We start from the raw sequence: 56,947 nt of genomic DNA, 5'->3' as shown, positions 1-56,947 counted from the left end.
CCGGCAACACGGTTCTCAGTGACAGTGATCGCCGGGCCGTGGCCAGCGAACTCGAGGCGCGCTTCGAGGAGCTGCTGGGAATTGCCAACAGCCAGAACGCCGAGGGCGATTATCTCTTTGCCGGCCACCAGGGGGCGACGACGCCATTCGTGCTCAGCGCGGCGACATCGTCGGCGGCACCGGCTTCGGTCAGCTACTTCGGTGACAACGGCGAACGTCTGCTGCAGGTCGGCCCGACGCAGCAGATGGCGAGCAGCGTCGCCGGCAGCGATCTGTTCATGAATATCCGCGAAGGCAACGGCAGCTTCGTGACCGCCGCCGGCAGCGGTGGCGGCGGCACGCTGGCCAACCAGGGTGCCGGGGTGATCGACGGTGGTTCGGTGCTCGACCCGCAGAAGTGGCAACGCGCCTTGAATTCGGATTTCTGGCAGGGAAGCAGCAATCAGGTGCTTGAAATCAGGTTCTCGGCAGTTGCCGGGGTCAGCCACTACCAGTTGTTCGACGTGTCGACGGCGGTTTCGCCGGACCCTGCCCTACCGGCCAGGCCGGTCAGCGATCTGTTGCCATTCACTGCTGGACAGGCCATTCCGCTGTCGGCCAGTGTCGCGCCGGTGACCGACTTCGGTGCGCAGGTGGTGATCAACGGCCTGCCGGCCGACGGCGATAGCTTCAGCGTTACCCCGAGCGCCAACAAGAGCGTCTTCGCGACGATGCAGGAGCTGATCGGCCTGCTGCGCTCACCGCTGGGTTCAAGTGAGGCACGAACCGAATTCACCGGCAAGCTGGCCGGACATCTGATCAATCTCGACCAGGCGCAGGCCAATGTGGGTCGTCTCCAGGCGTCGGTGGGCGCCCGCCTGCAGGCGCTGGATGGCCTCGGCAGCAGCTCGACCGCGGTCGATATTCTGCATGAGCAAAGCTTGTCGGACCTTCAGGATCTGGACTACGCAAAGGCGCTCTCGGACTTTACCCGCCAGCAGATGAGCCTCGAGGCCGCGCAAAGGTCTTTCGTCACCATCAGCGGACTGAGTCTGTTCAGCTATCTCTGAGCGATGACTTCTACGCGCCGTCTCGTCCCTGCCGCGCTTGTTCTGGTGGCCCTGTTGACCGCCTGCGGCACGGTCGACCGGCAGCCGCCGGCGCGCGCGGAGAGCAGTGCGCCGGACAGCCGCTTCGCGCAGTCGCCCGATCCGACGGTCAGCGTCGAGCCTGGCAAGGCGGTGGCCCTGGTCGGCGCGGTCGGCTATGCCGCGTCCGAGTACACCGGGCCGGTTGCGAATCTGGGGATGGCGGCTGCCGCCGCGATCATTGCCTATGTGGTCTACGATCCGCTGGCACCGAACTGGACCATCGAGGAGCGGATGGTGGGCAGCGATACCTATCTGCTATCGATGCGCGCCAAGAGTTTCCGCACCGGCGGCGACGGCGAGTCCGGGTTGATCCTCAAACGGCGAGCGTTGCAGTTGCAGCGCAAACGCGGTTTCCTGGCCTACCGTATCCTGGATTACTCCGAGGGTGTCGAATCGAGCACGCCTTTTACGCATCGCTACGCGGAAGGTACTTTCCAGCTGGTCCATAGTCCCCCTGTCGACAAGCGGCCCTAGCCGCCGGTGGGCGAGAAATTGCCGAGCATCGACTGCAGGCCGTACTCGAAAAGCTGCTGCAGGGGTTGGCTCAAATACGACAAACCGAACATCAATCCGGCGAAACCGAGGGTGATGGTCAGCGGAAAGCCGATCACGATCAGGTTGAGTTGCGGCGCGGCGCGGCTGAGGATGGCCAGGGCCAGGTTGGTGATCAGCAGGGCGACAAGAATGGGCAGCGCGAGGAGCAGTCCTGACGAGAAGATCATGGCCCCGGAACGCGCCAGCTGCCACCAGCTGCCGGCATCTGGCAGTGCCGCGCCGACGGGAATGGCGGTGAAGCTGTGCGTCAAAGTGGCGATGACCATCAGGTGACCGTTGATGGCCATGAAAATCAGCAATGCCAGCAGCCCCAGGAACTCCGAAACGACCCCCGTCTGACCGGCGGTCAGCGGGTCGTAGGAACTGGCGAAGCCGAGACCCATCTGCAGGCTGATCATGCTGCCAGCCAGGTCGACCGCGCCGAGCACGAGGCGCACGGCGAAACCCATGGCAAATCCGATGAGCATTTGTTGCGCGAGGATCAGCAGACCCGCAGCCGACGCCGGATCGATCGCCGGCATCGGTGGCAGCACCGGCGAGATGGCCAGGGTGATCGCCAGGCCGAGGATCAGGCGGATGCGTACGTTCAAGGCCGGGTTGTTGAAGGGCGGTGCGCTGACCAGGACGGCGAGGATGCGCGCCAGCGGGAAGAAAAAGGCAACGATCCAGGCATTGATCTCGGCCGACGTCAGGCTGATCATCGCCGCTTCAGCCGACCAGTAGAGGAATGCTCTCGAACAGTCGGCGCACGTAGTCGACCATCAGTCCCAGCATCCACGGGCCGGCCAGGAGAAGGATCAGGAATACCCCGACCAGCTTGGGGATGAACGACAGCGTCTGCTCGTTGATCTGCGTCGCTGCCTGAAAAATACTCACGATCAGGCCGATCAGCAGCGCCGCCAGGAGAAGGGGCGCGGCCAGCAGCAAGGTCATCTCGACCGCCTGGCGCCCGATATCCATGACCAGTTCGGGCGTCATGTGGCGAAACTGGCGACCAGCGAGCCAAGGATCAGATGCCAGCCATCGACGAGCACGAAGAGCATCAGCTTGAAGGGCAGCGCGATCATTACCGGTGACATCATCATCATGCCCATCGACATCAGCACGCTGGCGACGACCATGTCGACGATGAGGAAGGGAATGAAGATGATGAAGCCGATCTGGAAGGCTGTTTTCAGTTCGCTGGTGACGAAGGCCGGGACCAGCAAGCGCATCGGAATGTCGTCGGAAGACTGGAAGCGGGGCGCGTTCGCCATGCGCGCGAAGAGCGCGATGTCCGATTCGCGCGTCTGCTTGAGCATGAACTTGCGCAGCGGCACGGCGCCGCGTTCGATCGCCTGCTGGTAGGTGATTCTGTTTTCCGACAGCGGCTGATAGGCTTCGCTGTAGACGCTGTCGAGCACGGGCGACATGATGAAGAAGGTCAGGAAAAGTGCCAGCCCAAGGAGCACCTGGTTGGGCGGCGAGGTCTGCGTGCCCAGGGCGTGCCTGAGCAGCGACAGGACGATGATGATCCGGGTGAAGCTGGTCATCATCAGCAGAGCTGCCGGAATGAAGGTCAGCGCGGTGAGCGTCAGCAGAGTCTGGATCGACAGCGTGTAGGTCTGGCTGCCACCGGCACCCGGCGTGCTGGTCAGCGCCGGCAGGCCGCCGGCTTGAGCCCAGACCGCCAGTGGCGTGAGTAAAGCCAGCAAGGCGAGCAGGGTGCCGCAGCGGCTGAGTCTAGCGGCCTTCATGCTTGCGCTCGGCGACCTGCTTCAGCCATTGCGAAAATGGCTTATCGCCGTCGCCGGCCGCTGGCAGCTCGCCCTTCGGTAGCGTGTGCAAGGTGCGGATCTGGCCAGGCACCAGGCCGACAACGAGCCAGGTATCGCCAATCTCGACGAGAACGATGCGCTCCCGGGTGCCGATCATCAGCCCACCAACGACGCGCAGCGGCCCATTGCTGCCGAAACCACGACCGCCGTTGAGTCGGCGCAGAAAGTACGCGGCCAGAAAGAGAACGGCGATGACCGCCGCCAGCCCGAAAACCGTTTGCAGCATCGTCGCCAGCGAAAGACCGGGTGGGTCCGGGAGCGCCGTCTGGGCGAGTGCGCCGCTCGAAGACAGCGCGCAGAGAAGCCAGCACGCATTGTGCGTCGGGTGTTCAGCGAGGGACTTGAGGTGTCGAAGCAAGAGGGTCGGCCAGCTTTGGATGCTGGTCGCTATCTTAAAGCAAGCGTGGCGAAGCGCAAACGCCCGTCCGAGCGGGCTATGGCTTGAGGAGGGCACAAGGACGCTCAGCGTCCGATTTGGCGAGCCCGTTCGGAGGGCGTGACGATATCCGTCAGCCGAATCCCGAATTTGTCGTTGACCACGACCACCTCGCCCTGCGCGATAAGCGTGCCGTTGACATAAACGCTCATCGGTTCGCCGGCCATGGCGTCGAGTTCGACGACTGAGCCATGCGCCAGCTGCAGGAGGTTCTTGATGGTGATCTTGGTGCGCCCGAGTTCGACGGCGATCTGCACCGGGATGTCCAGAATCATGTCGAGCTCGTTCATCAGCGAGGCCTTGTTCCCGGGTTCATCGAAACTCGGGAAGATGTTGGCAGCCTTCGCGCTGGCGGGCGTTGGGTCAGCCTGCGCCTGCTCGGCCATTGCCGCTGCCCAGTCGTCGTCAGCAGTGCTGTCGTCGGCAGCGCCGGCGTCCGCATCTGGCAGGTCGAATTCGTCCGTTGCGTCCTTATCCATTACTTCCTCCGGCAGGGGCTTCCTGGTGATCGCTGGCCATGAAGCGTTCGACCTTGAGCGCGTATTGGCCATCCTGTTGCCCGTAGCGGCATTCCATCACCGGGACGTCGTCGACCAGGGCGATGATCTTGTCGGGTATGTCGATAGGAATGACGTCGCCGACTTTCATCTCCAGAATCTGGCGCAAAGCGACGCTCGTCGTGGCCAGCTTGGCCGTGATTTCCACCTCGGCATTCTTCAATTGCTTGCGCAACATGATGATCCAGCGTCGGTCGGTCGAAAGTTGATCGCTTTGCAGGGTGCTGTACAGCAGATCGCGAATCGGTTCAATCATCGAGTAGGGAAAACAGATATGCATGTCTGCACTCGATCCGCCGAATTCCAGCGAAAAGCTCGTCGAGATGACGATCTCGGACGGGGTGGCAATGTTGGCGAACTGCGAATTCATCTCCGAGCGGATGTATTCAAAAGTCATGTCGTAAACCGGTTTCCAGGAGCGCGAATACTCGGTAAATACGACCGTCAACAGGCCCTTGATGATCCGTTGTTCGGTGGCTGTGAAATCCCTTCCCTCGACACGCGTATGGAAACGGCCATCGCCGCCGAACATGTTGTCGACCACCAGGAAGACCAGACTGGGGTCGAAGACGAACAATGCCGTGCCGCGCAGGGACTTGGCGGCAACCAGGTTGAGGTTGGTCGGCACCACGAGATTACGCGTGAACTCGCTGTATTTCTGCACTCGTATCGAGCCCACCGAGATCTCGGCGCTGCGATGCATGTAATTGAAGAGGCCGATGCGCAGGTAACGGGCAAAGCGTTCATTGACCAGTTCGAGCGTCGGCATGCGCCCGCGGACGATTCGTTCCTGCGTCCCGAGATTGTAAGGGCGCGGACCACCGCCAAGGTCTTCCGTTTCTTCCGGTTCGTCGGCTTCGCCGCTGACGCCCTTGAGCAGGGCGTCGACTTCATCCTGCGAGAGGAAATCGGCGCTCATCGCGGCTCACTGGATGATGAATGACGTGAATAGCACTTCCTTGACCGGCCAGTCATTGTTTTTCCCTCTGCCGGCCGGATCGAGGACGCTGTTTATCCTCTCCTTGATTTCGCCGGCAAGGTTTTTCTTGCCGTCGGTGGTAATCAAGTCCGAGGCCTTCTTGCTGGATAGCAGCAGTGTCAGGTCGTTACGCAGCTTGGGCATGTACTGCTTGAGTTGCTCGTCGACCTGCGGATCCTCGACCTCGACCGAAAGAATCAATTGCAGATACTGGTCGCCGTTCTCGGGTACGAGATTGACCGTGAATGCCTCAAGGGCGACATAGACCGGCGGCGCATTGTGGTCTGCTTTCTTCTTCTTGGCTGGCTTGGCCCGTTCACGCGGGGCGTCGGCGTACTCCTCATCGTATTCGCCCGCCGGCTTCAAGAGAAAGTAGGCGCCTGCACCGCCGATGCCAAGCACCAGGACCAGCACGGCGATGATGACGATGAGCAGCTTTTTCCTGCTTTTCACTGGCGCGGCGACCGCGCCGTCCGCTTCGGCTTTTGCATCCTTGGCCATTCAGCAACTTTCTCCCTGGTTGGTTCGCCCGGTGGTGGTTTTCAGTTCCCGTGTCGACGTGCTTCACGCAGGTGTGGCGCCAGCCTCGCTAGGCGAAAATGTCGACCAGTGCGCTGCCACGGTGCGTGACGATGCTGTGACCCACCAGGTCGCCGAGCGAATCGTTGCCAAGTATAGCGGTATCAGCCATCGGGCGGGGCGACCCCGCGGGCTGGCGTTGGCCCTCGCTCTGTTGGCGGAAGGATTCGCTGCCAACACTGACCTGCCCGAGGTCGATTCCGGCACTGGCGAGCATTTCGCGCAGCCGCGGCAGGGCCGTCTCAATGGCCCCGCGAACCTCGGCGTTTGCCGAGACAAAGTGTGCGTTGGCGCTGTCCTTGTCGATCTTCAGGGTGATTTCCACCGTTCCCAATTGCGGCGGATTGAGCGTCAGTTGCGCAAGCTGTTTGTCGTTACCTGCGAACCACAACAGTTTCTGACCAAAATCGGTGGCCCACGAGGGGTCGCGGAGCGCTGTCGGCAGGCTCAGGGAGGTTTCCTGAGCGATGCCTGCGCTGCCGTTCGGCGCCTGGCTCGCGGGCCCGAGAGTGGCCAGGTTGCTGGCCGGCGACAGCGCTTGCTCTGCCCGCTTCACTTCGCCTTGCCCCAGTGCCTGCGCGAGCAAGTCGCCGACGGCAAATTTTGCCGCCTTGCCGTCGCTGCTCAAGGCGGTAGACGCTGACGCCCCGCGCTCGTCGCTGCCAGGGTAGGGCCATTGCGCTGCGTCACTTGCCGAGCTTGTCGCCGCCGAGGCGAGCAGCGCTGCGCTGCGAGTCGGCAAGGAGACGCTCAGGGGAGCGAGCTCGCCACTGTCCGAGCCGCCCGCAGGAGGGGTGGCCCGATGCAGCGCGTTTGGCTGATTCAGCCCGAGCATGGCCAGAAATTGCAGGCCTGCGGAAGCAGGGTCCGCTGCCGGGAGTGGCGCCGCGTCGCCAGCCGCGGCTGCGTTTCCGCTCTCCAGGGGGCGCGGCACGGCGCTGGCTGGCAGAGCCAGCAGAATGCTTGCAAAGTCGAGCCCGCCGCCAGCGTCATCAACAGCGGTCGGGCCGCTGGCGCCACCTTCGGCGGACGCTTCCAGGGCGGCTGCCTGGACGAAGCTTGAAACGATTGCGATGCTCATGGACGATCCCTTTCGGCGAGTGCTGCCGATATTAAAGCAAGTATCGTGCCATGTTCCAGCGGCCGGGCTTAATGGTCGTCCTGTCTGTCGTACTTCCGGCGCGCGGCAAACTCGTCCTGTTCCTTCTGCTCCTGGCGCCCTTCCAGCTTTGCTTCGCTGGCGCGATGGCGTTCAAAGAGGGCGTCAAAGGCCTGCAGTCGGGTCCGCTGCTGCTGCCATGCCGCCTGCCCCGCGGCCGTGTGCGCTTGTTGCCGGCGGACCGCCTGCAACTGCTCGCTGATGGCCTGGTCGAGACGGCACAGGAATTCCTGATAGTTGCGCCATTCGGGCTGCCGCAGTCCCTCCTGCACGGCTCTGCGAAAGCGCTCGCTGTAGTCATCGCGATACTGTTCGAGCATGTCGAGCTTGCCCTGTGCATCGCGTTCCGTGGCAATCAGGCGCGCCAGACGTTGCGTCGCTTCGTCGCTACGATTCTGCATCAGGTCGAGGACGGCTTGCAGGGAGAACGGTTTCGGCACGTTGGACTCGGGGAGCGCGGCTTGCTAGTTCAGCGAAGGGTCGACGTCGGAAGTATGGCTGACTGCCGTCAATCAGGGGTTGACGGCGAACAAGGACTGCAGATTTGCGATGCTGGTGTCGAAGTCGGCGCGCTCGGCGAGATTCTGTTGCAGCAATACTTCGAATGCCGGATAGATGGCGATGGCCTGGTCGAGTTGCAGGTCGGAGCCGGCAGCGTAGGCGCCGACGCTGATCAGGTCGCGGGAGCGCTGGTAGCGTGAAAAGAGGCTCTTGAAGCGGCGGATGTGATCGAGGTGCGCGGGGCTGACCAGGTTGACCATCGCGCGCGAGATCGACTGTTCGATATCGATTGCCGGGTAGTGGCCGGCGTCGGCCAGCGTTCTCGAGAGCACGATGTGACCGTCAAGAATCGCGCGCGCCGAATCGGCGATCGGATCCTGCTGGTCGTCGCCTTCGGCGAGCACGGTGTAGAAACCGGTGATCGATCCGCTGCCGTCGGCGCCGTTGCCAGCACGCTCGACGAGTTGTGGCAGGCGAGCGAAAACCGACGGTGGGTAACCGCGGGTGACCGGCGGCTCGCCGATGGCCAGCGCAATCTCGCGTTGGGCCATGGCGTAGCGCGTCAGTGAGTCCATGATCAGCAGGACATGCTGGCCCCGGTCACGGAAGTACTCGGCGATGCTGGTTGCGTAGGCAGCGCCTTGCAGGCGCATCAGCGGGCTGACGTCGGCCGGTGCGGCGACGACTACCGACCGGCGCAGGCCTTCCTCACCCAGAATCTGCTCGATGAACTCCTTGACTTCCCGACCACGCTCGCCGATCAGTCCAACGACAATGACGTCAGCTTCGGTATAGCGGGCCATCATGCCAAGCAGGACGCTCTTGCCCACACCTGAGCCGGCGAACAGGCCCATGCGCTGGCCACGGCCGACGCAGAGCAGGGCGTTGATGGCGCGTACCCCGACATCGAGCGGGCGCTCGATCGGCGCTCTGGACATCGGGTTGACCGGTCGGCTTTGCAGCGGCCGCAGCGAGCGGGCCTCCAGCGGGCCCAGCTTGTCGAGTGGGCGGCCGGCGCCATCGAGGACACGACCGAGGAGTGATTCGCCGACCGGGACCAGCTTCGCGCGGTCAATCGAGCGCCTCCGTGCCGGCGGTGGCTGACCGATGCGTGGTGGCTGCTGCGGTGCTTCCAGAGCGACGACCCGGGCTCCCGGGGGCAGGCCATAGACGTCTTCCGAGGGCATCAGGAAGAGCCGCTCACCGTTGAAGCCGACGACCTCGGCTTCGATTGGCGAGCCGCCCAGCGGCATGATGCGGCAAGAACTGCCGAGCGGCAGGCGCAACCCCGATGCCTCCATTACCAGGCCGTTGATGCGTGTCAGGTGGCCACTGGGGAGCAGCGAATTGACCTGGTGGGCCGCTTGTCCGCAGCCATCGAGAAAACGCCGCCAGTCAGCGAGGTGCCGATTGTCCGCGTGCTCGCTCATCTTGGCTTGGCCTTTGCCTCAGGCTCCTTGCCATCGAGCCAGTCCTGGCTGATGCCAATGCCTTCGACGACACGCCGCCAGCGCGTTTCCAGCGTCGCGTCGACTTCGCTGGCCCCGAGTTCGACGCGGCAGCCACCAGGCGTTAGCGCGCCATCCTCGACGATTCGCCAGTTGATGTGCGGCAGTTGATCGCCCAGATGCTCGCGTACCAGCGCACCGTCGTCGGGGTGAACGAACAGCAGGGGCTGTCCGTGAAGCGGGTGCAGGGTGCCCACGGCCTCCCTGACCACTGCCAACAGCAACTCCGGCTGTACGCGCAGACTTTGCCGCAAGACCTGGTTGGCGACCTCCATTGCCAGGGTCAGCAATTGATCGGCGACACCCTGATCAATACCGCTCATGGCCTGCTGCAGGTTGTCCATCAGGGTTGCCAGGGCGTCCGCCGAGGATCTTGCCGCAGCAATGCCCTCCTGATAGCCGGCGGCATAGCCTTCCTCGTGCGCTTCCTGATGCATACGCTCGATGTCTTCGGCGGTCGGCAGGACCAGCGGCGGTTCTGCCGGCACTTCCTCGCCGGGGCTGTCCGCGACTTCCGCAGCAGCTTCTTCGGAAGGCGTAGCGTCGCCAGGCGGGTGCTCGGCAGGTGGGCGGTCGGGAGGCGGGGCTGCGCTGGCCTCTTGCTGCTCGTCGAAAGCGGCAACCTCCCAGCGCTGGTAGGCGGTCAGTTTCTCCTTGGGGATCCAGTTGCTCATGCGTCTGGCTTACTCAGAGCATTTCCTCGCCGCCGGCGCCGCCAAGCACGATCTGACCTTCGTCGGCCAGGCGGCGGACAATCTTGAGAATCTCCTTTTGCTCGCTTTCGACTTCGGAAAGCCGCACCGGCCCGCGCGAGTCGAGGTCTTCGCGAAGCATTTCGGCGGCGCGTTGCGACATGTTCTTGAAGATCTTTTCGCGCAGCGATTCGGTGGCTCCCTTCATCGCCAGGATCAGCGATTCCGACTGGATTTCGCGCAGCAGGAGCTGGATCGCCCGATCGTCCAGATCCATGAGGTTCTCGAAGACGAACATCTCGTCGAGGATCTTCTGTGCCAGATCGGGGTCGTACTCGCGGATCGAGTCAACCACCGAAGACTCGTTGGCGGTACCCATGAAGTTGAGGATCTCGGCAACTGCGCGCACGCCGCCCATCGCCGACTGTTTGACGCTCGCGGAACCGGAAAGAAGGCGCAGCATGACGTCGTTCAACTCCTTCAGGGCTTCGGGCTGAATGCCTTCGAGTGTCGCGATGCGCAAGACCACGTCGTTGCGCAGGCGCTCGGGGAACTGGTTGAGAATGTCGCTCGAATGGTCATGGGCGAGGTGGACGAGAATCGTGGCGATGATCTGCGGATGCTCGTTCTTGATCAGGTCGGCGACGGTTGGCGCATCCATCCACTTCAGGCCTTCGATACCATTGGTATCGCCCGGCTGGAGGATGCGGGAAATCAGGTTGGACGCCTTGTCGTCACCGAGGGCCTTGGTGAGTACCGAGCGAACGTAGGCATCCGTGTCGTAGTTGACTGCGGCAGACTCCTCGGCAGTGGTCTGGAACTCGGCGAGCACTTCGCCGACGCGCGTGCGCGGTACCGATTTCAGTGCGGCCATGGCGTGCCCCAGCTTCTGCACTTCCTTGGGCCCCAGGTGCTTGAGCACCTCGACCGCATAGTCCTCGCCCAGTGCGATCAGCAGAATGGCGCTTTTCTCGATGCCGTCTTCAGCTGGCATTGGCGCCGGTCCATGCCCTGATGATGTTGGCCACCGCGCGTGGATCTTGCTGCGCCAGCTCACGCGCCTTGGCAAGTTGCTGCTCGAGCAGCTTGGCGGCCGTCGGCGCCTGCTCCTCGCCCTCGCCTTCGCCTTCGTCGCCAGCAAGGAGGTCGATGGTGCCGCCGACGCTGCCCTCGCTGGCCGCTCCCGGTTGCAGGATGGTCTTCAATAGGGGCCGAACGACGCCGAGCAGGAGATAGGCGAGGATGCCGGCAAGCGCTCCGTACTTGAGCAGGTCCTTGACCAGTGATAGCACTTCCTGGTCTCGCCACAGCGGCAGGCCGTCCTCCTTCTCGAGGGTGGTGAATGGCGCATTGGCCACTGAAATGGTGTCGCCGCGATCCTTGTTGAAGCCCATCGCTTCCTTGACGAGATCGCTGATCTGTTTGATCTCGGCGTCGGCTAGCGGCTTGCTGACACTCTTGCCGTCCTTGTCGATTTCCTGACGCTGATTGACCACCACCGCGCCGGACAGGCGCCTGATCGTTCCGACGGCGTTCTTGGTGTGGCGGATGGTCTTGTCGACCTCGTAGTTGATCGTCGCATTCTTGCTCGTGCTCAGCGGCTGTCCGACACCGGAGATGACCGCCTGCACCCCGGCGGCGTTGATCTGTCCGGGGACCGGAGGCTGGCCCGGGGCGGCGGGGCCGGCGCCTGCCACGGCGGGTTGGGTCAACGGCGCCGTCGCCGGTACCGGCGGCTGATTGCTGAGGGCACCGGGAACTCCTTGCGCGCTCGGGTTGGTGCTCGCGGTTTCAGCGGTCTGCTGGCTGCGAATGCTGATATCGGGCGGGGTGGTGTTGGGCCGATGCGTTTCGGCAGTTTGCTCGCTTTGCGAGAAGTCGATGTCGGCGGCGATCTGGACGCGTGCATTGTCGGGACCGACGATCGGTGCCAGGATGTCCTCGACCCGTTTGATGATGCTCGCTTCGACCTGATGAATGTAGCTCGCCTGCGTTGGGTCGAGACCGGCTTCCAGGAGGGCGTTCTTCTTTCTCGACAGCAAGGCGCCGCTCTGGTCGAGCAGGGTGACGCTGGCCGGCGTCAATTGCGGGACGCTGGCGGCGACCAGATTCTGGATGCCGGAGACCTGGGTCGGATCGAGCGTGCGTCCCGGATAGAGATTGAGCATGACCGACGCCGATGGCCGTTGCTCCTCGCGCATGAAGACGCTTGGTTTCGGGATCGCCAGGTGTACGCGTGCCGCCTGCACGGCGGCGATCGACTGGATGGTCCGCGATAGCTCGCCTTCCAGGCCACGTTGATAGTTGACCTGTTCGGCAAACTGGCTGACGCCGAACTTCTGCGCTTCCATCAACTCGAAGCCGACAGCGCCACCGCGTGGCAGTCCTTGCGACGCCAGGCGCAGGCGGACATCGTGTACCCTGCTCTCGGGGACCAGGATCGCACTGCCCGAGTTGCTGAACTGGTAGGGGATGTTCATCTGCTCGAGCGCCGCGATGATTGCGCCGCCGTCGCGCTCGGATATATTGGAGAAAAGTACCTTGAACTCGCTTTGCCTGAGCCAGGTGCCGGCGACGACGAGCAGCGCAAAAATCGCGGCAATCGAGACCATCAGCACCACTTTCTGCTTGTCGCTCAAGCGCGCCAGCGCCTCGCGAGCGCGATCCAGCGGTTTGCCCGCGCCTGCTGTCTCTGTTGTTTCGGTTCCGGCTGCGGCCATGCGCCCGACACGGTGAAAGCCTGCGTTGCAGCAGGCGAAAAGCAAAAAATGATGACAATTACTCTGCTATTGTAGCTGTTAAATGCATGAGACCTTCCATCGGATGAAGCAAGTCGTACAAATGCCGGGCCATGAACTCAAGGCGCAGGAACTGCAACGGGCCTTCGACGCCTTCAACCAGGTTTCGCTGGCGCTGACCCAGTCGTACCAGGGATTGCAGGGCCGTGTCGAATCCTTGACCGCTGAACTGGCGCTTGCCAATGGCGAGCTGCGCCGGCAATACGAAGAGAAGGAAGCGCTTTCCGAACGCCTGTCGCTGTTGCTCAAGGCCTTGCCGGCTGGCGTCGTGGTGCTCGACAGTGCGGCTCGGGTCAGCGAAGCCAATCCGGCGGCCACCGAAATGTTTGCCCAGGCGATGATCGGCGAAGCCTGGCCGACCCTGGCTCAGGCCAGTCTGGTTGCCGCCGAGGCGCCCGACGAGTGGCAGCTTGGCGCGCGCCGTCTGGCAATCGTCGAGAGCCCCCTTGATTCTGCCGGCGGGCGAATTCTGCTCATTCACGACGTCACCGCAGCGCACACTCTCAAGGCGGAACTGGAACGTAACCAGCGCCTGGTGGCCATGGGTGAGATGGCCGCTTCGCTGGCCCATCAGTTGCGTACACCGCTGGCGACGGCCTTGCTCTACAGCGCCAACCTGGCGCAGCCGGAGCTTGCCGACACTGCGCGCCTTCGTTTCGCGGACAAGGCGACTGCCCAGCTGAAACGTCTCGAGCGCCTGATCCAGGAAGTGCTGCTCTTTGCCCGTGGCGAAAGCATCGGTCGCGATTCGACGCCGGCCAGCCAGCTGCTCGCCGACGCTGCGCAGACCGTTGAACCCCTGTTTCTCGAGAAGGGGATTGCTTTCCGGGTGGTCGGCGACGCCGCCGCTACCATCGTCACCGGTAGCCGGAAGGCGCTGGTCGGCGCCCTGGTGAATCTGCTCGAGAACGCTCTGCAGGCCTGTACGACTGTCGGGGAAAATGGCAGACGGCCAGCAGTCACCATTGGCGCCGATCTGGTCGACGCCCAGCTACGCATTGCCGTGCGCGATACGGGTGCCGGCATTGCCCCCGAAATCCAGGCGCGCGTATTCGAGCCCTTCTTTACCACCAGCGGGCAGGGAACCGGGCTTGGTCTGGCCATTGCGCTGGGCGTCGTGCGCGCCCACGGCGGGGCGATGACCGTGCACTCGGTAGCGGGCGAAGGCTCGGAGTTCGTGATCATGCTGCCGGTCGCCTTGGCGGCCGAGCGGGTGGTCTGAGGACCAGCCCATGCTGCCCGGTCTGCCGATACTGGTGGTCGAAGACGATGCCGCCCTGCGCGAGGCGGTGTGCGACACCCTCGAACTGGCCGGCCAGGCGGTCGTCTCCGCCGCCGGCGGGAACGAGGCGCTGCAGCTGCTCGCCGAACGCGCCGTCGCGCTGGTGGTCAGCGATGTGCGAATGCTGCCCATCGATGGCATCACCTTGCTCAAGGAGATCCGCATTCGCCATCCCTACCTGCCGGTGGTGCTGATGACCGCTTTCGCCGACGTCGACCGCGCCGTCGAAGCCATGCGCGCGGGTGCCTGCGACTTTCTGCTCAAACCGTTCGAGCCGAAGGCCCTGCTCGAACACGTGCAGCGCTATCGTCTGCCGGAAGTCCACGATGACGCGCGGGCGATCGCCATCGATCCGCTGAGTGTCAACCTTTTCGCACTTGCCAGGCGGGTCGCGCAGAGTGACAGCACTGTCCTGCTGACCGGTGAGAGCGGTGTTGGCAAGGAGGTGGTGGCGCGCTTCATTCACCAGCACTCGGCGCGCAGCAAGGGCCCCTTCGTGGCCATCAACTGCGCGGCCATTCCGGACACTCTGCTCGAGGCCACCCTGTTTGGTTACGAAAAGGGTGCCTTCAGCGGTGCGCAGCACGCGCAAGCCGGCAAATTCGAGCAGGCGCAGAACGGCAGTCTGCTGCTCGACGAGATCACCGAAATGCCGCTCGGCCTGCAAGCCAAGCTGTTGCGGGTCTTGCAGGAGCGCGAAGTGGAGCGCGTCGGCGGCAAGCAGCCGGTGGTCCTCGATATCCGCGTCATCGCCACGTCCAATCGCGACATGGCCGACGCCGTGGCAAGGGGTCACTTTCGTGAGGACCTGTTCTATCGCCTGAACGTCTTTCCCCTGCTCATTCCGGCGCTGCGGCAACGAGGCGAGGATATTGCTCCGCTGGCGCGTCATTTTCTTGCCGATCACGGCGCTCGCGCCGGTCGCCCCGGTCTGCGCCTGTCTGCGGCTGCGGAAGCGACGCTGCGTCAGCATCCCTGGCCGGGCAATGTCCGTGAGTTGGAGAACGTGATGCAGCGGGCGGTCATTCTGGCCCCCGGCGACGTTGTCGAACTCGAGGCCCTGCATCTGGCGGCAGCGGCACCGCTGGCGCCGAGCGCCGCGCCGCGACCAGAACCGGCTGCGCCGGCAATGACCGCCGCCGCGTCTCCGGCGCAGCCCCGGAAAGGCAACAAGATGAGCGAAGTGGAGCGAGAGCATATACTGGCGACACTGGCGTCGGTCGGAGGCTCCCGAACCCTTGCCGGGCAGCGCCTGGGAATGTCGGAGCGGACCTTGCGCCACAAGTTGCGACAGTATCGTCTCGACGGTTTTCTGAAGGCTTGAAGGTCTGCTCAGCCTGGCGGCCGAGCTGGCGGGGTTTTTGCTTTACTAAGTCAGGCAGTGCATGGAGAAGAGAATGGACAGCAAGGGTATCGAGCAGGTGTTGAGCGTCTTGAAGGCGACGTCGGCAACCGCTGGCGGACGTGTTGCCGAGGCGCAGAGCCCGGCAACGGGGGCCGACTTCGCGCAGGTGTTGCAGAATTCGATCGCCCAGGTCAGTCAGACACAGCAGCAGGCGGAGGCGATGGCGGCAAATTTTGCCGCCGGCAACAGCACCGAGAACCTGCACGAAGTCATGATTGCGCTGCAAACGGCCAGCCTTTCCTTCCAGGAGATGATTCAGGTGCGCAATAAGCTCGTCTCTGCGTATCAGGACGTCATGAACATGCAGGTCTAGCGGGTTGGACCGATCGCCGGGACGCTGGCTTCTTTGCAGGGTACAGTTCTGCGCTCGGCTGCAGGTTGGCAGTCGTCTGCCACTGGTCATGGGACCTTGTATTCCAGCTGCGCTGCACCCATAATGCCTTCCATGGTCGTAATTCCGGCAAACCGGAAGCGTTCTGGACGCGGGTTCGATTCCCGCCACCTCCACCACTGCGGGGGTGCACCGGTTTCGACAGGGTGACAGATGGCGAGCAGGCGGCCCGAGAGGCGACGGACGTAATCCGCGCAAAACCACAAACGCCAATGATGAGCGTTTCGCAATGGCCGCTTAAGGCCTGCTGAGGACATAGCCGTCCAATAAACAGAATGGCTATCGGTGGGGGCTTCGGCCCCCATCGTCATTTCAACTTGCGGCGTGCTTGCCCCGCCTGATCGGCTGGATGGTCCGCGTGGCGCGCAAGTCAGCGGCCTTCTGCTCGCGCGACATTCCCCGCCGCTTTGCGTGCGACTGACACTTGCCGGATCGCGGACGAATCACGGTATATTGTCGTTACACCTCTTCCTTCTGGAGCCTGATACATGAAAGCTGGCGCTCTATCTGCGTTACTGGGATCTGGATTGCCCTTGCTCGCGACGCTGCGGGACTATCGACTTGCATGGCTCGGCAAGGACTCGATCGCCGGCCTTTCGGCGTGCATCGTCTCGATTCCGTCGGTGATCGCCTATGCCGAGCTGGTACACCTGCCGGCGATCACCGGCTTGTACGCGGCGCTGGCAGCTGCCATCGGCTACGCCCTGTTTTCAAGTTCGCGGCACGTCATCGCCGGGCCGGATGCGGCGATCGGTCTGCTCGCTGGTTCGGCAATCCTGCCGTTGTCGGGCGGGGATCCGGCGCGCATCGTCGTTCTCGCGGCGGTGCTCAGCCTCCTGTCGGGTGTGGTGCTGCTACTCGCCGCGCGACTGAAACTCGGCGTGATTGCCGATCTGCTGTCCCGGCCAGTGCTGATCGGCTACCTGAACGGCGCTTCGCTGGTTCTGATTGCCACGCAGCTCGGCAAGATGTTCGGCATCAAGACCGAGGGTGAGGAATTCTTCCACATTGTCAATACGGTATTCCAGAAGCTGCCCGAGACGCATCTGGCGACTTTCATTTTCGGCGTGCTGCTGGTTGCTCTGCTGGTTGCCCTGGCTCGCTGGCTGCCACGTGTACCTGGCGCGCTGGCGGTCTGTGCGGTGGCGATCACAGCCACTTTCGCTCTTGACTTGGGCAGCTACGGCATCGCTCTCGTCGGTGAGGTGCCGTCGGGATTTCCGCATCTTACGATTCCCTCGATCCGCTGGGCAGATCTCGCGGCACTCGCGCCGGCTGCCGTGGCGATTGCCTTCCTGGCGTTTTCAGACGGCATTCTTCTGGCGCAGACCTTTGCCGAGAAGAACGGCTACGAAGTGCGTCCGAACCGCGAGTTGGTCGCCCTGGGCTCGGCGAACATACTGGCTGGGCTTTGGCAGGGCTTTCCCGTTTCGGCCAGTCAGTCGCGTACCTCGATCGTCGATTCGGCTGGTGGCAGGACACAGCTTGCGCAGCTGATTCTGGCCCTCGGTCTGCTCTTGTTCCTGTTCTTCCTCACCGGTCTGGTCGCGCTGCTGCCGAAAGTGGCCCTCGGTGCGATCCTCATCGTCACCGCCATCGGCATGCTGGAAGTTGCGTCCCTGAAGGGCTTGTACAAGATCGACCGGGTCGAGGCCGGCATTGCCCTGGGCGTCACCGCTGCGATCCTGCTGGCCGGTGTCGTGCCCGGGATCATACTGGGTCTGCTGCTGTCGCTGGTCGCCGTGCTGGTCGAGGTTTCGCGCCCTCGTGACGCGGTGCTCCGCCGCTTGCGCAGCGACGGCAAGTTCCACGACTGCCTCGAAGACGAAGAGGCGGAGAGCATCCCCGGCCTGCTCGTCTATCGGCTCTACGCGCCGCTGATCTTCGCCAATGCCAGGCACGTCATGACCCGCCTGCGGACGCTGGTCGACGAGGCGCAGCCGCCGCTCAAGTGGCTGGTCATCGATGCCCAGGCGATCCACGACATGGACGTCACGGCAGCGCAGCGCTTCGTGGAACTACACCGGGAGCTCGTCGACGAGGGCGTCGATGTCAAGATCGCCGATGCGCCCAGGCCGTTCCGGGAGGAACTCGCCAAGGTCGGGCTGTCCGAGGAAATTGGCGGCGCGGACTTCTACGTTTCCGTCAAGCAAGCAACCCAGGACTTCGAGCGCAAGTTCGCTTCCGCGAACGAGGAACCCGGTAGCGCGCCCGTGTAAGGGAGGACGCCCGCTTTTTGTCGGCGGAGTCAGCGCATTCAGCCAATGCGCGTCGGCAGCACCTCGTGCAGGAGTCGGGCCGCGTCGCGGATCATCTTTTCGGTGCTCTCCCAGTCGACGCAGGCGTCGGTGACCGAGCAGCCGTACTTCAGCTGTGACAGGTCTTCGGGGATCGCCTGGTTGCCGGCGACGAGGTTCGATTCGACCATCATGCCGACCAGCGACTGGTTGCCCAGGCGCACCTGGTTGACCACGTCGGCCATCACCAGCGGCTGCAGCTCGGGCTTCTTGTAGCTGTTGGCGTGCGAGCAGTCGATCACGATATTGCGCGGCAAACCGGCCTTGCCCAGCGCCTGTTCGGCCATCTGCACGCTGACCGTGTCGTAGTTCGGTCGGCCGTCGCCGCCTCGCAGTACCAGGTGGCCGTAACGATTGCCCCGTGTGCGAACGATCGACGTGCGTCCCTGGCCGTTGATGCCCAGGAAACTGTGCGGCCGCGAGGCGGAAAGGATGGCGTTGATGGCGATGGCGACGTCGCCGTTGGTGCCGTTCTTGAAACCGACCGGGGTCGATAGCCCAGACGAAATTTCACGGTGCGTCTGCGACTCGGTAGTGCGCGCGCCGATGGCCGTCCAGGCGATCAGATCGCCCAGGTACTGCGGTGAGATCGGGTCGAGAGCCTCGGTTCCGGCCGGCAGGCCGATTTCGGCGAGCTCGAGCAGGAAGTCGCGTGCCAGTTGCATGCCCTGATCGACGCGGAATGAATCGTCCATGTCCGGGTCATTGATGTAGCCTTTCCAGCCGGTGGTGGTGCGCGGCTTTTCGAAGTAGACGCGCATTACCAGGTACAGCGTTTCGCTGACTTCGTCCGCGAGCGCCTTCAGGCGGCGCGCGTAATCGAGACCGGCGATCGGGTCATGGATCGAGCACGGTCCGACGACGACAAACAAGCGGCGGTCCCGGCGGTCGAGAATATTGCGCAGGACCTCGCGGCCGTTCATCACCAGGCTTGCGGCGGCTGGCGAAAGCGGCAGGCGGGCGTGGATTTCTTCGGGGGAAGGCATGGCGTCGAAGGCGCTGACGTTGATGTTTTCGATGTCGAAATGGGTCATGGTTTTGGCAGACAGCTTAGTTGATGAATCAGGTCTTTAACCGCGGCAACGCGGTCGGAAAGCGTTGCGCACTGGCGTTTGAGGAGCAGTTTGTCGGGTCCGGACAGACGGTAGTTACGGTCTCTCTGAATCAGATTGATGATGCGCAGCGGGTCGATCGGTGGTTCGGCGTCGAATTGCACGACGATCTGTTCGGCCGTGGCGTCGAGCTTGCTCACCCCGAGAGGCTTGCACAGGAGGCGTAGGCGGTGGCTGTCGAGCAGCGCGCGGGCCTGCGGCGGAAGCTCGCCGAAACGATCGACCAGCTCTTCCTGCAGGTCGGCGATGTCGTCGCCGGTGGTGCAGTTGGCCAGGCGCTTGTAGAGCGCCAGTCGCTGCTGGACGTCGGGCGCGTAGTCGTTGGGCAGCAGCGCCGGGGTATGCAGGTTGATTTCGGTGGCGATCGCCAGCGGCTGTAGCAGGTCCGGTTCCTTGCCCTGTTTGAGAGCCGCGACGGCGCGGTTGAGCATCTCGGTGAACATGTTGAAGCCGACTTCCTGCATCTCCCCGGACTGGCTGTCGCCGAGGACCTCGCCGGCACCGCGTATTTCGAGGTCGTGCATGGCGAGGTAGAAACCGGCACCCAGTTCATCCATCATCTGGATCGCTTCCAGGCGCTGCCTGGCCTGCTTGTTGAGCGCCGCGTCGTCGTGGGTCAGCAGGTAGGCATAGGCCTGGTGGTGCGAGCGACCGACGCGACCGCGCAGCTGATGCAACTGCGCCAGGCCGAACTTGTCGGCGCGGTTGATGACGATGGTGTTGGCGTGCGGGTTGTCGATGCCGGTTTCGATGATCGTCGTGCACAGCAGGACGTTGGCGCGTTGTTGCGTGAAGTCGCGCATTACCCGCTCCAGCTCACGCTCCTTCATCTGGCCGTGGCCGACGACGATGCGTGCTTCGGGCAACAGTTTTTCGAGCTTGCTGCGCATGTTCTCGATGGTGTTGACTTCGTTGTGCAGGAAATACACTTGTCCGCCGCGTTTGAATTCGCGCAGCAGCGCTTCGCGGATGATGCCGTCGGAGAAGCGGGTGACGAAGGTCTTGATCGCCAGGCGCTTCTGTGGCGCCGTGGCGATGACCGAGAAGTCGCGCAGGCCTTCGAGCGACATGGCCAGCGTGCGCGGGATCGGTGTCGCGGTGAGTGTCAGCACGTCGACTTCGGCGCGCAGCGCTTTCAGTGCCTCTTTCTGGCGGACGCCGAAGCGGTGCTCCTCGTCGATGACCACCAGTCCGAGACGGCTGAACTTGACGTCTTTTTGCAACAGGCGATGCGTCCCGATGACGATGTCGAGCTTGCCGTCGGCCAGTTCGCGCAGCGCCTGCGCTACCTCGGCGTTGGTCTTGAAGCGGGACAACTCGGCGATCCTTACCGGCCAGTCGGCGAAGCGGTCGTTGAAAGTCTGGAAGTGCTGTTCGCAGAGCAGGGTCGTCGGGCAGAGGATGGCCGCCTGCCGACCGCCAGCGACTGCGCAGAAGACGGCGCGCAAGGCGACCTCTGTCTTGCCGAAACCGACGTCGCCGCAGACCAGGCGATCCATCGGCCGGCCGGATTTCATGTCTTCGATCACCGCCTCGATTGCCGTCGCCTGATCGGCGGTCTCTTCAAAACCGAAGCCGTCGGCGAAGGCGTCGTGATCGTGCGCCTTGAACTCGCAAGCGTGCCCCTGGCGTGCGGCGCGCAGGGCGTAGAATGCGAGCAGCTCGGCGGCCGTATCGCGGGCCTGCAGCGCCGCGCGCCGTTTCGCTTTTTCCCATTGTGGCGAGCCGAGCGTGTGCAGCGGCGCGGCGTCGGGATCGGCGCCCGAGTAACGCGCGATGACGTGCAGTTGTGACACGGGGACGTAGAGTTTGGCGTCGCCGGCGTAGTGCAGTTCGAGAAATTCCATCTCGCCTTCACCGAGGTCGAGGTGAATCAGACCCCGGTAGCGGGCGATGCCGTGCTGCTCATGGACCACCGGCGAACCGATCTTCAGCTCGGTGAGGTCGCGCAACCAGTTGTCGACCGTTGCCTTGCGCTGCGCCGCGTGCCGGGAGCGGCGCGAGGGACTGTCGGCGTAAAGCTCGGCTTCGGTGATGATTGCCAGTTGCGCGAGCTGGAAACCGTCGTGCAGCGGCGCGACCGCCAGGGCGAGCTTGCTGTCGGCGGCCAGGAACGTGGCAAAGTCGCCACTCGCGGTCGGCGCCAGCCCGTATTCGGCGAACAGTTCGCTCAGCGTTTCGCGGCGTCCGGCGGTTTCGGCGAGCAGCAGGACGCGGCCCGGGAAGCCATCGATGAAGCCCTTGAGGACGTGCAGCGGGTCCTGGGCGCGGCGGTCAACGGCCAGCGGCGGCAGGTTTTGTGCGGGGCCGTCGTTGCCGGCGGCGAGGTTCACGCGGGCGTAGGGTTTCGCGGCGACGAAAAACGGCTCCTCGGCGAGGAACAGTTCAGCCGGCTGCAGCAGGGGGTGGCTGCGGTCACCGGAGAGCATGTCGTAGCGCGATTGTGCCTCGCGCCAGAAGGCACGGATCGCCGCCGCTACGTCGTTGTGCAGGACGAGAACGGTCTCTTTGGGCAGGTAGTCGAAAAGGCTTGCCGTCTCTTCAAAGAACAGCGGCAGCCAGTATTCGATGCCGGCCGCCGCAACGCCATTCGAGACATCCTTGTAAATCCGCGACTTGCCGGGGTCGCCTTCGAAAATCTCGCGGAAACGCTGGCGGAAGCGCGCGCGGCCCTTTTCGTCGAGAGGGAACTCGCGTGCCGGCAGCAGGCGAACTTCCGGGACCGGATAGAGGGTGCGCTGACTATCGACGTCGAAGGTCTTGATGCTTTCGATCTCGTCGTCGAAGAGATCCAGCCGGTAAGGCAGTTGCGAGCCCATTGGGAAGAGGTCGACGATGCCGCCGCGGATCGAGTATTCACCCGGCGCCACGACCTGGGTGACGTGCGCGTAGCCGGCCAGGGTCAGCTGCGCCCGGAACGGAACGGCGTCGAGTTGCTCGCCTTGCTTCAGAAAGAAGGTATAGGCGGCCAGATACGCTGGCGGCGCCAGGCGATAGGCCGCCGTTCCGGCAGGAACCAGCAGCACGTCGCAATCGCCACGCATGACCGCGTAGAGTGTCGCCAGGCGCTCGGAAACCAGGTCGTGATGCGGCGAAAAACTGTCGTAAGGCAGCGTTTCCCAGTCCGGCAACAGGCGGATGCACAGATTTGGAGCAAACCAGGCTACTTCCGCGAGCAGGCGCTGGGCGTCGGTGGCATCGGCCGTCAGCACGGCGAGCATGCGCTGCCCGGAGCTCGCGGCGGTTGCCGCCTGGGCGATCAACAGCGCGTCGGCTGAGCCTGCAAAGGAGGGAAGCTGAAGCCTTTCGCCGACTTTGGGCAGCGGCGCGCGGGGAAGCGGTAAGAACAATGAATACGACTCGCGACTCGATGTCTGAACTGAAGTGAGCTGCGCGAGCCGGTCACGGCAAGGCAGTGCAAGGGGGAAATTATAGCCGATCAGTCGGCGTCGCCCGCATCGTCGCCGTTGGGCTGGTGTTTTGGCGTAACCCGGTGTTTCACGCCTGCCGTGCTGCGAGTTTCGCACTCAGAGCAGTGAAGAACTCCGAAGCGCCGCTGCGGATCGAGTAATCTGCGAGGCCTGAAAGCGATGTCGGGTGCGGGTTGACCTCGACCACCGTCGCCCCGGCCCGTTTGGCCCACACCGGCAGGAGCGCGGCCGGTTGGACGGTGAACGAGGTGCCAACACAAAAGAACAGATCGGCGGTCATGCTGCACATTTCTGCCGCCGCAAAGACCTCCTCGTCGAGCATTTCTCCGAACAACACCAGATCTGGCCGCACCGGCGCGCCGCAGCGGGGGCAGGAAAACGGTTCGGCGGCGCTTTGCTCCCAGTCGGCCGAGAAGCCGCAACGCTGCTGGCAGCGGAGGCGGTGAATGGTGCCGTGAACTTCGAGCACTGGCGCGTTCCCGGCACGGCTATGGTAGCCGTCGATGTTCTGCGTAATGACCGTCAGTTGTTTTGCCCGACAGATTTCCTGCAGCCGGGCGAGCGCCTGGTGACCGGCGTTCGGCTGTCGTTCGTCGACCAGCTTCTTCAATTGCAGCAGCCAGTTCCATACGCGTTCGGGATTGCGCAGGAAACCCTCAATGCTGGCGACCTCATCAGGATCGACCTTGTTCCACAGTCCGGTCGCGCCGTCGCGAAAGGTTGGAATGCCGCTGTCGGCGGAAAGACCTGCACCTGAGAAAACAACGATTTCCTTCGCCTCACGCACCACGGAAGCGACTGATTCCAGGCTGCCTGACTGCATCTTCGTCTCCTTCATTGTGCCCGGTCTGGTTGGCCCGATCCCGCCTCCGAGGAAGTGACCGTCAGGGCGTCCCATGCGGGCTTGATTCTCGCATATTCCCGGTTGCTGACCAGTCCGTTCCGCACGGGGGTCGGCACGCGCTTGGCGAATGCCCTCAAGCGGCGGCGGGCAGCCGGTCGGCATGGGGTGTGTGGGCGGGCGTGGCAGCGTTTCGACGCGTGCAGCGGAGTGCCGCGAACGGGCAATCGTTGTATAAATGCAACACAATGCCAAACCAATGCTTGAAGCCGCCGAAGTTTGTATGCTTAAATCCGCCGACTGCGCAAAAATCGCATCGCGTGACACGCATTCGGACCTAACAGAGATTAATCGAGGAGGAATATCTTGAAATCGAAAATCATTACTACCCTGCTGGCCTCAATCGGCCTTTTTGCTGCAGTTGGCGTTGCACAAGCGCAAACTGCGGCTGATCGCGTTTATGTAATCGACTCACGCGGTGAAGTCGCGATGAGCGGCGCCGGCCTCTGCTGGCGGACCGGATTCTGGACTCCTGCGGGCGCTGCCAAGGACCCGGCTGGTTGCAAGTGCGACAAGGACCTGCTGCCGAAGGAAGTCTGCGAGCCGCCGATGGCCAAAGCTGCTGCTGCGACGGCCAAGCCGTCCGGTGACAAGGTGACCGTCGCTGCCGACGCGCTGTTTGATTTCAACAAGGCCACGCTGCGTCCGGCCGGCAAGGCGAAGCTCGACGAAGTCGTCGCCATGTCCAAGCAGATCAAGCTGGAAGTGATCATCGCCGTCGGTCACACGGACCGTATTGGCTCCGATGCCTATAACCAGAAGCTGTCCGAGCGGCGTGCCGCGTCGGTCAAGACCTATCTGGTGAGCAAGGGTGTCGAAGCCAACCGCGTCTACACCGAAGGCAAAGGCGAGAAGCAGCCGGTGACCCAGCCTGGTCAGTGCCCGGGTGGCAAGAGCAAGAAAGTCATCGAGTGCCTGCAGCCTGACCGTCGTGTCGATATCGAACTCATCGGCACCAAGTAATTCAGGCAAGGTGTAAGAAAACCCCGCTCCGGCGGGGTTTTTTTTCAGCCAGCACAATCCTGTTTACGCAGGGATCATGCCCATGAAAGTTGTCGATCTACTCATCGAGGCGCGCTGGACAGTTCCGGTCGACCCCGCTGATGTGGTTCTCGAAAATCACGCCGTAGTGATCAACGATGGGCGCATCGTGGCCGTCGTTCCCCAGAACGAGGCTGCGATCCGCTTTTCGGCAAAGAGCCACAAGCGGCTGGAGCAGCACGTCCTCATTCCGGGGCTGGTCAATCTGCACACGCACGCGGCGATGACCCTTCTGCGTGGGCTTGCCGACGACCTGCCGCTCATGGAGTGGTTGCAGCGGCACGTCTGGCCAGCCGAGGCGCAGCACGTCTCGGAGCAGTTCGTCTATGATGGTACCCTGCTCGCCTGCGCCGAAATGTTGCGCGGTGGCATCACCTGTTTCAATGACATGTATTTCTTCCCCGGCGCCGCGGCGGACGCGGCGCTGGCCTCGGGTATGCGCGCCGCAATCGGTCTGATCACCGTCGACTTTCCGAGTAGCTACGCGACCGACGCAGACGACTATCTGGCCAAGGGACTCGCCGCCCGTGACCAGCGGCTCGAAGAGCCGCTGCTGTCTTTCTGCCTGGCGCCACATGCGCCGTACACCGTAGGCGACGGGGGCTTTACCCGGGTGCTGACGCTTGCCGAGCAGGTCGAATTGCCGATACACGTGCATCTGCATGAAACCATCCAGGAGATCGAAGAGAGCGTGCAGCGTTTCGGGATACGCCCGATCGAGCGCCTCCGTCGCCTGGGAATGTTGAGCCCGGCACTGATTGCCGTACACGCGGTACACCTCGACGCGCACGAAATCGAACTGCTCGCCCAGCACGGCTGTTCCATCGCGCATTGCCCCAGTTCCAACCTCAAACTTGCCAGCGGCATTGCCCCGCTTGCCGAACTGGTGGCAAAGGGAATCAATATTGGTCTGGGTACTGACGGTGCGGCCAGCAACAACCGGCTCGACCTGCTACAGGAGATGCGGCTGACCGCATTGCTTGCCAAGGCGCAGAGTGGCCGTGCCGACGCGATCAAGGCCCATCAGGTACTGCACATGGCGACGCTCGGTGGCGCCAGAGCCCTGGGTCTCGAGGCCCAGATCGGCTCGATCACTCCCGGCAAGGCGGCCGATCTGTGCGCCGTCGCGCTCGACGATTTTGCCCTTGCCCCCTGCTATGATCCGGTTTCACACCTTACCTACGCTGTAGCCCGAGAGCATGTTTCTGCGGTGTGGGTCGCTGGTCGCATGCTTGTCGAAAACGGCCAACTGATTGAAAGCAACGAAACCGGATTGATAAAACTGGCGCTCTTGTGGCAGAATAAAATCCGTCCGTGACGAGTTCAGTGAACAACGAGGCATAACAGGCCATGCGGACCCGCTCCGCAGCCTTCAATTAACGAGGGAAACCTAGATGAAAAGAATTGCAAGAACAAGCACCATCGTGGCTGCGTTCGCCGCCGCTCTCGGCTTCGGCGCCTCGCTGGCTCAGGCACAAACTTCGATTCCCCTGGATCGCGTGTATGTGATTGACTCACGCGGCGAAGTCGCGATGAGTGGCGCCGGCCTCTGCTGGCGGACCGGATTCTGGACTCCTGCGGGCGCTGCCAAGGACCCGGCTGGTTGCAAGTGCGACAAGGACCTGCTGCCGAAGGAAGTCTGCGAGCCGCCGATGGCCAAAGCTGCTGCTGCGACGGCCAAGCCGTCCGGTGACAAGGTGACCGTCGCTGCCGACGCGCTGTTTGATTTCAACAAGGCCACGCTGCGTCCGGCCGGCAAGGCGAAGCTCGACGAAGTCGTCGCCATGTCCAAGCAGATCAAGCTGGAAGTGATCATCGCCGTCGGTCACACGGACCGTATTGGCTCCGATGCCTATAACCAGAAGCTGTCCGAGCGGCGTGCCGCGTCGGTCAAGACCTATCTGGTGAGCAAGGGTGTCGAAGCCAACCGCGTCTACACCGAAGGCAAAGGCGAGAAGCAGCCGGTGACCCAGCCTGGTCAGTGCCCGGGTGGCAAGAGCAAGAAAGTCATCGAGTGCCTGCAGCCTGACCGTCGTGTCGATATCGAACTCATCGGCACCAAGTAATCCGGTAGTTTTACGGGAGAAGCCCTGCTTTGGCAGGGCTTTTTCGTTGGTGCGTGCCGCCTGGCACACTCACGTGTGCACGCCAGTACGGTGGCCCACTCTCGCCTGCTTCCCGCCTCTCGCCATGGAAACCGCTTCATGATGATCAACGCCGACCAGAAGGAACTCGAGAAATTCAGCCAGCTTGCCCATCGCTGGTGGGATCCGGGCAGCGACTTCAAGCCCTTGCACGACATCAACCCCTTGCGCCTCGAGTGGATCGACCGTCACTGCCAACTGGCTGGCAAGAGCGTGCTTGACGTCGGTTGCGGCGGTGGCCTGCTCTCGGAAGCCATGTGCGAGAGAGGGGCGACGGTGACCGGCATCGACCTCTCCGAAAAGGCGCTGAGTGTAGCCCGATTGCATTTGCTCGAAAGCGGTCGCCAGGTCGACTATCGGCAGGTTTCCGCCGAAGAGCTGGCTGCCGAGCAGGGCAGCCGGTATGACGTGGTTACCTGTATGGAAATGCTCGAGCATGTTCCCGATCCGGCCAGTACCGTTGCCGCCTGCGCTGCCTTGGCCAAACCCGGCGGACATGTTTTCTTCTCGACCATCAACCGCAATCCGAAAGCCTACCTGTTTGCGGTGATTGGCGCCGAATATGTGCTGCAGATGTTGCCGAAAGGCACTCACGACTATGCGCGATTCATAAAACCATCAGAGCTCTCGCGTTGGCTGCGAAACGTCGGCCTCGATCCGGATGAACTGCGCGGGATGACTTACAATCCATTCGCGCAGCACTACGCTCTGGGTCACGACACGGACGTGAATTACCTTCTGCATAGCATGAAGAATGTTTGACGCAGTACTCTTTGACCTCGACGGCACCTTTGCCGATACCGCCCCCGATCTGGCTGCTGCCCTCAACCGTTTACGCGCCGATCTGGGAATGTCGCGGGTGTCGCCAGAGCAGCTCCGCCCTTTGACGTCGCAGGGCGTACGGGGCATGCTCAAGGGTGGGCTCGACATGCAGCCGAGCGATGCCTGCTACGCGCACTTCTACGCTCGCTTCCTGCGCTACTACAGTCAGGACATCTGTGTCGAGACGCGGCTGTTTCCCGGTATTGAGCAACTCCTCGACGTTCTTGAGGGGCGCCGTTCGCAGTGGGGTATCGTCACCAACAAAGCGCAGCGCTTCACCCTGCCGCTGCTGGCCCGGCTTGGCTTCGCCAAGCGCGCAGCCTGTGTCGTCAGCGGTGATTCGGCGCGACGTGCCAAACCGGCAGCGCACCCAATGCGGCTGGCGTGTTCCCTGCTTGCCAGGCATCCGGCGCGTTGCCTCTACGTTGGTGACGATCTGCGTGATATCCAGGCCGGTCGCGCTGCCGGCATGGTCACCGTGGCGGTGCGCTACGGCTATCTCGGTGATGGCGATCCGATAGAGGACTGGGGTGCCGATCATGTCGTCGATCACGCGCAGGAAATTGCCGTCCTTGCCGGTATCCACTGAGCGTGAAAGACGCTCGCCATCCTCGAGAAGAGCTCGCCATGCCCAAGACAGCCCTGATCCTTTTTGCCCATGGCGCCCGTGATCCCGATTGGGCCGAGCCAATGCGCCGCGTCTGCGCGTTTCTGCGCGAACAGGCTCCGGACCGGCGCGTCGAACTCGCCTTCCTGGAGTTCATGAGGCCCGAGTTGCGCGAATGTGCCGAGTTGCTCCTCGCCGATGGCTTCGAACGGATCGTCGTGCTGCCGATGTTCATTGCCCGTGGCGGACATCTGAAACGCGACGTGCCCCTGCTGCTCGACGAGCTGCGGCGTTGCCACCCGCAGGCGCAGTTTGAGTTGGGCGCTGCGGTGGGCGAAGCCGAGGGCGTCGTGCAGGCCATGGCCCGGCACGCGCTGGCGCTGGTCGAGGGCTAGTTGCCGGTGGCCAGCGCCAGCTCAACGGCTGCCGGTCATCGACGATTGCTGTTCTGTGCTGCGGCTGGCGCGGAGCCAATCGGTGTCTGAGGTCAGCTTTTCGCCGATCGGATTTCTGGCGACGCCGTTTCGCGATCGCTTCGGAATCCCTCGGCAGGGGCAACTGGCGCCGCATGCCCACGGCCAGTTGCGCCTGCTGCGACCGTATGATCGAGAAGAAGCGGTGCGTGGCCTGGACGAGTTCTCGCACGTCTGGCTCAGTTTCGTTTTCCACCGTAGCGCAGATCAGTGGAGCCCGACGGTTCGCCCGCCGCGCCTTGGCGGCAACGCGCGGGTCGGTGTTTTCGCCAGCCGTAGCCCATTTCGCCCCAACCCCCTGGGGCTGTCGCTGGTCGAGTTGCTGGCGATCGATACGCGCGCCGGCGTGCTGCTCACTTTCGGTGGCGTTGACCTGCTCGACGGGACTCCCGTTCTCGATATCAAACCGTACATTCCGTTTGCCGAAAGCCAGCCGGCCGCACGCGCTGGTTTCGTTGCTGGCCCGCCGCGGCAGCTGGCCGTCGAATTCAGTGCTCAGGCGGCTGCGCGGCTGTCGGTCCATGAGCGGCGCTGGCCTGATCTGGCGGACCTGCTGCGCGAGGTGTTGGCACAGGATCCGCGCCCGGCATACGCGGACGACCCGTTACGGCATTACGGCTTTCGCCTCTATGATCTGGAAATCAAGTGGCGTTGTACGGCGACGGTAGCCATTGTCGAAGACATCGTTGGACCGTCGTCAGGTGCATAGGGGGGAACTGAGCAAGCCGGAACCAGCGGCAGTTGCCAACTGTCTTCTCGGCAAGTTCTGCGCGCGTACATTGCCGCCGACCTCTCGCTGATCACCGGTCGGCTGCTTGGGCGTGTCAGCGTAGCCGCGCGGGCTGCGTTAGTAGGGGATCATCGTCACGCATCTGGCGGCGCATTTGTTCCGAGCAAGCTGTCGCCACTTGATCGGCCCGCAATTCGGCGACCGCAGGCTATCGCTCTGGAAAATATCACCTTGGAGAGCCTTCCATGAAAAGCTTGATCGGAGCGCTGCTCCTGCTGGCCCTGATTCAACCGAACACCGTTTTGGCCGACCGCGGTGCCCGTGCTGCCGGTTACTATCCGGTATCCGGCGCGGTGGTTGTGGGTGGCGCCTACGGGCGGCGCGGCGGCTATTACGGGCCGAGATGGGGTTACCCGGCCCCGAGCGTGGGCGTCTATTTTGGCGGTCCCGTGGGTTGGGGAGGGCCGTGGGGGCCCCCGGTTTACTATCCACAGCCCATCTATCCACCGGTCGTTGCCGTGCCACCGGCGGTGGTGTACGTGGAGAGGGGCGAGAGAAGCACCGCGCGCGAGTACGGCAGCGGCGAAGCTCTGGAGCCCGGCTATTGGTACTACTGCCGGGAAAACGCTGGCTACTTCCCGGCAGTGACGCAGTGCCCCGGCTCCTGGGAGCAGGTCGCGCCCCGCCCGGATTAGGACTGCGCTGAGTGGGTGGAATGCGTGCCGCCGCGCCAACCCAAGGGCGGTATCGAGAAGGCATGAGCGGCCTCGATGTGGCAGCCGTTTACGGGGCGAGTCGCTCGCGAGTCCATCGCCGATCGGCGTCGAGTCGGTAGCGCAAGCGGTCGTGCAAACGGCTCTTGCGCCCCTGCCAGAATTCCCAGCTATCCGGTTGCAGGCGGTAGCCGCCCCAGTGCGGCGGGCGCGGGGGGTGGAGAAGGAAGCGGGTGCCGTAGCGAGCGGCGTTGGCGACGAGTAGCGCACGGCTGGAAATGACCTGGCTTTGTGGGCTGGCCCAGGCGCCGATTCGTGAATCCAGCGGGCGGCTGGCAAAGTAGGCGTCGCTCTCTGCTTCCGCGACCTTGTCGACCCGGCCTTCGATACGCACCACCCGTTCCAGTTCGACCCAGTGGAACTGCAGCGCCGCCCAGGGATTGGTGGCCAGCTCGCGGCCCTTGCGGCTTTCGTAATTGGTAAACCAGGTGATGCCCTGAGCATCGAAGCCCTTGATCAGCACCACCCGGGTGGACGGGCGCATGCTGCTGTCGACCGTGGCCAGGGTCATCGCATTTGGCTCAGGTACCTGCGCAGCAATTGCCTCGGCGAGCCATTTCGAAAACTGCTCGAAAGGGTCGGCGAGCGACGCGTCCTCGCTGAGTTCGGCTCGCTCGTAGCTTTTTCGGAGGTCAGTGAGTTGGGTCATCGGCGGCGTGGGGGACAAAAGCAGGTTGAAGGATGCCGGCCGGGCGCAAGCGGGACGCCTTGAGGCCGGCCAGCCAGGGTGAGCGCGCCGACCGTTATTGTCGAGGCGCGTGGCACGCGACGAGCAATGTTCCATGCGTGGGCGTTCAGCACTTTGCAGGGCCCTGTAGCCAGCCTTCGCGCAGGGCATTGCGCTTCTTTTTCAAGACCAGCTTGTGCTTGTCGCTGGCTGGCGATCCGAGTTGCACCGTGAAGTCCATCAGCTCGTCGCGTCGGAAAGCATGTACGCGGATGCTTTCTCCTGCTCGCCGCCGACACAACAGGTGCTCGAGCGAATCCGGCGTAACTCGCAGGCCGTCGATGGCGACCAGGAGGTCGCCGGCCGAGAGGCCGGCAGCTTGCGCAGGACTGCCCTGGTAGACGGTCGCCAGGCGTACTTCGTTACCATCAGTGCTGGTTTTTGCGCCCAGCGTCGGCGTCATCGACGTTTTCTGGCGCAGCAGCCGGATGCCAAAAGGTTTCAGCAGTGCTGCCAGTGCAAGCTCGGCTGTGCCATGGATTGCTGCTGCGAAAAACGGCTCCAGTTCGAGCCCGGAAAGCTCCTCGGCGAGCAGTCGGATGTCGTCGTCGCCGACGCCTACGCCGTCGTGTCCAGCGCGTTCGCCGTGCCGCAGCCAGAGGGCGCGCATGACGTCGTCGAGCGAAACCCGGCCCTTGGTGCCGGCACGCAGAGTGAGGTCCAGAGCAAGGGCGACCAGGGCGCCCTTGGCATAGTAGCTGACCACAGCGTTGGGCGTGTTCTCGTCTGGCCGGTAGTACTTGGTCCACGCGTCGAAGCTCGACTCGGCCAGTGTCTGCCGCTTTCGGCCTGGATCGCGGCGCACCTTGTCGATCGTGCGGGCGACCAATCGCAGCCACTCCTTCTGGTCGATCAACCCGCAGCGCACGAGCGCCAGGTCGTCATAGTACGAGGTGAAGCCTTCGAAGGCCCAGAGCAGGGTGGTGTAGTTCTCGGCGTCGAGATTGCCGGCCGTGAATGCGGCCGGGCGGATGCGCTTGATGTTCCAGCTGTGAAAATACTCGTGGCTGCACAGACCCAGGAAAGTGACGTAGCGCTCGGGCGTGCCTCTCATCCCCGGGTAAGGGAGGTCGTTGCGGGCGCAGAGCAGCGCCGTCGAGGCGCGGTGCTCGAGACCGCCGTAGCCGTCCGCGACGGCGGTGACGAGAAACAGGTAGGACGGCATTGGCGCGGGCTCGCCGAAGAAGCGAATCTGCCAGGCGCAAAGGCGCTCCAGGTCGCCGGTGAGGCGTGCCAGATCGCAGTCATGGCGACCGCTGATGACCACTTCGTGGGGCACTCCGCAAGCGCTGAAAGCCGCCAGCGTGAAGTCGCCCAGTTCCACCGGGTGGTCGATCAGTTCGGCATAACTGGCGGCCCGGTAGGTGCCGAAGCCGTGGCGGTGGGCAATGCCTCGCTCACCTTCGGCCGGCGACAGCGCGGTTGCCACGCGCCAGTTGTGATAGCGCTTGCCGAGCGGCCGCTGGATATCGACCAGGCAGGGCAGATGCTCGTGACCAACGGCGCGCAGGAAGACGCTGCTGCCGTTGAAGAAGGCGTGCGTCTGGTCGAGGTGCGCGCCGCGCACGGAGAGATCCCAGGCGTAGACCTCACAGCTGACCGTCAGCGAGGAGCGCTTTTCGCCTGTCGGAATGGCCTGCCAGGTGTGCTTGTCGATCTTGGTGAGAGCGACCGACCTGCCGGCGGACTCGGCCCGTATGGAGACGATGTGACGCGCGAAGTCACGAATCAGGTAGCTGCCGGGGATCCAGGCGGGAAGAGCGAAGCGCTGCCCGGCCGGATCGGCTGCTGAAACGGTGCACCGTACTTCGAAGAGGTGTGCTTCCGGATTGCTCGCGCGGATGGCGTAATGGATCGTGGCCGGCTTCATGGGCTGTTTTTTTCCTCTTCGCAGGGCATGACCGGAATTGTACGGTTTCTTTCCGGTCCACTGACTCTGGATGTTAGGGTGGCTCGATGCGGTCGACGGCAGGGGTATTTGCTTCCTTTCACGACCCTCGTTCTGCGTTCATTTCATGACTTGATCATTCCTTGGATCCGGATTGAAGCCGTGCCACAATGCTTCGTCGGGCATCGACCCGACCTACTGTTAATCCCATCAAAGAGGAAGGAGACAAGGAAGTGATTAGCCATACAAGGTGCTTTTTGTTCGCTGCCACGCTGGCCACCGCACTGCTGTCGGCGCCAGTTCTGGCGAAGGAACTGACCGGCACGCTGAAGAAGATCAAGGATACGGGCGTAATCACGCTAGGGCATCGCGAGTCATCGATTCCTTTCTCCTACTACGATGAAAAGCAGCAGGTCATTGGCTATTCGCAGGACCTGGCGCTCAAGGTGGTTGAGGCGGTCAAGGCTGAGCTGAAAATGGCGAAGCTCGATATCAAGCTGGTGCCGATCGCCTCGTCCAATCGCATTGAACTGATCGAGGAGGGATCGGTCGACCTCGAATGCGGCTCGACAACCAACAACGCCGAACGCCAGAAGCAGGTCAGTTTCTCCAACAGCATCTTTGTCGTCGAGACCCGCCTGCTGACCAAGGTCGACTCGGGCATCAAGGATTTCCCCGATCTGGCCGGCCGGAACGTGGTAACCACTGCCGGAACCACTTCGGAGCGCCTTTTGCGGGAGATGAACAAAGAGAAGAAGATGAACATGAGCATCATCAGCGCCAAGGACCACGGCGAGGCATTCCTGACCCTGCAAACCGGGCGTGCGGTCGCTTTCATGATGGATGACGCGCTGCTTTACGGCGAAATGGCGAAAGCCAAGCGCGTCGGTGATTGGGTCGTAGTTGGTACGCCACAGTCCCTCGAGGCCTACGGCTGCATGATGCGCAAGGCTGACCCGGCGTTCAAGAAAGTCGTCGACACGGCGTTGGCCAAGGTGATGAAGTCCGGCGAAGCCACGAAGATCTACGACAAGTGGTTTCAGCAACCGATTCCACCGAAAGGCTTGAACCTCAACTTCCCGCTCTCGGCCGCCGTCAAGGCCATGTACAAGTCGCCGAACGACAAAGCGTTCGAGTAAGGGCGCATCACCCGGGGGCCGCACGGCCTTCGGAATCGCAAGTGAAGGAGAAGCCGATGTTGAACAAAGCGCTTACCCGCTGGCTGGTAACAGTCGCCTCGTTGCTCGTGCTCAGCGCCGCGTCGCTGGCAGCCGAGAAGCCGAATGTCGTGATACTCGCCACTGGCGGCACCATTGCCGGTGCGGGTGCCGATGTCACCAACAGCGCTACTTACCAGGCCGCGAAAGTGCCGGTGGACAAGCTCATCGCCGCCATCCCGCAGCTGCAGACGATTGCCAATGTGCGCGGCGAGCAGGTGTTCCAGATCGCTTCGGAGAGCTTCACCAACGACCATCTGCTGACTCTTGGCAAGCGCGTGGCAGCGCTCGTCAAGCAGAGCGACGTCGATGGGGTGGTAATTACGCACGGCACCGATACGCTCGAAGAAACCGCCTACTTCCTGACCCTGGTGGTGCACACCGAAAAGCCCATCGTTCTGGTTGGCTCGATGCGACCCGGTACAGCCATGTCGGCAGACGGCACTCTGAACCTGTACAACGCGGTCAGCGTGGCAGCCAGCAAGGACGCGCGCGGCAAGGGCGTGCTGGTGACCATGAACGACGAGATCAACAGTGGCCGGGACGTCGCCAAAGTGGTCAACCTCAAGACCGAGGCATTCAAGAGTCCGTGGGGTCCCCTGGGCATGGTCGTCGAAGGCAAGAACTACTGGTTCCGTCTGCCGGTCAAGCGGCATACCATGAACTCGGAGTTCGATATCGAGAAGATCGATGTTCTGCCCTCGGTGGGCATTGCGTATGGAGCGGGCAACGTGTCGGATACCGCCTACCGCGCCCTGGCGGAGAAAGGCGCCAAGGCGATCATCCATGCCGGGACCGGCAATGGCTCGGTTGCCAAGGCCGTTGTGCCGGCGCTGCAGGAAATACGCGGACAGGGCATCCAGATCATCCGTTCCTCGCACGTCAATGCGGGCGGCTTCGTGCTGCGTAACGCCGAACAGCCCGACGACAAGTACGACTGGGTGGTTGCGCACGACCTCAATCCGCAGAAGGCAAAGATTCTTGCCTCAGTGGCCTTGACCCAGACGCAGGACAGCAAGGAGCTGCAGCGCATCTTCTGGGAGTACTGATCCGCGCTCGACTTGTGGCCGCGGGCAGGGCGGCCGGCGCTTTGTCACGCCCCTGCGCGAGAGAGAGGGGAATGGGGCCGTCCCTGCTGGGCAAACCGGTGCGTAGCTGGGCCGCCAGCGGCGGCGAGTGCCGTAGATTCCTGCGCGGCATGGCCAGGCTTGCGCCTCGTTTCGATAGCCGTTTCCGTGTGCAGCCAGACCGGGACGTAGGCGAGCCCCTTGTCTGACGCTCGGCCGGCGCAGTGGCGCGTCGTGCCTCGAGAAACTTGATCAGCGCGGCGTCTCCTGCCGCGCAGCGGCTGGGGCTTGCCCGATAGCGCCAGAATGCCCTAGTCTGGTGCCTGGATGCTTCCCCGATGGCTTGTCAATTGGCTTGTGGCTGGGATCTGGCCCCTTGCCTGCGGGAGCATTGCCTGCCGCGTCGCAGAGGTGCGAGGAGAGCGCGGTTCGACTGCAGTTCAGGCATGGCTTGCCTTGGCCGAAGTCCGGTCGAGCCGAGCTGAGTACCCTTGGATCGATAAAGAAAACAGGAGAGCGGCATGGCAATGACCAATGAATCCACCGTCAATCTGCGGCGCAACCTGCGCGAAATAGCCGAGCAACAGAATCTGCCCGCGCGCGTGGACGAGTACCTCGAATGCTACTTCGCCGATGGCGAGCTCAGCGACGCCAGTGACGCCAGCCCGGAAGAGCTTCTTGGCGCGGCCGTCCAGCATTTTCGCCTGGGCGACGTGCGACCGCCGGGACAAGCTGCCGTCGCTCTGTACACTCCGGATTTCGACCGGCACGGCTGGCATTCTCCGCATACCGTAATCGATGTCGTGACCGACGACATGCCGTTCCTGGTCGATTCGATCACCATGGTCGTCTACCGCCATGGCCTGGTCATCCATCGCTTGCTGCATCCTCTGCTGGCCACCGAGAGGGGCGCCGAGGGACATTTGCAACGCACCTTGCCACGCGGCGCTACGGGCAGCCAGCCTGAGTCGTGGATTCACCTCGAGATCGACCGTGTTGGCGATGCCGCACTGCTTGAGCAACTGCGTCAGGAGATTGCCGGCGTCCTCGTCGATGTGCGTGCCGCGGTCGAAGACGTCGCAGCCATACAGAGCTGCATGCAACAAGCCTACGACGAGATGATCGCCGTGCCGGGTCCAGAGTGTGATGAGGCGGGGGCCTATCTGCGCTGGATCGGCGTCAATAATTTTGTCTTTCTCGGTTATGCCGATTACGTTGTAAACGCGGAAGGCAGTGCGCTTGCTCGTGTCGACGAGAGCGGGCGCGGCATCCTCCGTTACGACGACCACCCGGGATTTGGTTATTGCCTGGCGGGATTTCAGGGCGCCGTCGCCGAGTTGGGCAGAGATCCGTCGCCGCTGATTCTGGTCAAGACCGACGCGCGCTCGACCGTTCATCGCTCGGCCTACCTCGACTTCATCGGCGTCAAGCGCTATGACGCCGCCGGCAACGTCGTCGGCCTGCGCGCCCTGGTCGGTTTGTACACGGCGCACGTCTATCACGTGGCGGCCACCGACATTCCCATCCTGCGGCGCAAGATCACTGCAGTCAGGGAAGCCATCGGCTTCATCCCGCGCAGTCACCGCGACAAGACCCTGCTCAATGTCCTCGAAACCTATCCGCGCGATGAGTTGATCGAGATCGCGCAGAACGACCTGATGGCCATTGCGCGTGGCATTGTTTCTCTGCACGAACGCGAGCAGGTGCGGGTCTTCATGCGTAACGATGCATGGGGGCGCTACGTCTCGGTGATGGTCTACATGCCGCGCGATCATTTCGATACCCGCCTGCGCAAACGAATTTCGGCGCTGCTCAACGAAACGCTTGCTGCTGAGAATGTCGATTTCTTCATCATGCTCGGCGAATCGCGGCTGGCGCGTATCCACTTCATCGTCCATACGCCGGTTGGCACGGCCTACGACTACGATGCCGAGGCGATCGAAAGACAGGTTGCGCGCATCGTTCGTGGTTGGGCCGACGAACTGAAGCACAATCTCATCGGGCATTACGGTGAGGAGCGCGGTAACGCTCTCTTGCGTCGCTACGCTTCCGAATTGCCGCAGTTCTATCAGGAACGTGTCACGCCCGCCTCGGCAGTGTCCGACCTCGAGCGTCTGGAGGCGGCTGAAAGCAGTGGGCGGGTGGAAGTGAAGCTCAGCGCTGCGCAAGGAGACGACGGCTCACACCAGCACGTAAAACTGTTCCGCCATGGTCGCCCGCGACCGCTTTCGGCGATCCTGCCGATTCTCGAAAATCTGGGCCTGACGGTGCTTTCGGAGCAGCCGTTCAACCTGCCACAGAGCGATCTGCACGTCGCCGACTTTGCCGTCCAGTTGCCTGACCCGGCTGCGCTCGACGACGACGGTACCCGGCGGGCCTTCGTCGACCTGCTCGAAAGCCTGCTTCGCGACGAAGCCGAGAATGACGGCTTCAACCGCTTGGTCCTGCTCGCTGGTCTCAATGGCCGCCAGATCGGCATCCTGCGCGCCTACCGCCGCTACCTGCGGCAAGCTGGATTGCCTTTCAGCCAGGCCTACATCGAGCAATGTCTGGCGACGCACTCGAGCATTACGCGCGGTCTGGTCGACCTCTTCGAAGCCTTGTTCTCGCCAAGCGCCGACGATGAGCGTGCCAAAGCCATTTCCGAGGAGCTGAGCGCGGCTCTGCTGCAGGTCAGCAATCCCAACGACGATCGCATCCTTGCGGCCATGCAGACGGTCATCGAAGCCACTCTGCGGACCAACGCCTATCAGTCGGCCAGCGACGGCAAAGCCCGCGACTACCTGGCCATGAAGCTTTCGTCGCGCGATATTCCGTTCCTGCCCGAGCCTGCGCCGCTATACGAAATCTTCGTCTACAGCGATCGCGTCGAAGGGGTGCACCTGCGTGGCGCACGCGTGGCGCGTGGCGGTCTGCGCTGGTCCGACCGGATGGAAGACTTCCGTACCGAGGTGCTCGGTCTGGTCAAGGCCCAGATGGTGAAGAACGCAGTGATCGTTCCGCTGGGTTCGAAGGGCGGCTTCGTCTGCAAGCGGCCGCCACCGGCCACGGATCGCGAAGCCTTCCAGGCCGAAGGGATCGCCTGCTACTCGACTTTCATCCGCGGCCTTCTCGATCTGACCGACAACCTGGTCGATGGCCAGGTCGTTCCGCCACGCGGCGTACGCCGTCGTGACGGCGACGATGCCTACCTGGTGGTTGCCGCCGACAAGGGGACAGCGACCTTCTCCGACATCGCCAACGGCATCGCCATCGAGTACGGTTTCTGGCTCGGCGATGCCTTTGCCTCAGGTGGGTCAGTGGGTTACGACCACAAGAAAATGGGTATCACCGCCCGTGGCGCCTGGGAAGCGGTCAAGCGGCATTTCCGCGAGCTGGGGCTGGATACGCAAACGCAGCCATTCACCGTCGTTGGCGTTGGCGACATGTCCGGGGACGTATTTGGCAATGGCATGTTGCTCTCGCCGCAGATCAAGCTGATCGCCGCTTTCGATCACCGCCACCTGTTCCTCGACCCGAACCCCGATCCGGCGAGCAGCTACGCCGAGCGGCAACGTCTTTTCGCACTGCCGCGCTCGTCGTGGGCGGACTACGACGCGGCCTTGATTTCCGCCGGTGGTGGCGTCTGGTCGCGCAGCGCCAAGACCATTCCGCTGTCACCCGAGGTACGTTCGTGGCTGGGGACCGCAGCCATCCAGTTGCCCCCGCACGAGCTGATCAAGATCATCCTGCAGGCACCGGTCGATTTGCTCTACAACGGCGGTATCGGGACCTACGTCAAAGCCAGTAGCGAAAGTCATCAGGAAGCCAACGACCGGGGTAACGACATTCTGCGGGTCGACGCCAGTCAACTGCAGGCGCGGGTGATCGGTGAAGGCGGCAACCTCGGGCTGACCCAGCCTGGCCGTATCGAGTTTGCGTTGCACGGTGGCCGCATATTTACCGACGCCATCGACAACTCGGCCGGTGTGGACTGCTCCGACCACGAGGTCAACATCAAGATCCTGCTCGCCGGGCTGATCAGCCGTGGCGACGTGACCGGCAAGCAGCGCGACGCGCTGCTTGCGTCGATGACCGACGAGGTCGGGCGCCTGGTCCTGGCCGACAACTATCAGCAGACGCAGGCCATTGCGCTTGAAGCGGCGGCCGGGCGTGAACTGATCGAAGCCCATGGCCGTTTCATCCGCAATCTGGAGGCCAAAGGCGCTTTGCGCCGCGCCATCGAGGCGCTGCCCGATGACAAGCGCCTGGCCGAGCGCGCGCAGCAAGGACGCGGTCTCAGCGCGCCGGAACTCTCGGTTCTCCTGGCCTACGCCAAGATCACGCTGAAGGAAGCCATCCTGGCTTCGCAGCTGCCCGACAGCAAAGACGTCTACGAGTTGCTGGTGAACTACTTCCCGGCGGCCGTGCTCGGGCAGTGCAGCGAATTGCTGCCGACGCACCCCTTGAAGCGCGACATCATCACCACCCAACTGGTCAATCGCCTGGTTAACCGGATGGGGACAATTTTTGTCATGGAAGTCAGCGACGAGACCGGTGCTTCGCCGGCGGAGGTGGCCGGCGCCTGGTACGCTGCCAGCAGCGTGCTCGACGCTGAAGCGCTATGGCGAGATGTCGAATCTATGGACCTGGTGGTCGACGCGGCTGCCCAGATGGCGCTGATGGTCGACCTGCGGACGATGACCGGGTCGGCGACTCGGCTGCTGGTCACGCAGCATGTCGGCGGTGCATCGATCGGCGAGATGATCGCCGAGTACCGCCCGGCGGTGGTCGACGCCATGGAGCGCATTCGTGCCGGCAGCAGTGGTGCGCAGGGAGTCGCGCAGCTGCTCGAAGAGCGTGCGCAGATCGTTGCCGCATTCGAGCTGGTGAATCTTGCCCGTGCCTGCGCTTACCCCTTGAGTCAGGTTGCCGGCGCGCTTGGAGAACTGGCGGAGCAGCTTGACCTTGACTGGCTTGGCACGGCCATCAACCGGCTTCCGGCGGGCAACCGCTGGCAGGCACGGGCACGCGCTCAGCTCTCCGCCGAGTTGGCCAGTCTTCGCCAGCAGCTCTTGCAGCAAGTGCTGGGCGGCTCCCTGCCGGCGACCGACGAGGCCGGTGCCGTGATTGACGAGCTGAAGAGCAACGTACCTCAGGACCTGGCCATGCTTTCTGCCGGTCTGGCCGAAGCCAGGCGGCTGCTCGCCTCCTGACGCGTTTCCGGCAGGCGCTTCCGCTCGTCTAGCGGGGCGAGCGCCTGCGCGTACGGTGAGTGCCGGGCGGGCGGGTCGATGCGGCGTCTTGGCGGCCATAATTATGAATTTCGCGGAGGTCGTTGAAGGGTTTTTGGTGTAGAATTGCTTGCCAGCTGCGAAGCCTTGATGGGCTCGCAAATCCCCTCAGGATCCTCGATGCCGCTGCCCCCCCCCACCGCCGAACGCACCCGCATGCACGTCCGCAGCGTTCGGCTAGACGGCTACAAGCGCCATGACGGCTGCTGGGACATCGAGGCGCGCCTGCGGGACCTCAAGGATCACGACTATCCCCTGTCGTCGGGCCTGCGCAAGCAGGGCGAAGCGGTACACGACATGTGGGTGCGGGTGACCATTGATGCGCAGATGAACATCCTGGATGCGGTTGCCTGCGTCGATGCCATGCCGTATGTCGACTACTGCGATCGGATTGCCCCGGATTACACGCAGCTGATCGGGCTCAATCTTTTTCATGGTTTCCGTACGGCAGTCAAGAATCTGTTTCGTAGCACGCGCGGTTGCTCGCATGTCAGCGAGCTGGTGACCTTTCTGCCGACTGCCGCGCTGCAGACCTTCGCCAGTGACGTACATGACAACGACGATAATGGGCATAAGCCATATCAGCTTGATCGTTGCCACGCGCTGGAGTCGCATTCGGACGCGGTTCAGCGCTATTACCCGCGCTGGTACCGTGGCCAGAAGCCCGGGTAGGACGTTCTGCCTGCGGTTCGTTACATTCGTTACCGTTCGTTACACTTCGCAACCTTAACTCAAGCAAGGAAAGCGCATGAAAATTCACGAATATCAGGGTAAGCAACTCCTGAAGAAATTCGGCGTTGCCGTTCCGCGCGGGGTCTTCTGCCAATCCGTCGATGAAGCGGTCAAGGCAGCCGAATCCCTGGGAGGCAATCTCTGGGTCGTCAAAGCCCAGATCCACGCAGGCGGCCGTGGCAAAGGCGGAGGTGTCAAGGTCGCCAAGTCGCTGGACGAAGTCCGCGAGTTTGCCGGCCAGATCCTCGGCATGCAGTTGGTGACGCACCAGACCGGGCCGGTCGGCCAGAAGGTCCGTCGCTTGCTGATCGAAGAGGGTGCCGACATCCGCAAGGAGTACTACGTTGCTGCGCTGACCGATCGCACGACCCAGACCGTGGCGATGATGGCCTCTTCCGAAGGCGGCATGGATATCGAGAAGGTCGCCCACGATACGCCGGAGAAAATCCTCAAGGTCTTCGTCGACCCCGAGGAAGGTTTGAGCGCCAAGCAAGCGGCCGAACTGGCCACCGGCATCGGCGTTCCCGCCGCGTCGGTCGACAGCGCGGTCGCCGCGCTGCAGGGGCTTTTCAAGTGCTACATGGAAACCGACGCTTCGCTGGCCGAGATCAACCCGCTGATTCTCGAAGGCGATGGCAACATCAAGGCGATCGACGCCAAGTTCAACTTCGACTCCAACGCCCTTTATCGTCAGCCCGAGATCGTGGCTTTCCGCGACCTCGACGAAGAGGATCCTGACGAGCTCGAAGCGTCCAAGCACGACCTTTCCTACATTTCGCTCGATGGCAACATCGGCTGCCTGGTGAATGGTGCCGGCCTGGCGATGGCGACCATGGACACCATCAAGTACTTCGGTGCCGAGCCGGCCAATTTCCTCGACGTCGGTGGCGGTGCAACCACCGACAAAGTCACCTCGGCCTTCCAGATCATGCTCAAGAATCCCAAGGTCAAGGGCATTCTGGTTAACATTTTTGGCGGCATCATGCGTTGCGACACGATCGCCACCGGCGTCGTCGCGGCAGCCAGGGAAACGCATCTCTCCGTCCCGCTGGTGGTGCGCATGAAGGGGACCAACGAAGATATCGGCAAGAAGATCCTGAGCGATTCCGGATTGCCGATCATCACTGCGGATTCAATGGCTGACGCCGCCACCAAGATCGTTGCTGCGGTCAAGTAAGGAGCCAACATGTCGATTCTGATCAACAAAGACACCAAAATCATCACCCAGGGCATGACCGGCAAGACCGGGCAGTTTCACACCGAGAAGTGCCAGGAATACGCTAACGGCAAGTACTGCTTCGTTGCCGGCGTCAACCCCAAGAAGGCCGGCGAGAGCCTGCTGGGCATCCCAATCTTTGGCTCGGTAAAGGACGCTGCTGCCGAGACCGGCGCCACTGTTTCGGTGATCTACGTACCGCCGCCAGGTGCCGCCGCTGCGATCTGGGAAGCCGTCGAAGCCGACCTCGACCTGGTGGTCTGTATTACCGAGGGCATTCCGGTTCGTGACATGCTCGTCGTGCGCAACAGGATGAAAAAGCGCGAAGCCGCCGGCGGCAAGAAGACCCTGTTGCTTGGCCCGAACTGTCCCGGCCTGATTACCCCGGATGAAGTCAAGATCGGCATCATGCCAGGTCACATCCATCGCAAGGGTCGCATCGGCGTCGTTTCACGTTCCGGCACCTTGACCTACGAAGCCGTTGGCCAGTTGACCGAAATTGGTCTTGGTCAGTCGACGGCCGTCGGTACGGGCGGCGATCCGATCAATGGTCTCAAGCACATCGACATCATGCGGTTGTTCAACGACGATCCTGATACCGATGCCGTGATCATGATCGGCGAAATCGGCGGCCCCGATGAAGCTGACGCCGCGATGTGGTGCAAGGACAACATGAAGAAGCCAATCGTCGGCTTCATTGCTGGCGTTACCGCTCCGGCAGGCAAGCGCATGGGCCACGCCGGCGCGCTGATCTCCGGCGGCGCAGACACTGCTGATGCCAAGCTGGCGATCATGGAAGAGTGTGGTTTCACGGTGACGCGCGACCCGTCGGAAATGGGCAAACTGATCAAGAAGCTGATCTAGGCGCAGCCGTTTGGCTGAAGTCCAGGCAAAAAGGGCAGACTGCGGTCTGCCTTTTTTGTTGGCAATCGACGCGTGCCGATTGGGACAGGCCATTTCCCGGTAGAATCGACGATGAAGGTTTGCCGTGTGGGTCATTGTGCAAGCAGGACAATGCCTGCGCATCGTCAAACGACAAGTGTTACGAGTGCGAGAAGAAAATGGCACTGTTTCTGAGTGAAAAGGATGTTGAGCAGCTGTTGACCATGCCGCTGGCGCTGGAGGCGGTCGAGGCGGCGCATCGCCAGCTTTCGACCACGGCGGCCTGCGACGTGCCACGGCAGCGGACGCGCCTGCCGCAGACGACGCTGCATATCCTGCAGGGTGCCTTGCCGCAGCTGGACGCCATTGGCTACAAGGCCTATACCAGCAACCGCTCCGGCGTGCGCTTCCTGGTACACCTCTTCCAAGCGTCGACGGGCCGCCTGCAGGCAGTGATCGAGGCCGACCGCCTGGGCATGATGCGTACCGGCGCCGCCTCCGGCGTCGCCACCCGCTGGCTGGCCAGAGCCGATGCGCAGGTCGCGGGTGTCTTTGGTGCCGGCTGGCAGGCCGAAGGGCATATCGAAGCGATTGCTGCCGTGCGACCACTGCGGCGCGTGAAAGTGCACGCGCGGCGTGCCGATCGGCTGGCGGCATTCTGCACACGGATGGCAGAACGGCTGGGTATCGAAGTCGTGGCCACAGCGTCGCCGGAAGAGGTGGTGCGCGGCAGCGATATCGTCAGCACGGTTACCACCGCCTCTGCGCCGCTGTTCGCCGCCGAGTGGCTATCGCCCGGCACGCACATCAATGGCGCAGGCTCCAATTCGCTGATCCGCCGCGAAATCGGCGAAGACGTTCTGAAACGCTGCTCGGCGATCGTCGTCGACAGCGTTCAGACGGCGCTTTGCGAAGCCGGCGACCTGCTGCCCTTGCTCGAGAAGGGGCGCCTGCAGGCGCGCTCCCTGATCGAGCTCGGCGACGTGATTTGCGGCCGCCATGTGGGGCGTTCGACGGCAGACGAGATCACGCTCTTCGAGTCACAGGGCATGGCCGTCCAGGACCTGGCGCTCGCCGTGCGCCTCGAGGCTCTGGCACGCGAGCGCGGCCTGGGTCTCGAATTGCCTTATGGCGGCTAGTGTTGGCACAATGTCTGCCTGAGAGCGTTTCTGAGCGGTCGAAGTGTTGCCCGCGCCGCACGAGCCGGCGCGCGGCGCGCACTGCATGCCCGCTCGCCGTCGAGCAGCAGGTGGCGGCCGGTTCGCGCGCGTTCGTACGGCCGGCGCAGACGATCCTTCGGCGAAAATCGGGCCGCTCGTGGCGCTCACCGTTGCCGGGCGAAGTGAAGGGTAGCCGCCTTGGCTTGCCGACCAGTTTTGTGGAGAAGGCGTGACGAACAGTCTCTTGGGCGCGCTGGCAATGGTCATGCGTACCGACCCCGGACTGGTGCGGGGACAGAACGAGGATTCCGTCTTCGTCGACGCCGATCGGGGACTGGCCATTCTGGCCGACGGCATGGGTGGCTATCAGGCAGGCGAAGTGGCCAGCAACATGGCGACGACGCTCCTGTCGAGTGGCCTGCAACGAGCCTTCAAGACCTGTGCAGCACATACCATCGACCAGGGTAGCGGGCAATTGTTTGCGCAGCGAGCGCTGGTTGAAGAGATCGCCACGGTCAACTCGGCGATCTATCGTGCGGCCGAGGATCAGTCGCGCTTCGGCGGCATGGGCACCACTCTTGTCGCTGCCGTCTTTTGCGACGATCGGATGGTGGTCGCGCATATCGGTGATTCGCGTCTCTATCGCTTGCGGGGTGCGGAGTTCGTGGCTTTGACGCGCGATCACTCCTTGTTGCAGGAACAACTCGACTGTGGCCAAATCTCTGCCGAAGAGGCGCGCTACTCGGTCAATCGCAATCTGGTGACCCGTGCCGTCGGCGTCGATCCGCAGGTAGAGGCAGAGGTGCACACGTACGTCGTTCACCCGGGTGACGTTTATTTGCTTTGTTCGGATGGCCTCTACGACTTGCTGGAAACAGCCGAGATTCAACACCTGCTGGAGATGTTCGGCGCCAACCTTGACCTTGCAGCAATGCAGTTGATCCAGCTCGCCAACGACAACGGTGGCGACGACAACATCTCGGTGGTGGTGGTCAAGGTCTTGCGGGAGTTTCCAGCGCCTCCGGGGCGCTGGTCGAAACTCTTGTCATTGTTTAAATAAGGACGAAACAGGCGATGGCAAAGCTCATACTCAGCATGGATGGTCTGGTACTCAAGGAGATCCCGCTGCTCAAGGAGCGCATGAGTATTGGCCGCAAGGCGCATAACGACATCCAGATCGACAACATGGCGATCAGCGGTGAACATGCAGCAGTGGTGACCATCCTCAATGATTCCTTCCTCGAGGACCTGAACAGTACCAACGGTACACTGGTCAACGGCCAGTCGGTCAAGAAGCATTTCCTCAAGGAGGGTGATGTGATTGAACTGGGCAAGTACAAGATGAAGTACCTCGCCGCGCCGGTGACCCAAGGCGATACGGCAGACTACGACAAAAGCATGTTGTTTCAGTCCGGGCCGCTCCCCGATGTAGCCACTCTGGGCGATCCCATGGTCGCTGCAGCAGGGCACAGGCCGGCCGCCGCAGGGGCCCGCGCGGCCCCTTCTGGTGCAGCCATCCAGTTGCTCAATGGCGCCAACGCTGGCCGACAACTGTTGCTGACCAAGACGCTGACCACGCTTGGCAAGCCTGGCTTGCAGGTGGCAGTGATTGCCAGGAAGCCGAACGGTTACTTCCTGACGCATGTTGAGGGCGCCAGCTTTCCGACGGTGAACGGAAAGACCCTTGGCGCACAGGCCCATCCTCTGGCGAACCATGATGTGATCGAACTTGCCGGTGTGAAAATGCAATTCTCCATCAAAGTCTGATGGGCGATCATTGCTGCCTGCGCGGAGCATCTTGGCGCCGTCGCAACGGCAGCAAGCAGCAGACCCCAAGAACGGAGGGTGCGGCGGAGCGATCATGAAAGTCAGGGTTCTGGGCTGTAGTGGCGGAATTGGCGGGCGCCACCTGCGGACTACGTCAATGCTGGTCGACGATGACATCCTGGTCGATGCTGGAACCGGGGTCGCCGATCTGTCGCGTGCGCAGCTGGCCTGCATCGACCATGTCTTTCTGACCCATTCGCATCTCGATCACATTGCTTCGCTCCCCTTGCTGATTGATTCGGTCAGCGACCTGCGCGCGAAACCACTGATCGTCTATGCGACGGCCGCCACTCTGGCCATCATTGCCAAGCATATTTTCAACTGGGCCATCTGGCCTGATTTCAGTGTCATTCCGAGTCGTGAGCACCCGGTCATGCAGTACCAGACGGTCGAGCTCGGCCACTCGGTCCGCCTCGGGGAGCGAACGATCACCGCGTTGCCCGCCGAGCATACCGTTCCAGCGGTTGGTTATCAGCTCGACTCGGGGGCTGGAAGCCTGGTGTTTACCGGCGATACGACCGTCAATGACTCGTTCTGGCCAGTGGTCAACGGAATTGCCAATCTACGCTATCTGTTAATCGAAACCGCCTTCGCCAACCGGGAACAGCGACTGGCCGAGCTTTCGAAACACCTTTGCCCGAGTATGCTCGCCGGTGAATTGAGCAAGCTGACGATCACTGCACAGATCCATATCAGCCACCTCAAGCCCGGCCAGGCCGAGTTGACCATGGCCGAAATTCAGGCCTGCGCCGGCCACTTGCGGCCAACGATGTTGCAGAACAATCAGGTTTTCGAATTCTGAGGTCCTGCCGGTCGCTGGGCAGGGTGAAGCTCGGGGCGCAGCGCTGATCGCTGCGCTCGCGTATGTTCGGGCGCCAGAGCCGGCGCGCCACCGCGCTGCAGTGCTTTTTCAGGCGTAGGCCTTGGCGAGCCTGAGCGGCGTCCCCAGCTGGTCCTTGGCGGACAGGCATGGCGCATCCTCCAGGGGCCAGTCGATGCCGATTTCCAGGTCGTTCCACAGCACGCAGCGCTCGTCTTCCGGCGCGTAGTACTCGGTCGTCTTGTAGAGAAAATCAGCCGTTTCCGAAAGCACCAGGAAGCCGTGCGCAAAGCCGGGTGGAACCCACAACATGCGTTGATTCTCGTCGGAAAGCTCGACCCCCTCCCAGCGTCCGAAGTGCGGCGAAGAGCGGCGCAGATCGACGGCGACGTCGAATACCGCGCCGCTGGTGACCCGCACCAGCTTCCCTTGTGGTTGCAGAAGCTGATAATGCAGCCCGCGCAACACGCCCTTGCGCGAGCGGGAATGGTTATCCTGGACAAAATCGAGATCAAGTCCCAGGGCAGCGAAAGCCTTGCCGTTCCAGCTCTCCAGGAAGAAGCCGCGGGCGTCGCCGAAAACCTTTGGTTCGACGATCATCACGTCGGGCAGGCGGGTGGGAGTCAGTTTCATCGGTCATGCGCTCGCAGGAAGTTAAGAGGGCGAGTGGTTGGCGGCAGTCATCTTGCCGGTTGCGGCGGCAGGAACAGGCCTTACTCGTCCAGCAGCGCCAGCAGGTACTGCCCATACAGGTTCTTCTTCATCGGTTCGGCCAGCGCCTGCAGCTGCTCGGCGGTGATACAGCCCTGGTGGAAAGCGATCTCCTCCGGGCAGGCGATCTTCAGGCCCTGCCGTTTTTCGATGGTCTGAATGAACATGCTGGCTTCGAGCAGTGACTCGTGGGTGCCCGTATCCAGCCAGGCATGGCCACGGCCCATGATCGAAACGCCCAGCTCGCCCCATTCCAGGTACTGGCGGTTGACGTCGGTGATCTCCAGCTCACCGCGTGGCGAAGGCTTCAGACTGCGCGCCACGTCGACCACCCGTTCGTCGTAAAAATACAAGCCGGTGACGGCGTAGTGCGATTTCGGTCTGGCCGGTTTCTCTTCCAGGCTGATGGCGCGTCCCTCCTTGTCGAACTCGACGACGCCGTAGCGTTCGGGATCATGGACGCGGTAGGCAAACACCGTTGCGCCCTGCTGCTGCGCATTCACGGCCTGCAGATCGTTGGCAATCTCGTGCCCGTAGAAAATGTTGTCGCCGAGCACCAGCGCCGAAGGACCGTTGCCGACAAAATCGGCGCCGATGATGAATGCCTGCGCCAGCCCGTCCGGGCTTGGCTGCACCGCGTACTGGATGTTCAAACCCCATTGCTGGCCATCGCCCAACAACTGCTGGAAGCGCGGCGTGTCGATCGGCGTCGAGATGATCAGGAAGTCGCGAATGCCGGCCAGCATCAGCGTGGTCAGCGGATAGTAGATCATCGGCTTGTCGTAGATCGGCAACATCTGCTTGGACACCGCCAGGGTCGCCGGGTAGAGGCGGGTGCCGGAGCCGCCGGCGAGGATGATCCCCTTGCGCCGTGACGAGGTGTTGCCGAGCGTCGAGTGGCCGAGCGTTGTTGTCATTTTGCGATCCTGATGTAAAGGCCAGCCCAAGTCCGTGACGAACTGGCAAGGCGCCGTGGCGCGCGCTGCTGGCGGTCAATTCAATCAAGCCAACGGCGAGCAGTATACCAATTGCAAACCGCGTGCAGGAGGCACTATTTCACCGTTGCCTGCACCCAGCGTCCCTGCGGGCGCCTTTCCGGGACGTTCGCGACGATCTCTCTGGCTTCCCTGCGGCCGAGCGCCTGTGTCTTGGGTTACGATGGCCTGATGAGCAATGCACAGATAGCATCAGCGCAGGTCGGCAGCGCAGCCGTCGAGCCGCCGGAACTGGAACTTGACGTCGTGATCGAGGTGCCACGCGGCAGTTTTTTGAAACGCGGCTCCATCGGCCGCATCGATTTCGTTTCGCCTTTTCCCTGTCCGTTCAACTACGGCTCGGTTCCGAACTATCTCGGGCTGGAAGGCGATCTTCTCGATGCACTGGTACTCGGGCCGCGCCTGCCCGTCGGCACGCGCATACGGGTCAAGGCCTGGGGCGCGGTAACGCAGACCGACCGCGGCATGGTCGACGACAAGCTGGTGTGTTGCACCCACCCGCCGACGCCTGCGCAGAAAGCGTTCGTGCTGCGCTTTTTCCGTTTCTACGCCAAATGCAAGGGCCTGCTCAATCTGCTGCGCGGTCGGCCGGGGCGCAACGGTTGCGATGGCTGGTGTTCAGCCGCCCAGGCCATGGCTCGGGCGCGCCCGCGGCAGCAGTCCTGGAAAGGGTCGGCGATCAAATACTGAAGCTCAGTGACGAGCGAGTGAGGGCTCGTCTTGATATTCCCTCCCTGCGGCTATCCCGTGCTGACGCCGGCTGCCTGTCCGGCATCCGTTGCCGGTCAGCATAAAGCGCAAGGCCAGCTGCGGGGAGCGGGGACAACGCCGTCATGGAGAGCTCCTTCATGAACCTCAAGAGCGCGCGTGGCCGCCCGCAGGCACGAAAGTCGACTCGCGCCCAAGTAGGCCCGCGGCAACTGATTTGTGTATAGTGCTTCAATCGCGGCGGTTGTCGCCAGACCCTCTCCCGGAGTGCGCCTTGAACGTCCAGTCCCTGCTCGCCAAGTCGATGACCCGCCGCACACTGCTGCTTGTCCTGCTGCTCTCGGCTTGCTCCGATAATCTGCTCTTGAGTTACGGCGACGACACGAATTTCCTGCTCTTTGATCACCCGAACTCCGAAAAGGCCATTGCCGATGTTCGTGCCCGAGCCGAAGGGTTATGCGCAGAGCGCAAGCAACAGGCGACCAAGACGGAGAGTGTCTGCTCGCTAGACAACTGTACAACGAACTATCAGTGCATGGACAAGGCCGGCGTCGTCAGGGACGCGCTTTGAGGGGGGGGTCGCGCTTCAGCCTTGCTTTGAGGGCGACGATGACGGTGCCGGGGGTGAGGACGTGCCCGGCAAAGCGTAGGGGCGGTATCGTTCGTGCGCCATTGACCAGCAATTTTTTCAGGCCGCCAAGCTGTTCGCTGTCGATCATGTCGAAACGATCCAGGCAGCGAAAGCCGCGCTTTTCCAGGTAGGCAGCGAGCGAATAGGAAGTGAACCAATTCACTGCCGGGTAGGTGGCGTGGTTGGCGATCTCCGGCCGTGTGCTCACGGCGAGTCGCTCGTAGTGGCGTTTGAGGACGCCCGGATACCAGCTGTACAGGGGCAGGGAAAACGCTTTCTGGAGCGGGCACAGACGGTTGGTCGTACTGACGAAGAGCAGGCCACCCGGCTTCAGCACGCGCGCCGCTTCATTGAGGCAAGTTCGCCAGTCTGTGACGTGTTCCAGGATTTCCGTGAGCAGGCTGACGTCCATCGAGCCATCATCGTAGGGAAGCTCGGTGGCCGAGCCGACCTTGAATGCGATGTCAAACTGCTCTTGCCGCGCCCGCCACGCGGCAACTTCGATCAAGGCCTGATTGACGTCTATGCCGTGGACACGATGTCCCGACTGCGCCCACAAACGGCACTGAGTGCCGGCTCCGCAGCCGATATCGACGACTTCCAGCGTGCGTGCGTGGCCGTTCGCTTCAGCGAGGAGCGTGAGGGCCTTGTCGCGGACGCGGGTAAAGCGCTCGAGCGTTTCGCAAGACAGGCTTTGTCGCGCGTAGTAGTTGAAGAAATCCGGGTTGCTGGAATGATCCCAAGCAGCGGGGTTGGTGCTTGTCGATGTGCTGTTGGCCATTCCAGTCATTTCCATGCCAGTCTGCACCGCCGGCGCGGCGTGCCGTAGCTTGTGTTGTCGAGCCAGGGCGAGACAAGGGATCGTGTGCGGTGGGCGGCGCGGAAGATCGCCAAGCGATCTATCGAGGTCACTATAGAGTATTTCTATTGGTCGGGGTATATATCCTGGCGCGAAGTATGGGCATGCCGGCGCAGGCGTCGGACAGCGGACGCAGCACCGCGGTGAAAAACGGCGACCGGGGGAGGCCGGTAGTGCTGTCAGCGGATGGCCGCTACGCCGCCGCATCTGGCATTTGTCATTCGGGCAAGGGAAAAGAGCGGGTGTCAGCGCTTTTTCCTGGTGGCGCGATTGACGATGTCTACCCGCCAAAGTCTGTTCGCCGCGCACGTGGCGGTCCTCTGAAAAGGCAGAAAGACCAATTTATCAGAGGGCTATGGTTGGCCGCTGGAAGGCTGCCCGAGGGTGAGCGGCGATCTCGGCACCGCCACGACGGCGGCATCAAAGTCATAACCAGCGAATAGTTTCGGGGGCTGGAACACGATTCATTCTTCTGTGGTAGATTGCCGCAGGAGGAACGACATTGGCAGAACGCAAGTTACGTTACGGCGTCTATCTTGGCGCTGTGCAGCGCCACAAGCGGCAGATCAGCTTCGCCGCGCTTCTGGAAGCCGAGCGCTTACGGCCCAAGGGCCCGCCGTTACGGGCCATTGATCTGCATCGTTTGCTGACTCCTTACGTTTCTGTCCGCTTCAGCGAACAGCTGCGCGCAGTCCTGCCGCTGGCGCTGATGCTGATCGGTTTTCAGGCGCTTGCTTTGCGCAGCTCGCTGCTCGACGCCGAATCCGTCGCGCTGGGTATCGTCGCGGTGATGGTCGGTCTGATGTTCTTTATGGAAGGGGTCAAGATCGGCTTGATGCCCTTCGCCGAGAACGTCGGTTTTCAGATGCCGGGCAAGACGCACCCCACGGTATTGCTCGCTTTCAGCCTGCTGCTGGGCGCCGCCGCAACCTTTGCCGAGCCGGCGATCGGGGCGCTGCAGGCTGCCGCCAGCGCCATTTCTCCCGAGCGTTCGCCGTGGCTGCGCCAGCTGCTCGGCCCGTATTCGCATTGGCTGGTGCTGGCGGTTGCCGGCGGTGTTGGCCTGGCGGTGAGTCTGGGGATGCTGCGCACGATGTTCGGCTGGCAACTCAAGACCATGGTCCTGCTGATCATGCCGCCGACTCTTGGCCTGACCGCCTGGTGTGCCCAGCAGCCCGAGCTGGCGCCGATCATCGGCCTTGCCTGGGACTGCGGCGCGGTGACCACCGGTCCGGTAACCGTGCCGCTGGTGCTCGCGGTTGGCGTCGGCGTGGCCGCCTCTACGGGGCGTAGCGATAACCCGCTGTCGGGGTTCGGGATCGTCACCCTGGCGTCGATTTTCCCGATTCTTGCCGTCCTCGGCACGGCCATCTATCTCACCGGGCTGGGTGCCGAAGCGATGCTGCCGGTGCTACCTTCGGCGCTCGATGGATGGTACAACCGAACGCCTTTTGCCGAGATTCTTGGTGCATTGCGGGCCATCGTGCCGCTGGTCTTGCTGCTGGTCCTGGTGCAGACGCGCCTGCTCGGACAGAAGATTCGCCAGCACAACATCTTCATCTATGGCGTGGCCATGGCTCTGACCGGCATGTTGCTCTTCAATCTCGGTCTGACCGCGGGGCTGGTGGCCCTCGGCGAGCAAGCCGGCAACAACGTTCCCTGGGCCTTCTCGCCACACCGCGATACCGGCGCGCCGGCGCTCTACCCGTTCGCCCTGGGAATTGTCATGACCCTGATCTTTGCTTTCGCCATCGGCTTTGGCGCAACCGTCGCCGAGCCGGCGCTTAACGCCATGGGCATGACAGTCGAGAACCTCACCGACGGCGCCTTCCGCAAGCGCATGCTGATCCACGCCGTTGCCACTGGAGTCGGCGTTGGCGCCGCGCTGGGGGTTGCCCGTATCCTGTTTCACCTGCCAGTGTGGATGTTGCTGCTCGGTGGTTATACGATTGCACTGGCGTTGACCGCCGTTTCGCGCGAAGAGATCGTCAACCTCGCCTGGGACAGCGCCGGCGTGACCACCGGACCGGTGACCGTGCCGCTGTTGCTGGCCCTGGGCATCGGCCTCGGCGAGGCGGTTGGTGCTGCCGAGGGCTTCGGCATCCTCGCCATGTGTTCGGTTGGCCCGATCATCTCGGTTCTGGCTACGGGCCTGTGGATCGACATGAAGACTCGCGGACACAAGACAAGGAGCAAAAAGGCATGAGCAAGAAGAATGAGCTGATTGTCCTGACCGATGTGATGTTGATCACGGTCATTGTCCAGCGCGGTGTCGCCGACCAGGTGGTCCAGGTCGCGGTTGAAGCCGGTGCCCAGGGAGCGACCGTTTTCCATGCGCACGGTACTGGCGTTCGCCAGAAGCGTCTCGGCATCCTCGGCCTGACGGTGAACACCGAAAAGGAGATCATCTACATCGTCGTGCCGTCGGAGCAGGCGGATAGCTTGTTCGAACGTATCTTCGTTTCGGCAAAGATGGACACGCCGGGTATGGGAATCCTGTGGATGACTCGACTCGACAAGATGTCCACTTACGTTCCGCATGACGTGGCGGCCCGCTTTGGCGTGCACACCGAGCGCGCCGGATGAGCGTCCTGGCGCACATCGGCTACGGCGTCGAGAAGAAGCTGATTACGGCGATTCTCGTCAGCGGCCAAGGCATGAAGCTGATGAAGCTGCTCGAAAACGAAGCTGGCGTACTGTCGGTCACCCATCACCATGCGCGCGGTACCGGTCGGCGGCAGCCCGGCACCCTTCGCTGGAGCGAGCAGGACGTGCTCATGGTGCTCGTCGAAGCACCCCAGGCGGACGCGGTCTTCGCGCAGGTTTTCGCGGCCGGTGAGCTTGGCGAGCCGAATCAGGGCATTATCTTCATGGAGCCCGTCTGCCGTGGCCATCCGATGATGCCCTTCGACGTTTGACGCCGGCCAGCGGCGGGCCGCGGTCGACCGTTGCCGTGGTTCCGCGACCCGCAGCCTCTTGCTACCATTGGCGGGGGTCGATCCTGAACCCAGCCTTGCCCGGCTTCCCCGTAAGGACAAGAACGCCAGCGGCTGTCGCGCCGGGCGTACGCCTACTCCTGGCGAGCCTTGTCGGTCGGCGAACCCCGGCCGACGACCTCTGTTGCCAAAACCACTCTCCACTGGACTTCACATGCCTTCATTTGATTTTTCTTCAGAAGCCGACATGGCGGCCCTGCACAACGCGGTAGACGTCACCAAGCGGGCCATCGACAATCGTTACGACTTCAAGGCGACGAGTGCCAAAGTCGAGTTGAACGAGAAGGACAAGCTGATCACGCTGCACGGCGACTCGGATTTTCAGCTCGGCCAGATCAAGGATCTGCTCTTTCCAGCCATGGAGAAAAAGGAGAAAGAGAGCACCAAACGCCTGGATGCCCAGCCGGTTCAACAGGTTTCGGGCAACAAGGTCAAACAGGAGCTGAAGATCAAGGTCGGCATCGAGTCCGAGCTGGCGAAGAAGATCGTCAAGCTGATCAAGGATTCGAAGCTCAAGGTGCAGGCGTCGATTCAGGGCGATGCGGTGCGCGTCAGTAGTGCCAAGCGCGACGAACTGCAGGCCTGTATCGCCACGATCACCAAGGCCATCACCGATTTTCCGATCAAGTACGGCAATTTTCGCGATTGATTGCCGGCTCCCCACGACGCGGCGCGGGTCGGCCGCGGCACTGTTCCTGTTTCACGCGGCAGTTGGCGCCCCTCGGCAAGCGCCGAGGCGTCGTCGCGCGTCACGACGAACTCCCTGTTCAGCGCATTCTTGCCGCAACCCGGGCCTCTGTTGTGCTATCCTAGCTGGTTCTCGTTCGCGCCAGAAACGCGCCGTTGGGCGCTCTGCAACCGCGGACAGCCGATGACTCTTGTGTTGCGAGTCCAGATTTTGAAAGCATACCCGAGTCGTTCCTTGCAGCGTCGATTTGCTTGCCGACTGTGCAGCAGTGCTTCCTGCCGTCGCGGCCTTCGCCATGTATAAGCCTGGCGATACTCACGAGCCGGTGGAGCGGGTCGAACTGGGAGTTCTTTCCTGGACCGAGGAGTTGCGCCGTGTGGCGATGGCGGTCAGCAAGAAGGATCGCAGTCCGGCCGCCAATCGCCAGCGCCTCTTCTATCTTCTGCAGTGGACGACAGACGCACGCGGTTTCGGGGTGACCGTCAACAAGGGGCGCGATCCGGAGAGTGCCGAGGAGTTGTGGAGCTTGGATCGTGCGTTGAGCAAGCCGCCGCGTTTCGTCAGCGACGAAGATCGGGTGATTCTTGGCCTCCTGTGGGGCGAGCGCTCGTTCGATACCGGCCTGCGCGCCTTTGGCCTCGGCCCCGCGCACGGCAGCGAGGTGCTGCAGCTGATGGCCGAGACTGGCCGTCTGTGCCGCAGGGACGACTTTTCCAGCCTGACGCTGGCCGTGGCGCGTCCTGCGGCGCTCAGTTGGCGGATCAACGAGCAGGGGCGTCGTGTGCCGCTGCTCACTCCGGAGCCGGGGGCCTGCCTGGTCGTCCCCTTGCCGGCACCCTGGTACATCGACCTCGACAGGCGGCTGATCGGGCCCTTGCAGGTCGATGGCAATCCGGCTGTCGTTGCTCGCCTGTTCTCCTTGCCACCCCTCTCGGCGACCGCAGCCGCGCTGGTCGGCGAGGCGTTGAGCGAACCGGCACGCGAATTGCCGAGCGCTGCCGAAACCGCCAGCGTCAATCTGCGCAGCATCGTTGCCGAGCCCGTTCCGGTGCTTCGCCTGCAGACCCTGAACACGCACGGCAACCGCAGTTGGCGAGACTACGCAGCCACTTTCGGCGGTGGCGCTTTCGACGTTGCCTTGCCGGTCTTTCGCTACGCCGATGTCGAGGTGAAACCCGACGATACGCGCGATTTCTCGATTCTGACGAGCGGCGAGATGGTTCGTATCGAGCGTCAGCGCGCGCGCGAAGCGCAGTTGATGGACGAATCCGCCGCCTGCGGTCTCGAGAAGGTTCCCGGCTACGTGCTGCAGACTTTCGGCAGGCCGCCGGACAACGCCTACGGTCTGGCGCTCGAGAGCCAGTGGTCGCCTTTCATGCACGACGAGTTGCCGCGTCTGCGACGTGCCGGCTGGCAGGTCGAGTTTGCCGATGATTTTCGCCATCGTCAGCTCGAAGTCGAGGCCTGGGATGCCGATCTCGTCGAGTCCGAGAATGGCTGGTTCGACCTCGACATGGGAATCTTCGTCGAAGGCGAACGCCTGCCGCTGGCGCCACTGCTGGCCACCCTTTTTCGCCGTGACGCACGCTGGCTGGATGTCAGCCTGCTGGCGGAAATTGCCGACGACGACATGATCGAGCTGGTGACGCCGAGCGGGCAGCGCGTGCGCGCGCCGGCCTGGCGCTTGAAACCGCTGGCGGCGACGCTGATCGACCTCTTCGACGGCTTTACCGGTGGTACGACCCTGCGCCTGTCACGCTTCGACGCGCCGCGTCTGGCCGAGCTCAACGACGACCGTCGCTGGCAGTTCCGGGGGCAACGCGATGTCCTGGCGCTGGCCGACCAGCTGAGCGCCGCGCAGGGAATTGCGCACATCGATCCACCCGCCGGGCTCGGCCTCGAATTGCGTCACTACCAGACCGAAGGGATCGCCTGGCTGCAGTTTCTGCGGGCCCAGAACCTCTCCGGAATTCTTGCCGACGACATGGGCCTGGGCAAGACCGCGCAGACGCTGGCGCACCTGCTTCTCGAAAAGGAAGGCGGGCGGCTCGATCGCCCGGCCTTGATCGTTCTGCCGACCTCGTTGATTTTCAACTGGAAGAACGAAGCAGCACGTTTTGCGCCTGGCCTGTCGATCCTCTCGCTGCACGGACCCGAACGCAAGAGCCGCTTTGCCGAGATTGCGCAGCACGACGTGGTGCTGACCACCTACCCCTTGCTGTGGCGTGATGCCGGGCAACTGACCAAGCACCGCTATCACCTGCTGATTCTTGACGAGGCGCAAACGGTCAAGAACGCGCGCAGTCAAGGGGCCGAGGTGGTGCGCAAGATCACCACCCGGCATCGCCTGTGCCTGACCGGCACGCCTCTGGAAAACCACCTCGGCGAGCTGTGGAGTCAGTTCGATTTCCTCTTGCCCGGCTTTCTTGG

General features: G+C 62.8%; 52 protein-coding genes and 1 other RNA gene (2 of these 53 cut by a window edge). 32 read left to right on the top strand and 21 right to left on the bottom strand.

Annotated features, from left to right (window positions below):
• Together flgL and QZ634_RS18765 are read left to right on the top strand one after the other, a co-directional pair.
• Positions 1-1,049, top strand: partial view of a flagellar hook-associated protein FlgL gene (gene flgL, locus QZ634_RS18770; protein ID WP_291991014.1) — the 3' portion only. It extends 289 nt beyond the left edge of the window; only the last 1,049 of its 1,338 coding nucleotides appear in the window; its start codon lies off the left edge, out of view; its stop codon occupies positions 1,047-1,049.
• Positions 1,050-1,052: 3 nt separating this feature from the next.
• The gene (locus QZ634_RS18765; protein WP_291991013.1) at positions 1,053-1,604 is read left to right on the top strand and encodes a hypothetical protein; all 552 of its coding nucleotides are present in this window, start codon (positions 1,053-1,055) and stop codon (positions 1,602-1,604) included.
• On the opposite strand, the gene fliR is transcribed toward QZ634_RS18765, so the two are convergent.
• The 13 genes from fliR to fliF all read right to left on the bottom strand — a co-directional run bounded on the left by fliR (position 1,601) and on the right by fliF (position 12,633).
• Positions 1,601-2,386 (bottom strand): flagellar biosynthetic protein FliR, encoded by a 786-nt coding sequence (gene fliR / locus QZ634_RS18760; RefSeq protein ID WP_291991012.1) that lies wholly within the window; start codon positions 2,384-2,386, stop codon positions 1,601-1,603. The genes QZ634_RS18765 and fliR overlap by 4 nt on opposite strands.
• A 7-nt stretch (positions 2,387-2,393) precedes the next feature.
• A complete protein-coding gene (fliQ, locus tag QZ634_RS18755; RefSeq protein WP_043565061.1) occupies positions 2,394-2,663 on the bottom strand; it encodes a flagellar biosynthesis protein FliQ in 270 nt (89 codons plus the stop codon).
• Complete coding sequence (fliP, locus tag QZ634_RS18750) at positions 2,660-3,421, bottom strand: flagellar type III secretion system pore protein FliP (RefSeq protein ID WP_291991011.1); 762 nt, start codon at positions 3,419-3,421, stop codon at positions 2,660-2,662. Before fliP ends, fliQ begins: the two co-directional genes overlap by 4 nt.
• Positions 3,408-3,860 carry a flagellar biosynthetic protein FliO gene (fliO, locus tag QZ634_RS18745; RefSeq protein WP_043565063.1) on the bottom strand — a complete coding sequence of 151 codons (453 nt, stop codon included), beginning with the start codon at positions 3,858-3,860 and terminating at the stop codon, positions 3,408-3,410. Before fliO ends, fliP begins: the two co-directional genes overlap by 14 nt.
• A gap of 104 nt (positions 3,861-3,964) precedes the next feature.
• Positions 3,965-4,417 carry a flagellar motor switch protein FliN gene (gene fliN, locus QZ634_RS18740; protein ID WP_291991010.1) on the bottom strand — a complete coding sequence of 151 codons (453 nt, stop codon included), beginning with the start codon at positions 4,415-4,417 and terminating at the stop codon, positions 3,965-3,967.
• Positions 4,410-5,414, bottom strand: a complete 1,005-nt coding sequence (gene fliM / locus QZ634_RS18735) for a flagellar motor switch protein FliM (RefSeq protein WP_291991009.1) — start codon at positions 5,412-5,414, stop codon at positions 4,410-4,412. The genes fliN and fliM overlap by 8 nt, the downstream gene beginning before the upstream one ends.
• 6 nt (positions 5,415-5,420) lie before the next feature.
• A complete protein-coding gene (gene fliL, locus QZ634_RS18730; RefSeq protein WP_291991008.1) occupies positions 5,421-5,975 on the bottom strand; it encodes a flagellar basal body-associated protein FliL in 555 nt (184 codons plus the stop codon).
• Positions 5,976-6,063: 88 nt separating this feature from the next.
• Positions 6,064-7,134, bottom strand: a complete 1,071-nt coding sequence (locus QZ634_RS18725) for a flagellar hook-length control protein FliK (RefSeq protein WP_291991007.1) — start codon at positions 7,132-7,134, stop codon at positions 6,064-6,066.
• A 68-nt stretch (positions 7,135-7,202) separates the two neighbouring features.
• Positions 7,203-7,652, bottom strand: coding sequence for a flagellar export protein FliJ (gene fliJ / locus QZ634_RS18720; RefSeq protein WP_043565066.1), 450 nt, complete (start codon positions 7,650-7,652; stop codon positions 7,203-7,205).
• A gap of 72 nt (positions 7,653-7,724) precedes the next feature.
• Complete coding sequence (gene fliI / locus QZ634_RS18715; protein WP_291991006.1) at positions 7,725-9,143, bottom strand: flagellar protein export ATPase FliI; 1,419 nt, start codon at positions 9,141-9,143, stop codon at positions 7,725-7,727.
• Positions 9,140-9,895: a flagellar assembly protein FliH gene (locus QZ634_RS18710; protein ID WP_291991005.1), complete on the bottom strand. Its 756-nt coding sequence runs from the start codon at positions 9,893-9,895 to the stop codon at positions 9,140-9,142. The genes fliI and QZ634_RS18710 overlap by 4 nt, the downstream gene beginning before the upstream one ends.
• Positions 9,896-9,908: 13 nt before the next feature.
• The gene (fliG, locus tag QZ634_RS18705) at positions 9,909-10,907 is read right to left on the bottom strand and encodes a flagellar motor switch protein FliG (protein WP_291991004.1); all 999 of its coding nucleotides are present in this window, start codon (positions 10,905-10,907) and stop codon (positions 9,909-9,911) included.
• Entirely contained in the window at positions 10,897-12,633 is a 1,737-nt protein-coding gene (gene fliF, locus QZ634_RS18700) for a flagellar basal-body MS-ring/collar protein FliF (RefSeq protein ID WP_291991003.1), read from the bottom strand. Before fliF ends, fliG begins: the two co-directional genes overlap by 11 nt.
• A gap of 103 nt (positions 12,634-12,736) precedes the next feature.
• On the opposite strand from fliF, the gene QZ634_RS18695 reads away from it, so the two are divergent.
• From QZ634_RS18695 to sulP, 5 genes are all read left to right on the top strand, one after another.
• Positions 12,737-13,933 (top strand): ATP-binding protein, encoded by a 1,197-nt coding sequence (locus tag QZ634_RS18695; RefSeq protein WP_291991002.1) that lies wholly within the window; start codon positions 12,737-12,739, stop codon positions 13,931-13,933.
• Positions 13,934-13,943: 10 nt separating this feature from the next.
• The gene (locus tag QZ634_RS18690; RefSeq protein ID WP_291991001.1) at positions 13,944-15,317 is read left to right on the top strand and encodes a sigma-54 dependent transcriptional regulator; all 1,374 of its coding nucleotides are present in this window, start codon (positions 13,944-13,946) and stop codon (positions 15,315-15,317) included.
• 73 nt (positions 15,318-15,390) lie between these two features.
• Positions 15,391-15,711, top strand: coding sequence for a flagellar hook-basal body complex protein FliE (fliE, locus tag QZ634_RS18685; protein ID WP_291991000.1), 321 nt, complete (start codon positions 15,391-15,393; stop codon positions 15,709-15,711).
• Between the two features lie 82 nt (positions 15,712-15,793).
• Positions 15,794-16,099, top strand: a transfer-messenger RNA (tmRNA) gene (gene ssrA, locus QZ634_RS18680).
• Positions 16,100-16,322: 223 nt separating this feature from the next.
• Entirely contained in the window at positions 16,323-18,008 is a 1,686-nt protein-coding gene (sulP, locus tag QZ634_RS18675; RefSeq protein ID WP_291990999.1) for a sulfate permease, read from the top strand.
• A 38-nt stretch (positions 18,009-18,046) separates the two neighbouring features.
• Here sulP and QZ634_RS18670 read toward each other — a convergent pair whose 3' ends face one another.
• The 3 genes from QZ634_RS18670 to QZ634_RS18660 form a co-directional block, all read right to left on the bottom strand.
• Positions 18,047-19,120, bottom strand: a complete 1,074-nt coding sequence (locus tag QZ634_RS18670; RefSeq protein WP_291990998.1) for a 3-deoxy-7-phosphoheptulonate synthase — start codon at positions 19,118-19,120, stop codon at positions 18,047-18,049.
• On the bottom strand, positions 19,117-22,548 hold the full coding sequence (mfd, locus tag QZ634_RS18665; protein ID WP_291990997.1) for a transcription-repair coupling factor: 3,432 nt from the start codon (positions 22,546-22,548) through the stop codon (positions 19,117-19,119). Before mfd ends, QZ634_RS18670 begins: the two co-directional genes overlap by 4 nt.
• Positions 22,549-22,696: 148 nt before the next feature.
• The gene (locus QZ634_RS18660; RefSeq protein ID WP_291990996.1) at positions 22,697-23,797 is read right to left on the bottom strand and encodes an NAD-dependent deacylase; all 1,101 of its coding nucleotides are present in this window, start codon (positions 23,795-23,797) and stop codon (positions 22,697-22,699) included.
• Between the two features lie 39 nt (positions 23,798-23,836).
• Between QZ634_RS18660 and ompA the strand changes: the two genes are divergently transcribed.
• From ompA to QZ634_RS18620, 8 genes are all read left to right on the top strand, one after another.
• On the top strand, positions 23,837-24,493 hold the full coding sequence (ompA, locus tag QZ634_RS18655) for an outer membrane protein OmpA (RefSeq protein ID WP_291990995.1): 657 nt from the start codon (positions 23,837-23,839) through the stop codon (positions 24,491-24,493).
• Between the two features lie 76 nt (positions 24,494-24,569).
• Complete coding sequence (locus QZ634_RS18650) at positions 24,570-25,889, top strand: TRZ/ATZ family hydrolase (protein ID WP_291990994.1); 1,320 nt, start codon at positions 24,570-24,572, stop codon at positions 25,887-25,889.
• A 76-nt stretch (positions 25,890-25,965) separates the two neighbouring features.
• On the top strand, positions 25,966-26,637 hold the full coding sequence (locus QZ634_RS18645) for an OmpA family protein (RefSeq protein ID WP_291990993.1): 672 nt from the start codon (positions 25,966-25,968) through the stop codon (positions 26,635-26,637).
• Positions 26,638-26,775: 138 nt separating this feature from the next.
• Positions 26,776-27,477 (top strand): bifunctional 2-polyprenyl-6-hydroxyphenol methylase/3-demethylubiquinol 3-O-methyltransferase UbiG, encoded by a 702-nt coding sequence (gene ubiG / locus QZ634_RS18640; protein WP_291990992.1) that lies wholly within the window; start codon positions 26,776-26,778, stop codon positions 27,475-27,477.
• On the top strand, positions 27,470-28,126 hold the full coding sequence (locus tag QZ634_RS18635) for an HAD-IA family hydrolase (protein ID WP_291990991.1): 657 nt from the start codon (positions 27,470-27,472) through the stop codon (positions 28,124-28,126). The genes ubiG and QZ634_RS18635 overlap by 8 nt, the downstream gene beginning before the upstream one ends.
• Positions 28,127-28,164: 38 nt before the next feature.
• Positions 28,165-28,539 carry a CbiX/SirB N-terminal domain-containing protein gene (locus QZ634_RS18630; protein ID WP_291990990.1) on the top strand — a complete coding sequence of 125 codons (375 nt, stop codon included), beginning with the start codon at positions 28,165-28,167 and terminating at the stop codon, positions 28,537-28,539.
• An 82-nt stretch (positions 28,540-28,621) separates the two neighbouring features.
• Positions 28,622-29,326 (top strand): tRNA (N6-threonylcarbamoyladenosine(37)-N6)-methyltransferase TrmO, encoded by a 705-nt coding sequence (gene tsaA / locus QZ634_RS18625; protein WP_291990989.1) that lies wholly within the window; start codon positions 28,622-28,624, stop codon positions 29,324-29,326.
• A 266-nt stretch (positions 29,327-29,592) separates the two neighbouring features.
• Positions 29,593-30,042, top strand: a complete 450-nt coding sequence (locus tag QZ634_RS18620; RefSeq protein ID WP_291990988.1) for a hypothetical protein — start codon at positions 29,593-29,595, stop codon at positions 30,040-30,042.
• 88 nt (positions 30,043-30,130) lie between these two features.
• Here the strand turns inward: QZ634_RS18620 and pdxH are convergent, their stop codons facing one another.
• Positions 30,131-30,769, bottom strand: coding sequence for a pyridoxamine 5'-phosphate oxidase (pdxH, locus tag QZ634_RS18615; protein ID WP_291990987.1), 639 nt, complete (start codon positions 30,767-30,769; stop codon positions 30,131-30,133).
• Positions 30,770-30,914: 145 nt separating this feature from the next.
• On the bottom strand, positions 30,915-32,717 hold the full coding sequence (locus tag QZ634_RS18610; RefSeq protein WP_291990986.1) for a PDZ domain-containing protein: 1,803 nt from the start codon (positions 32,715-32,717) through the stop codon (positions 30,915-30,917).
• Positions 32,718-32,992: 275 nt separating this feature from the next.
• Here QZ634_RS18610 and QZ634_RS18605 point away from each other — a divergent pair, with 275 nt between their 5' ends.
• From QZ634_RS18605 to QZ634_RS18560, 10 genes are all read left to right on the top strand, one after another.
• Positions 32,993-33,874, top strand: coding sequence for a glutamate/aspartate ABC transporter substrate-binding protein (locus QZ634_RS18605; RefSeq protein ID WP_291990985.1), 882 nt, complete (start codon positions 32,993-32,995; stop codon positions 33,872-33,874).
• 56 nt (positions 33,875-33,930) lie between these two features.
• The gene (locus tag QZ634_RS18600) at positions 33,931-35,001 is read left to right on the top strand and encodes an asparaginase (protein ID WP_291990984.1); all 1,071 of its coding nucleotides are present in this window, start codon (positions 33,931-33,933) and stop codon (positions 34,999-35,001) included.
• A 539-nt stretch (positions 35,002-35,540) separates the two neighbouring features.
• Entirely contained in the window at positions 35,541-40,214 is a 4,674-nt protein-coding gene (locus QZ634_RS18595; protein ID WP_291990983.1) for an NAD-glutamate dehydrogenase, read from the top strand.
• A gap of 198 nt (positions 40,215-40,412) precedes the next feature.
• Complete coding sequence (locus QZ634_RS18590; RefSeq protein WP_291990982.1) at positions 40,413-40,964, top strand: DUF2889 domain-containing protein; 552 nt, start codon at positions 40,413-40,415, stop codon at positions 40,962-40,964.
• 76 nt (positions 40,965-41,040) lie between these two features.
• The gene (sucC, locus tag QZ634_RS18585; protein WP_043565106.1) at positions 41,041-42,201 is read left to right on the top strand and encodes an ADP-forming succinate--CoA ligase subunit beta; all 1,161 of its coding nucleotides are present in this window, start codon (positions 41,041-41,043) and stop codon (positions 42,199-42,201) included.
• Between the two features lie 9 nt (positions 42,202-42,210).
• Positions 42,211-43,104 (top strand): succinate--CoA ligase subunit alpha, encoded by an 894-nt coding sequence (gene sucD / locus QZ634_RS18580; RefSeq protein WP_291990981.1) that lies wholly within the window; start codon positions 42,211-42,213, stop codon positions 43,102-43,104.
• A gap of 197 nt (positions 43,105-43,301) precedes the next feature.
• A complete protein-coding gene (locus tag QZ634_RS18575; protein WP_291990980.1) occupies positions 43,302-44,261 on the top strand; it encodes an ornithine cyclodeaminase family protein in 960 nt (319 codons plus the stop codon).
• Positions 44,262-44,541: 280 nt separating this feature from the next.
• Positions 44,542-45,342, top strand: coding sequence for a Stp1/IreP family PP2C-type Ser/Thr phosphatase (locus QZ634_RS18570; RefSeq protein ID WP_291991093.1), 801 nt, complete (start codon positions 44,542-44,544; stop codon positions 45,340-45,342).
• Between the two features lie 14 nt (positions 45,343-45,356).
• The gene (locus QZ634_RS18565) at positions 45,357-46,049 is read left to right on the top strand and encodes an FHA domain-containing protein (RefSeq protein WP_291990979.1); all 693 of its coding nucleotides are present in this window, start codon (positions 45,357-45,359) and stop codon (positions 46,047-46,049) included.
• Positions 46,050-46,143: 94 nt separating this feature from the next.
• Positions 46,144-46,911, top strand: coding sequence for a 3',5'-cyclic-nucleotide phosphodiesterase (locus QZ634_RS18560; RefSeq protein WP_291990978.1), 768 nt, complete (start codon positions 46,144-46,146; stop codon positions 46,909-46,911).
• A gap of 108 nt (positions 46,912-47,019) precedes the next feature.
• Here QZ634_RS18560 and rfbC read toward each other — a convergent pair whose 3' ends face one another.
• Entirely contained in the window at positions 47,020-47,562 is a 543-nt protein-coding gene (rfbC, locus tag QZ634_RS18555) for a dTDP-4-dehydrorhamnose 3,5-epimerase (protein ID WP_291990977.1), read from the bottom strand.
• An 80-nt stretch (positions 47,563-47,642) separates the two neighbouring features.
• Positions 47,643-48,557, bottom strand: coding sequence for a glucose-1-phosphate thymidylyltransferase RfbA (gene rfbA / locus QZ634_RS18550; RefSeq protein WP_291990976.1), 915 nt, complete (start codon positions 48,555-48,557; stop codon positions 47,643-47,645).
• A gap of 249 nt (positions 48,558-48,806) precedes the next feature.
• Here rfbA and QZ634_RS18545 point away from each other — a divergent pair, with 249 nt between their 5' ends.
• Complete coding sequence (locus QZ634_RS18545) at positions 48,807-49,325, top strand: inorganic diphosphatase (protein ID WP_291990975.1); 519 nt, start codon at positions 48,807-48,809, stop codon at positions 49,323-49,325.
• Between the two features lie 292 nt (positions 49,326-49,617).
• Positions 49,618-49,914 carry a hypothetical protein gene (locus QZ634_RS18540; protein WP_291990974.1) on the top strand — a complete coding sequence of 99 codons (297 nt, stop codon included), beginning with the start codon at positions 49,618-49,620 and terminating at the stop codon, positions 49,912-49,914.
• Here the strand turns inward: QZ634_RS18540 and QZ634_RS18535 are convergent.
• Positions 49,898-50,770 (bottom strand): class I SAM-dependent methyltransferase, encoded by an 873-nt coding sequence (locus tag QZ634_RS18535; RefSeq protein ID WP_291990973.1) that lies wholly within the window; start codon positions 50,768-50,770, stop codon positions 49,898-49,900. The genes QZ634_RS18540 and QZ634_RS18535 overlap by 17 nt on opposite strands.
• Before the next feature lie 565 nt (positions 50,771-51,335).
• On the opposite strand from QZ634_RS18535, the gene QZ634_RS18530 reads away from it, so the two are divergent.
• The 5 genes from QZ634_RS18530 to QZ634_RS18510 form a co-directional block, all read left to right on the top strand.
• A complete protein-coding gene (locus tag QZ634_RS18530; protein ID WP_291990972.1) occupies positions 51,336-53,039 on the top strand; it encodes a DUF1538 domain-containing protein in 1,704 nt (567 codons plus the stop codon).
• Positions 53,036-53,419, top strand: coding sequence for a P-II family nitrogen regulator (locus QZ634_RS18525; RefSeq protein WP_291990971.1), 384 nt, complete (start codon positions 53,036-53,038; stop codon positions 53,417-53,419). Before QZ634_RS18530 ends, QZ634_RS18525 begins: the two co-directional genes overlap by 4 nt.
• Positions 53,416-53,751 carry a hypothetical protein gene (locus QZ634_RS18520; RefSeq protein WP_291990970.1) on the top strand — a complete coding sequence of 112 codons (336 nt, stop codon included), beginning with the start codon at positions 53,416-53,418 and terminating at the stop codon, positions 53,749-53,751. The genes QZ634_RS18525 and QZ634_RS18520 overlap by 4 nt, the downstream gene beginning before the upstream one ends.
• 232 nt (positions 53,752-53,983) lie before the next feature.
• Complete coding sequence (locus QZ634_RS18515) at positions 53,984-54,478, top strand: YajQ family cyclic di-GMP-binding protein (protein WP_291990969.1); 495 nt, start codon at positions 53,984-53,986, stop codon at positions 54,476-54,478.
• Positions 54,479-54,812: 334 nt separating this feature from the next.
• On the top strand, positions 54,813-56,947 hold the 5' portion of the coding sequence (locus QZ634_RS18510; RefSeq protein WP_291990968.1) for a DEAD/DEAH box helicase. Its footprint extends 874 nt past the window's final position; the window shows 2,135 of its 3,009 coding nt (coding positions 1-2,135); the start codon lies at positions 54,813-54,815; the stop codon falls past the right edge of the window.

The sequence above is a fragment of the Candidatus Accumulibacter sp. ACC007 genome (assembly GCF_907163205.1).
Classification (GTDB): domain Bacteria; phylum Pseudomonadota; class Gammaproteobacteria; order Burkholderiales; family Rhodocyclaceae; genus Accumulibacter; species Accumulibacter regalis.
Note: the sequence above shows the minus strand (reverse complement) of the source record. Positions and strands in the feature narration are given on the sequence as shown.

What these genes read in the sequence shown, in the direction of transcription:
- QZ634_RS18765 (WP_291991013.1), top strand. Translation starts at nt 1,053, where the DNA reads ATGACTTCTACGCGCCGTCTCGTCCCTGCCGCGCTTGTTCTGGTGGCC.
- fliR (WP_291991012.1), bottom strand. Translation starts at nt 2,386, where the DNA reads ATGATCAGCCTGACGTCGGCCGAGATCAATGCCTGGATCGTTGCCTTT.
- fliQ (WP_043565061.1), bottom strand. Translation starts at nt 2,663, where the DNA reads ATGACGCCCGAACTGGTCATGGATATCGGGCGCCAGGCGGTCGAGATG.
- fliP (WP_291991011.1), bottom strand. Translation starts at nt 3,421, where the DNA reads ATGAAGGCCGCTAGACTCAGCCGCTGCGGCACCCTGCTCGCCTTGCTG.
- fliN (WP_291991010.1), bottom strand. Translation starts at nt 4,417, where the DNA reads ATGGATAAGGACGCAACGGACGAATTCGACCTGCCAGATGCGGACGCC.
- fliM (WP_291991009.1), bottom strand. Translation starts at nt 5,414, where the DNA reads ATGAGCGCCGATTTCCTCTCGCAGGATGAAGTCGACGCCCTGCTCAAG.
- fliL (WP_291991008.1), bottom strand. Translation starts at nt 5,975, where the DNA reads ATGGCCAAGGATGCAAAAGCCGAAGCGGACGGCGCGGTCGCCGCGCCA.
- QZ634_RS18725 (WP_291991007.1), bottom strand. Translation starts at nt 7,134, where the DNA reads ATGAGCATCGCAATCGTTTCAAGCTTCGTCCAGGCAGCCGCCCTGGAA.
- fliI (WP_291991006.1), bottom strand. Translation starts at nt 9,143, where the DNA reads ATGAGCGAGCACGCGGACAATCGGCACCTCGCTGACTGGCGGCGTTTT.
- QZ634_RS18710 (WP_291991005.1), bottom strand. Translation starts at nt 9,895, where the DNA reads ATGAGCAACTGGATCCCCAAGGAGAAACTGACCGCCTACCAGCGCTGG.
- fliG (WP_291991004.1), bottom strand. Translation starts at nt 10,907, where the DNA reads ATGCCAGCTGAAGACGGCATCGAGAAAAGCGCCATTCTGCTGATCGCA.
- fliF (WP_291991003.1), bottom strand. Translation starts at nt 12,633, where the DNA reads ATGGCCGCAGCCGGAACCGAAACAACAGAGACAGCAGGCGCGGGCAAA.
- QZ634_RS18695 (WP_291991002.1), top strand. Translation starts at nt 12,737, where the DNA reads ATGAAGCAAGTCGTACAAATGCCGGGCCATGAACTCAAGGCGCAGGAA.
- QZ634_RS18690 (WP_291991001.1), top strand. Translation starts at nt 13,944, where the DNA reads ATGCTGCCCGGTCTGCCGATACTGGTGGTCGAAGACGATGCCGCCCTG.
- fliE (WP_291991000.1), top strand. Translation starts at nt 15,391, where the DNA reads ATGGACAGCAAGGGTATCGAGCAGGTGTTGAGCGTCTTGAAGGCGACG.
- QZ634_RS18670 (WP_291990998.1), bottom strand. Translation starts at nt 19,120, where the DNA reads ATGACCCATTTCGACATCGAAAACATCAACGTCAGCGCCTTCGACGCC.
- QZ634_RS18650 (WP_291990994.1), top strand. Translation starts at nt 24,570, where the DNA reads ATGCCCATGAAAGTTGTCGATCTACTCATCGAGGCGCGCTGGACAGTT.
- QZ634_RS18645 (WP_291990993.1), top strand. Translation starts at nt 25,966, where the DNA reads ATGAAAAGAATTGCAAGAACAAGCACCATCGTGGCTGCGTTCGCCGCC.
- ubiG (WP_291990992.1), top strand. Translation starts at nt 26,776, where the DNA reads ATGATGATCAACGCCGACCAGAAGGAACTCGAGAAATTCAGCCAGCTT.
- QZ634_RS18635 (WP_291990991.1), top strand. Translation starts at nt 27,470, where the DNA reads ATGTTTGACGCAGTACTCTTTGACCTCGACGGCACCTTTGCCGATACC.
- QZ634_RS18630 (WP_291990990.1), top strand. Translation starts at nt 28,165, where the DNA reads ATGCCCAAGACAGCCCTGATCCTTTTTGCCCATGGCGCCCGTGATCCC.
- QZ634_RS18620 (WP_291990988.1), top strand. Translation starts at nt 29,593, where the DNA reads ATGAAAAGCTTGATCGGAGCGCTGCTCCTGCTGGCCCTGATTCAACCG.
- pdxH (WP_291990987.1), bottom strand. Translation starts at nt 30,769, where the DNA reads ATGACCCAACTCACTGACCTCCGAAAAAGCTACGAGCGAGCCGAACTC.
- QZ634_RS18610 (WP_291990986.1), bottom strand. Translation starts at nt 32,717, where the DNA reads ATGAAGCCGGCCACGATCCATTACGCCATCCGCGCGAGCAATCCGGAA.
- QZ634_RS18600 (WP_291990984.1), top strand. Translation starts at nt 33,931, where the DNA reads ATGTTGAACAAAGCGCTTACCCGCTGGCTGGTAACAGTCGCCTCGTTG.
- QZ634_RS18595 (WP_291990983.1), top strand. Translation starts at nt 35,541, where the DNA reads ATGGCAATGACCAATGAATCCACCGTCAATCTGCGGCGCAACCTGCGC.
- QZ634_RS18590 (WP_291990982.1), top strand. Translation starts at nt 40,413, where the DNA reads ATGCCGCTGCCCCCCCCCACCGCCGAACGCACCCGCATGCACGTCCGC.
- sucC (WP_043565106.1), top strand. Translation starts at nt 41,041, where the DNA reads ATGAAAATTCACGAATATCAGGGTAAGCAACTCCTGAAGAAATTCGGC.
- sucD (WP_291990981.1), top strand. Translation starts at nt 42,211, where the DNA reads ATGTCGATTCTGATCAACAAAGACACCAAAATCATCACCCAGGGCATG.
- QZ634_RS18575 (WP_291990980.1), top strand. Translation starts at nt 43,302, where the DNA reads ATGGCACTGTTTCTGAGTGAAAAGGATGTTGAGCAGCTGTTGACCATG.
- QZ634_RS18570 (WP_291991093.1), top strand. Translation starts at nt 44,542, where the DNA reads ATGGTCATGCGTACCGACCCCGGACTGGTGCGGGGACAGAACGAGGAT.
- QZ634_RS18565 (WP_291990979.1), top strand. Translation starts at nt 45,357, where the DNA reads ATGGCAAAGCTCATACTCAGCATGGATGGTCTGGTACTCAAGGAGATC.
- QZ634_RS18560 (WP_291990978.1), top strand. Translation starts at nt 46,144, where the DNA reads ATGAAAGTCAGGGTTCTGGGCTGTAGTGGCGGAATTGGCGGGCGCCAC.
- rfbC (WP_291990977.1), bottom strand. Translation starts at nt 47,562, where the DNA reads ATGAAACTGACTCCCACCCGCCTGCCCGACGTGATGATCGTCGAACCA.
- rfbA (WP_291990976.1), bottom strand. Translation starts at nt 48,557, where the DNA reads ATGACAACAACGCTCGGCCACTCGACGCTCGGCAACACCTCGTCACGG.
- QZ634_RS18545 (WP_291990975.1), top strand. Translation starts at nt 48,807, where the DNA reads ATGAGCAATGCACAGATAGCATCAGCGCAGGTCGGCAGCGCAGCCGTC.
- QZ634_RS18535 (WP_291990973.1), bottom strand. Translation starts at nt 50,770, where the DNA reads ATGGAAATGACTGGAATGGCCAACAGCACATCGACAAGCACCAACCCC.
- QZ634_RS18525 (WP_291990971.1), top strand. Translation starts at nt 53,036, where the DNA reads ATGAGCAAGAAGAATGAGCTGATTGTCCTGACCGATGTGATGTTGATC.
- QZ634_RS18520 (WP_291990970.1), top strand. Translation starts at nt 53,416, where the DNA reads ATGAGCGTCCTGGCGCACATCGGCTACGGCGTCGAGAAGAAGCTGATT.
- QZ634_RS18515 (WP_291990969.1), top strand. Translation starts at nt 53,984, where the DNA reads ATGCCTTCATTTGATTTTTCTTCAGAAGCCGACATGGCGGCCCTGCAC.